At 68.8% G+C, this 57,671-nt stretch carries 44 protein-coding genes and 1 pseudogene (2 of these 45 cut by a window edge); 20 read left to right on the top strand and 25 right to left on the bottom strand.

The features are described from left to right. The 3 genes and pseudogenes from ACQPZQ_RS07835 to ACQPZQ_RS07825 form a co-directional block, all read left to right on the top strand. Nucleotides 1–435: the 3' portion of a class I SAM-dependent methyltransferase gene (locus tag ACQPZQ_RS07835; protein WP_433293532.1), read on the top strand. The gene continues 276 nt to the left of window position 1, outside the view; only the last 435 of its 711 coding nucleotides appear in the window; its start codon lies off the left edge, out of view; it ends in the stop codon at nucleotides 433–435. A 44-nt stretch (nucleotides 436–479) separates the two neighbouring features. Beyond that, nucleotides 480–1,015, top strand: a pseudogene (locus ACQPZQ_RS07830) (type II toxin-antitoxin system RelE/ParE family toxin). Further along, the gene (locus ACQPZQ_RS07825) at nucleotides 1,012–1,329 is read left to right on the top strand and encodes a helix-turn-helix domain-containing protein (RefSeq protein WP_433293530.1); all 318 of its coding nucleotides are present in this window, start codon (nucleotides 1,012–1,014) and stop codon (nucleotides 1,327–1,329) included. Before ACQPZQ_RS07830 ends, ACQPZQ_RS07825 begins: the two are co-directional and overlap by 4 nt. Nucleotides 1,330–1,349: 20 nt before the next feature. Here the strand turns inward: ACQPZQ_RS07825 and ACQPZQ_RS07820 are convergent, their stop codons facing one another. Then, on the bottom strand, nucleotides 1,350–1,928 hold the full coding sequence (locus tag ACQPZQ_RS07820; RefSeq protein WP_433293528.1) for a DsbA family oxidoreductase: 579 nt from the start codon (nucleotides 1,926–1,928) through the stop codon (nucleotides 1,350–1,352). A gap of 99 nt (nucleotides 1,929–2,027) precedes the next feature. Further along, nucleotides 2,028–2,855 carry an alpha/beta hydrolase fold domain-containing protein gene (locus ACQPZQ_RS07815; protein ID WP_433293526.1) on the bottom strand — a complete coding sequence of 276 codons (828 nt, stop codon included), beginning with the start codon at nucleotides 2,853–2,855 and terminating at the stop codon, nucleotides 2,028–2,030. A 211-nt stretch (nucleotides 2,856–3,066) separates the two neighbouring features. Here ACQPZQ_RS07815 and ACQPZQ_RS07810 point away from each other — a divergent pair, with 211 nt between their 5' ends. Both ACQPZQ_RS07810 and ACQPZQ_RS07805 read left to right on the top strand, forming a co-directional pair. Beyond that, nucleotides 3,067–3,750 carry a TetR/AcrR family transcriptional regulator gene (locus ACQPZQ_RS07810; protein ID WP_433293524.1) on the top strand — a complete coding sequence of 228 codons (684 nt, stop codon included), beginning with the start codon at nucleotides 3,067–3,069 and terminating at the stop codon, nucleotides 3,748–3,750. A gap of 22 nt (nucleotides 3,751–3,772) precedes the next feature. Beyond that, nucleotides 3,773–4,441, top strand: coding sequence for a nitroreductase family protein (locus ACQPZQ_RS07805; RefSeq protein ID WP_433293522.1), 669 nt, complete (start codon nucleotides 3,773–3,775; stop codon nucleotides 4,439–4,441). A gap of 46 nt (nucleotides 4,442–4,487) precedes the next feature. Here ACQPZQ_RS07805 and ACQPZQ_RS07800 read toward each other — a convergent pair whose 3' ends face one another. The 4 genes from ACQPZQ_RS07800 to ACQPZQ_RS07785 all read right to left on the bottom strand — a co-directional run bounded on the left by ACQPZQ_RS07800 (nucleotide 4,488) and on the right by ACQPZQ_RS07785 (nucleotide 10,044). Further along, nucleotides 4,488–6,125 carry an amidohydrolase gene (locus tag ACQPZQ_RS07800; RefSeq protein WP_433293520.1) on the bottom strand — a complete coding sequence of 546 codons (1,638 nt, stop codon included), beginning with the start codon at nucleotides 6,123–6,125 and terminating at the stop codon, nucleotides 4,488–4,490. Between the two features lie 101 nt (nucleotides 6,126–6,226). Beyond that, nucleotides 6,227–7,171: a PDR/VanB family oxidoreductase gene (locus ACQPZQ_RS07795; RefSeq protein WP_433293518.1), complete on the bottom strand. Its 945-nt coding sequence runs from the start codon at nucleotides 7,169–7,171 to the stop codon at nucleotides 6,227–6,229. A 7-nt stretch (nucleotides 7,172–7,178) separates the two neighbouring features. Further along, entirely contained in the window at nucleotides 7,179–8,621 is a 1,443-nt protein-coding gene (locus tag ACQPZQ_RS07790) for a glutamine synthetase family protein (RefSeq protein WP_433293516.1), read from the bottom strand. Between the two features lies 1 nt (nucleotide 8,622). After that, entirely contained in the window at nucleotides 8,623–10,044 is a 1,422-nt protein-coding gene (locus tag ACQPZQ_RS07785) for a Rieske 2Fe-2S domain-containing protein (RefSeq protein WP_433293514.1), read from the bottom strand. Between the two features lie 153 nt (nucleotides 10,045–10,197). On the opposite strand from ACQPZQ_RS07785, the gene ACQPZQ_RS07780 reads away from it, so the two are divergent. Next, nucleotides 10,198–10,995 carry an IclR family transcriptional regulator domain-containing protein gene (locus ACQPZQ_RS07780; RefSeq protein WP_433293512.1) on the top strand — a complete coding sequence of 266 codons (798 nt, stop codon included), beginning with the start codon at nucleotides 10,198–10,200 and terminating at the stop codon, nucleotides 10,993–10,995. Nucleotides 10,996–11,188: 193 nt separating this feature from the next. Here ACQPZQ_RS07780 and ACQPZQ_RS07775 read toward each other — a convergent pair whose 3' ends face one another. From ACQPZQ_RS07775 to ACQPZQ_RS07755, 5 genes are all read right to left on the bottom strand, one after another. Further along, nucleotides 11,189–11,701: a DUF4863 family protein gene (locus tag ACQPZQ_RS07775; protein ID WP_433293510.1), complete on the bottom strand. Its 513-nt coding sequence runs from the start codon at nucleotides 11,699–11,701 to the stop codon at nucleotides 11,189–11,191. A gap of 79 nt (nucleotides 11,702–11,780) precedes the next feature. After that, entirely contained in the window at nucleotides 11,781–12,410 is a 630-nt protein-coding gene (locus ACQPZQ_RS07770) for a nitroreductase family protein (protein WP_433299062.1), read from the bottom strand. 122 nt (nucleotides 12,411–12,532) lie between these two features. Beyond that, nucleotides 12,533–12,979, bottom strand: a complete 447-nt coding sequence (locus ACQPZQ_RS07765) for a cupin domain-containing protein (protein WP_433293508.1) — start codon at nucleotides 12,977–12,979, stop codon at nucleotides 12,533–12,535. Continuing rightward, nucleotides 12,976–13,113, bottom strand: a complete 138-nt coding sequence (locus tag ACQPZQ_RS07760) for a hypothetical protein (protein WP_433293506.1) — start codon at nucleotides 13,111–13,113, stop codon at nucleotides 12,976–12,978. Before ACQPZQ_RS07760 ends, ACQPZQ_RS07765 begins: the two co-directional genes overlap by 4 nt. Before the next feature lie 139 nt (nucleotides 13,114–13,252). After that, nucleotides 13,253–14,578 carry a Rieske 2Fe-2S domain-containing protein gene (locus tag ACQPZQ_RS07755; protein ID WP_433293504.1) on the bottom strand — a complete coding sequence of 442 codons (1,326 nt, stop codon included), beginning with the start codon at nucleotides 14,576–14,578 and terminating at the stop codon, nucleotides 13,253–13,255. A gap of 378 nt (nucleotides 14,579–14,956) precedes the next feature. Between ACQPZQ_RS07755 and ACQPZQ_RS07750 the strand changes: the two genes are divergently transcribed. After that, complete coding sequence (locus tag ACQPZQ_RS07750) at nucleotides 14,957–15,640, top strand: GntR family transcriptional regulator (RefSeq protein WP_433293501.1); 684 nt, start codon at nucleotides 14,957–14,959, stop codon at nucleotides 15,638–15,640. A 29-nt stretch (nucleotides 15,641–15,669) separates the two neighbouring features. On the opposite strand, the gene ACQPZQ_RS07745 is transcribed toward ACQPZQ_RS07750, so the two are convergent. Both ACQPZQ_RS07745 and ACQPZQ_RS07740 read right to left on the bottom strand, forming a co-directional pair. Then, nucleotides 15,670–16,164 (bottom strand): SRPBCC family protein, encoded by a 495-nt coding sequence (locus ACQPZQ_RS07745; protein WP_433293499.1) that lies wholly within the window; start codon nucleotides 16,162–16,164, stop codon nucleotides 15,670–15,672. 239 nt (nucleotides 16,165–16,403) lie between these two features. Then, entirely contained in the window at nucleotides 16,404–17,237 is an 834-nt protein-coding gene (locus ACQPZQ_RS07740; protein ID WP_433293497.1) for a helix-turn-helix transcriptional regulator, read from the bottom strand. Nucleotides 17,238–17,968: 731 nt separating this feature from the next. Between ACQPZQ_RS07740 and ACQPZQ_RS07735 the strand changes: the two genes are divergently transcribed. Further along, nucleotides 17,969–18,652, top strand: coding sequence for a GntR family transcriptional regulator (locus ACQPZQ_RS07735; RefSeq protein WP_433293495.1), 684 nt, complete (start codon nucleotides 17,969–17,971; stop codon nucleotides 18,650–18,652). Here the strand turns inward: ACQPZQ_RS07735 and ACQPZQ_RS07730 are convergent. Then, nucleotides 18,649–20,184 carry a GMC family oxidoreductase gene (locus tag ACQPZQ_RS07730; RefSeq protein WP_433293493.1) on the bottom strand — a complete coding sequence of 512 codons (1,536 nt, stop codon included), beginning with the start codon at nucleotides 20,182–20,184 and terminating at the stop codon, nucleotides 18,649–18,651. The two genes, ACQPZQ_RS07735 and ACQPZQ_RS07730, sit on opposite strands and share 4 nt — an antisense overlap. 775 nt (nucleotides 20,185–20,959) lie before the next feature. On the opposite strand from ACQPZQ_RS07730, the gene ACQPZQ_RS07725 reads away from it, so the two are divergent. The 5 genes from ACQPZQ_RS07725 to ACQPZQ_RS07705 all read left to right on the top strand — a co-directional run bounded on the left by ACQPZQ_RS07725 (nucleotide 20,960) and on the right by ACQPZQ_RS07705 (nucleotide 28,348). Then, nucleotides 20,960–23,074, top strand: a complete 2,115-nt coding sequence (locus ACQPZQ_RS07725) for a hydantoinase/oxoprolinase family protein (RefSeq protein ID WP_433293491.1) — start codon at nucleotides 20,960–20,962, stop codon at nucleotides 23,072–23,074. Further along, nucleotides 23,074–25,362 carry a hydantoinase B/oxoprolinase family protein gene (locus tag ACQPZQ_RS07720; protein WP_433293489.1) on the top strand — a complete coding sequence of 763 codons (2,289 nt, stop codon included), beginning with the start codon at nucleotides 23,074–23,076 and terminating at the stop codon, nucleotides 25,360–25,362. The genes ACQPZQ_RS07725 and ACQPZQ_RS07720 overlap by 1 nt, the downstream gene beginning before the upstream one ends. A 169-nt stretch (nucleotides 25,363–25,531) precedes the next feature. Then, nucleotides 25,532–25,717 (top strand): hypothetical protein, encoded by a 186-nt coding sequence (locus ACQPZQ_RS07715; protein ID WP_433293486.1) that lies wholly within the window; start codon nucleotides 25,532–25,534, stop codon nucleotides 25,715–25,717. Nucleotides 25,718–25,975: 258 nt separating this feature from the next. After that, nucleotides 25,976–27,979, top strand: a complete 2,004-nt coding sequence (locus ACQPZQ_RS07710) for a multicopper oxidase family protein (protein WP_433293484.1) — start codon at nucleotides 25,976–25,978, stop codon at nucleotides 27,977–27,979. Nucleotides 27,980–28,150: 171 nt separating this feature from the next. Next, on the top strand, nucleotides 28,151–28,348 hold the full coding sequence (locus ACQPZQ_RS07705) for a hypothetical protein (RefSeq protein ID WP_433293482.1): 198 nt from the start codon (nucleotides 28,151–28,153) through the stop codon (nucleotides 28,346–28,348). A 53-nt stretch (nucleotides 28,349–28,401) separates the two neighbouring features. Here ACQPZQ_RS07705 and ACQPZQ_RS07700 read toward each other — a convergent pair whose 3' ends face one another. Next, entirely contained in the window at nucleotides 28,402–29,166 is a 765-nt protein-coding gene (locus ACQPZQ_RS07700; RefSeq protein ID WP_433293480.1) for a methyltransferase domain-containing protein, read from the bottom strand. Between the two features lie 28 nt (nucleotides 29,167–29,194). On the opposite strand from ACQPZQ_RS07700, the gene ACQPZQ_RS07695 reads away from it, so the two are divergent. Continuing rightward, complete coding sequence (locus ACQPZQ_RS07695) at nucleotides 29,195–29,614, top strand: MerR family transcriptional regulator (RefSeq protein ID WP_433293478.1); 420 nt, start codon at nucleotides 29,195–29,197, stop codon at nucleotides 29,612–29,614. Nucleotides 29,615–29,633: 19 nt separating this feature from the next. Here ACQPZQ_RS07695 and ACQPZQ_RS07690 read toward each other — a convergent pair whose 3' ends face one another. Beyond that, on the bottom strand, nucleotides 29,634–30,680 hold the full coding sequence (locus tag ACQPZQ_RS07690; protein WP_433293475.1) for a class I SAM-dependent methyltransferase: 1,047 nt from the start codon (nucleotides 30,678–30,680) through the stop codon (nucleotides 29,634–29,636). Between the two features lie 163 nt (nucleotides 30,681–30,843). Between ACQPZQ_RS07690 and ACQPZQ_RS07685 the strand changes: the two genes are divergently transcribed. After that, a complete protein-coding gene (locus tag ACQPZQ_RS07685; RefSeq protein WP_433293473.1) occupies nucleotides 30,844–33,711 on the top strand; it encodes a BTAD domain-containing putative transcriptional regulator in 2,868 nt (955 codons plus the stop codon). 287 nt (nucleotides 33,712–33,998) lie between these two features. Here ACQPZQ_RS07685 and ACQPZQ_RS07680 read toward each other — a convergent pair whose 3' ends face one another. From ACQPZQ_RS07680 to ACQPZQ_RS07665, 4 genes are all read right to left on the bottom strand, one after another. Then, nucleotides 33,999–35,654 (bottom strand): AMP-binding protein, encoded by a 1,656-nt coding sequence (locus ACQPZQ_RS07680; RefSeq protein WP_433293471.1) that lies wholly within the window; start codon nucleotides 35,652–35,654, stop codon nucleotides 33,999–34,001. Between the two features lie 213 nt (nucleotides 35,655–35,867). Further along, nucleotides 35,868–37,679 (bottom strand): ABC transporter ATP-binding protein, encoded by a 1,812-nt coding sequence (locus ACQPZQ_RS07675; RefSeq protein WP_433293469.1) that lies wholly within the window; start codon nucleotides 37,677–37,679, stop codon nucleotides 35,868–35,870. Then, the gene (locus ACQPZQ_RS07670; protein ID WP_433293467.1) at nucleotides 37,676–38,875 is read right to left on the bottom strand and encodes a hypothetical protein; all 1,200 of its coding nucleotides are present in this window, start codon (nucleotides 38,873–38,875) and stop codon (nucleotides 37,676–37,678) included. Before ACQPZQ_RS07670 ends, ACQPZQ_RS07675 begins: the two co-directional genes overlap by 4 nt. 143 nt (nucleotides 38,876–39,018) lie before the next feature. Further along, a complete protein-coding gene (locus tag ACQPZQ_RS07665; RefSeq protein WP_433293464.1) occupies nucleotides 39,019–39,789 on the bottom strand; it encodes a hypothetical protein in 771 nt (256 codons plus the stop codon). A 1,745-nt stretch (nucleotides 39,790–41,534) separates the two neighbouring features. Between ACQPZQ_RS07665 and ACQPZQ_RS07660 the strand changes: the two genes are divergently transcribed. Together ACQPZQ_RS07660 and ACQPZQ_RS07655 are read left to right on the top strand one after the other, a co-directional pair. After that, nucleotides 41,535–42,779: a hypothetical protein gene (locus ACQPZQ_RS07660; protein WP_433293462.1), complete on the top strand. Its 1,245-nt coding sequence runs from the start codon at nucleotides 41,535–41,537 to the stop codon at nucleotides 42,777–42,779. A gap of 22 nt (nucleotides 42,780–42,801) precedes the next feature. After that, nucleotides 42,802–45,759: an FtsW/RodA/SpoVE family cell cycle protein gene (locus tag ACQPZQ_RS07655; RefSeq protein ID WP_433293460.1), complete on the top strand. Its 2,958-nt coding sequence runs from the start codon at nucleotides 42,802–42,804 to the stop codon at nucleotides 45,757–45,759. A 679-nt stretch (nucleotides 45,760–46,438) separates the two neighbouring features. Here the strand turns inward: ACQPZQ_RS07655 and ACQPZQ_RS07650 are convergent. Both ACQPZQ_RS07650 and ACQPZQ_RS07645 read right to left on the bottom strand, forming a co-directional pair. Beyond that, nucleotides 46,439–47,434: a rod shape-determining protein gene (locus ACQPZQ_RS07650; protein WP_433293458.1), complete on the bottom strand. Its 996-nt coding sequence runs from the start codon at nucleotides 47,432–47,434 to the stop codon at nucleotides 46,439–46,441. A gap of 218 nt (nucleotides 47,435–47,652) precedes the next feature. After that, nucleotides 47,653–48,993, bottom strand: a complete 1,341-nt coding sequence (locus ACQPZQ_RS07645) for an MFS transporter (protein ID WP_433293455.1) — start codon at nucleotides 48,991–48,993, stop codon at nucleotides 47,653–47,655. Nucleotides 48,994–49,457: 464 nt separating this feature from the next. Between ACQPZQ_RS07645 and ACQPZQ_RS07640 the strand changes: the two genes are divergently transcribed. Both ACQPZQ_RS07640 and ACQPZQ_RS07635 read left to right on the top strand, forming a co-directional pair. Continuing rightward, nucleotides 49,458–50,735, top strand: a complete 1,278-nt coding sequence (locus ACQPZQ_RS07640) for a DUF222 domain-containing protein (RefSeq protein ID WP_433293453.1) — start codon at nucleotides 49,458–49,460, stop codon at nucleotides 50,733–50,735. 147 nt (nucleotides 50,736–50,882) lie between these two features. Then, on the top strand, nucleotides 50,883–51,749 hold the full coding sequence (locus ACQPZQ_RS07635) for an oxidoreductase (protein ID WP_433293451.1): 867 nt from the start codon (nucleotides 50,883–50,885) through the stop codon (nucleotides 51,747–51,749). A 22-nt stretch (nucleotides 51,750–51,771) separates the two neighbouring features. Here the strand turns inward: ACQPZQ_RS07635 and ACQPZQ_RS07630 are convergent, their stop codons facing one another. Continuing rightward, entirely contained in the window at nucleotides 51,772–53,181 is a 1,410-nt protein-coding gene (locus ACQPZQ_RS07630; protein WP_433293449.1) for an MFS transporter, read from the bottom strand. Nucleotides 53,182–53,426: 245 nt separating this feature from the next. After that, nucleotides 53,427–55,220: a thiamine pyrophosphate-requiring protein gene (locus tag ACQPZQ_RS07625; RefSeq protein ID WP_433293446.1), complete on the bottom strand. Its 1,794-nt coding sequence runs from the start codon at nucleotides 55,218–55,220 to the stop codon at nucleotides 53,427–53,429. A 133-nt stretch (nucleotides 55,221–55,353) separates the two neighbouring features. Here ACQPZQ_RS07625 and ACQPZQ_RS07620 point away from each other — a divergent pair, with 133 nt between their 5' ends. Beyond that, entirely contained in the window at nucleotides 55,354–55,857 is a 504-nt protein-coding gene (locus ACQPZQ_RS07620; RefSeq protein WP_433293443.1) for a DUF6328 family protein, read from the top strand. A gap of 48 nt (nucleotides 55,858–55,905) precedes the next feature. Here ACQPZQ_RS07620 and ACQPZQ_RS07615 read toward each other — a convergent pair whose 3' ends face one another. Beyond that, nucleotides 55,906–57,671, bottom strand: partial view of a hypothetical protein gene (locus ACQPZQ_RS07615; RefSeq protein ID WP_433293441.1) — the 3' portion only. Its footprint extends 82 nt past the window's final position; the window shows 1,766 of its 1,848 coding nt (coding positions 83–1,848); its start codon lies beyond the right edge, outside the window; it ends in the stop codon at nucleotides 55,906–55,908.

The following is a 57,671-nucleotide window of genomic DNA, read 5'->3' as shown; positions in this document are numbered from 1 at the left end:
ATCGACTCCTCGGAACACGCGATCGAACAGGCCCGCGCCAACGCCGTCCAGCACGGCGTCACCGCCCGCTTCGAGGTCGCCGACGCGCTCGCGCTGGTCCCTGAGCAGGCCTACGACACGGTCGTCGACAGCGCGTTGTTCCACATCTTCGGCCCTGAGGAACGCGCCCGATACGTGCGCAGTCTGCACCGCGCCTGCCGCCCGGACGCGCGAGTGCACGTCCTCGCGTTGTCCGACACCGGTCCGGGCTTCGGACCTCAGATCAGCGACACGGTGATCCGGGAGGCGTTCGGGGACGGATGGGTCGTGGAAGACCTGCAACCCAGCACGTACCGCGGCGTCATCGTCCACGACACCCACGCCGCCGCCCTCGACCGTCCCGTCGGCGACGTGGTCGACCTCCCCGCGTGGCTCGCCCGAGCGCGCCGGATCTGACGAGGCAGGTCGATCGGGGCAAGGTCATCCGCTGACAGACGGATGTGCGCCTCGATCGACCACGTCGGACAATCACCCCTGATCACTTGAGGCGCGGGCACAATTCAGCCATCTTCCGAGCGGATGGTCGCGTCGGTCCCACGAGCCGTCAGCTCACGGCAAGGGCGACTCCCTCGCCGCTGGCTGTCGAGTATAGCGATCGGTATACTCCACCAGTGGTGCCCAGAGAGTGGCAGGTCTACGTCGTGAACGAGGTACGTGACTGGATTGACTCCCTTGACGCCACAACACATGCCAGGGTCGTGCAGGCGATCGACACCTTGTCCGACGTCGGCCCCGGCTTGGGCCGGCCGCTGGTCGACACGGTCCACGGGTCATCAGTTGCCAACCTCAAGGAGTTGCGGCCGGCAGTGTTCGGATCTTGTTCGCCTTCGACCCATGGCGGGCCAGCATCCTGCTTGTCGCCGGCGACAAGTCCGGCCGTTGGAAGGAGTGGTACGGCGAAGCGATCCCGCTCGCCGAACAGCGCTACGAGCGTTACCTCAAGGAGCGAGTCCAGGAGGAGGAAGAACGACGGTGACCGGCTACACAGCCTGGAACGAGATCCGCGCCGAGCACGTCGCCCGGGCGGGCGGGGAGGCCGCGGTCGAAGCGGGAAAGCGCGAGATGCTGGCCGAAGTGATCGGGCACCGCCTCGCTGAGGTGCGCCGCTCCCGGGGCTTGACGCAGCAGCAAGTCGCTGACCGCATGGGCGTGAGCAAGGGTCGGATATCGCAGATCGAACGCGGCAAGGTCTCCGGACAGGACGTTGTGGCACGCTATGCCACCGCGCTGGGTGGCCGGCTTCACCAGGCGATCTACTTCGATGACGGAGACATCACCGCCATCGCCTAGCTGGACGCGCTGGAGCCGGCTCAGCGGGTGAGCGCGGCGGCCCAGTCGTCGAACCACTGCCGGGGGCGCAGCCCGGAGACCCGCTGGCCGCCGGCGATCCAAGTGGGTGTGCCGACGACGGCGTTCTGGTGGGCGAGGACCTCCGACCGGGTCAGCGCGTCGTTCGCCTCCGTCGAAGCCAATGCGGCGCGAAGCGCATCCGCGTCGCCTCCGGCCTCTTCGGCCAGACCGACGAGAAGGTCGAGGGACTCGATGTCCAGGCCGTCGGCGAAGTACGCGGCGAACACCGCCGAGGCGAACCGTTCGCCTACCTCGGGGTTGGTCGTGTCGAGCCATTCGAACGCGGCCAGCGCAGGACGTGAGTACGGGATGCGGTCCGTCCACCGCAGTGGGAGGCCTGCGGCCTCGGCCTCACGGGCGAGGAACTCGTAGGACGGGCCCGAGCGCGGTCCGGCCGGAGTGCCACCGGGGCCGATCTCGGGGTGGATCTGCAGCGCGTGCTCGACCACACGGAGCCCGTGCTCACGAAGGATCCGGTTGCGGTCCTGGGCGATGTAGCAATACGGGCAGATGACGTCGAACCAGTGCTCGACGGGCATTCGTTCTCCTCACGAGAGGCAGATTCAATACAGTCGTCATGTGTAACGGAATCTGCACTCGTGTTAGTCCCGTACGGCGCAGGCCGACCTGCCCCGGAGTCAGCCCAGCATCGCTCGCAACCACGCGGCCGTCGATGCGAGCATGGCGGGGCTGTCGAACTCCGCGTCCTCGTGCCCGGCGCCGGCCAGGAGCTCGAAGCGGCACCGTGCGCCGGCACGGCCGAGCGCGTTGTGCAGCGACAGGCCCTCCGACGGAGGCACGATCCGGTCGCGGTCGCCGTGGGCGATCAGGAACGGCGGAGCCTGCGGCGATACCCGTGAGAGCAGGCTGAGTCCCCGCGCCCGTTCGGCCAGCTCCGCGGGATCGGTCGTGCCCAGCAGGTCCGCCTCGAAGCGGAACGGCAGGATGCGCGCCTCCAGCTCGCTGCGCGACGCCGACGCCTCCAGATCCGCTTGGCCGAACCAGTGCACCACCGCTTGCACCGCGCTGGACTGTTCGACGTTTCCGCCGACCTCGCCCTCCAGCGCGCTGTCACCCTCCGACAGAGCCAGCAGCGACCCCAGATATGCCCCCGCGGAAGCACCCCAGACGCCGAGCCGCTCGGTGGCCAGCCCGAGGCGCGTCCCGTGGGTGCGCAGCCATCGGACGGCCCCCTTGAGGTCGTGCAGTTGCTGCGGGAACACCGCTCGTGGTGCCAGGCGGTAGTCGATCGAGACAACGGTCACGCCGTGGGCGGCCAGCGGGGCCAGCCGCTTGTCACCGTCAGCGCCTTTGTCGCCCCTGGTCCACCCGCCGCCGTGCACGTACACGACGACCGGCGCGCCCGGCTCGGCAGGACGGTAGATATCGAGACACAGCTCTGCCCCATCGACGGTCGCGTAGGCCAGGTCCCGCTCGATCGTGACCGCGCTCGCTCCACTGCTCATGCCGAATCCACCCGCCGCGACACGTCGGAATGGTAGAACGTGGCGAACGCCGTGACCGGCTCACAAGTGGTGCGATCACCACCAGTGACTTTCATCGCCGACGTGCCCCTGATTCCGTTACAAGCAATGACTGTAATTCAAAACGTAACAGCCATTCCCTGTAACGACTCGGATATAGTCCGGCCATTGGCACCGTCCACGAGGTGGTTTCATGGTCCGAGCGCGCGCAGCGTCGAACGAGCACGCCGACTCCGGCTCCGACGGGCCCCGTACCGGCGGCCGGCCACGCGACGCCGCGCTCGACGAGGCGATCATCCAGGCCACTCGTGACCGCCTCGTCCGCGACGGCTACTCGCAAATGACCATCGGCGACATCGCGGCCGACGCCAACGTCAGCCGCCCCACGCTCTACCGGCGGTGGAGCACCAAGTTCGAACTGGTCGTCGACGCGCTGGACTACGGCTTCCGCCAGGAGCGCGACACATACGCTCTCGATCTGAGCCGGATGGAGCCACGGGAAGCCCTCGTCGAGGCCGTCCGCCGACTCGATCCCGCGTACTTCAACCCGAACGCCATGGTGCTCATGGGCAATTTCGCCAGCGAGGCGATCCACACCCCGGAACTGCTCGAGATCCTGCGCAGGCAGGCCGTCGAACCACGCGTCATGCTCGTCGAGAACGTGCTGTCGCAACTCCAGGAACGCGGCGCCGTCCATGATGAGATCGACAAGCACACCATCGCCACGATGTGCTTCGGCGGCTATTTCGGCGCCTTCTATCGCGGCGAGAATACGAAAGAGATGCCCGAGACGGTTGTCGCCACGCTCTGGCCGTTGATCGCAAAGAAGACCGCTGCCGAACGGCGAAGAAGCGCCACGGACAAACGCACACGGTGATCTCTCAGGCGGGAGGGTCGGGATGGATGTTCACGAGGCGCTGTACACCACGCGGATGATGCGCCGCCTGCACCCCGATCCGATTCCGTTGGAGACCCAGGCCCGGATCCTCGATGCCGCGATCCGGGCGCCCAACGGCGGCAACACCCAGCGCTGGCACTTCCTCGCCGTCGACGATCCGGCCACGAAAGCCGAGCTCGCGGCCATCTACCGCAGCTCCCGAGCCCGTGAGTACGCCGACATCGCCGCCGGTGAGCTCGCGCAGCCGCTGCACGACCCGGAAGCGCATGCCGAGACCATGCGCCGGATCACGGCATCCGGGGATTACTTCACCGACCACTTCGCCGAGATTCCCCTGCTGCTGTTCGTGTTCGCGATCGACGACCACGGCGGCGCGAACATCTACCCCGCCATCTGGAGCGCCCTGCTCGCCGCACGCGCGGAAGGCGTCGGCGGCACCATCACCACCGTGCTGCGCTACGAGGCAGAACGAGTGATGCAGTTGCTCGAGGTGCCCACCGAGGCGGGCTGGCGAATGACCGCGATGCTCGCGCTCGGCTACCCGCGTGGACGCTGGGGAGTGGCCGCGAACCGGCGCCCCGTGCAGGAGGTCAGCAGCCGGAACCGCTGGGGTCAGGACTTCGGCGTCGCCGTCCCTTTCCCGCTCTGGCCCGGCGAATCGTCCGCCTGAGGTCGGCCTCCTTGCCACCGTTCGCTTCCGCTGGTTGTCACGATCGCTACCTCTTGAAGACGACCCGTCCGCCGACGACGGTCCGGACCACCTCGATGTCCTTGATCCGTTCGACGTCGACCGACAGGTAGTCGTCGGAGAGCACGGCCAGGTCGGCAAGCTTGCCGGGCGAGATCGTGCCCTTGATCGTTTCGTCGCGTGTGGCGAATGCCCCCGAGGCGGTGTAGGCGCGCAACGCTTCCTCGCGGGTCACCGCCTCGCCGGCGCCGTAGGTCACACCGCGGATGTCCTTGCGGGTGACCGCGAGATAGAGGTTGGTGAAGGGGTTCAGGTCGTTCGTCGGGTAGTCCGTGCCCATCGAGACGTTGTCGATGCCCAGGACGTCGATCGCGGTGCGCATCGGGACGGCGCGGCTGGTCGTCTCGGTCCCGAGGAACTTCTCGATCGTCGCGGCCTTGTTCCACAGGAAGGCCGGCTGCAGCTCCAGGCGCGCGCCGAGCGCTCGGGCGCGCTCGAGCTGCTCCCGCCGCGCGAGGCTGCCGTGGATCAGCGCGTATCTCCTGCCCACGAGCGAACGGACCCGGTCCGCGGCCTCGAAAGCGTCGAGAACGTAGTCGACGGCGCGGTCGCCGACGCAGTGCACGCCGAGCCGCCAGTCGTACTCCTGAGCGGTCACCACCAGATCGGTGAGATGCTCGCGCGACAACGTGGCCGTCCCATGATGGTGCGGACAGTCGGGATAGGCCTCACGCATCAGCGCGGAGCGCAGGCTCATGCCGCCGTCGACGACCAGCTTGATGCCGACGAGCTTCATCCACTCGTCGCCGAACCAGGACGACACCCCGCTTCCGGAGATGGTCTTCGCCCACTCGTCGATCGTCACCAACGGCTCGGGGATCCACATCACGCCCATCCGCGCGGTCAGCCGACCCGCGAGCATCAACCGCTGGACCGCCCGGATGCCGGACGAGGAGAGCCACGGCTCCAGAACGCTCGTGATGCCGAACTTGTTCGCGTGAGCGAGACCGGTGACGAACTGGTGTTCCAGCTGCTCGACCGACCAGCCTGGCATGCAGTCCGTGATCAGGTCGAGCGCGCGTTCATAGAGCACGCCCGTGGGCCGGCCGGCCTCGTCACGGCCGATGGTCCCCGCCTCGGGATCGGGCGTGCCGTCGTCGATGCCGGCGAGCTCGAAAGCCGATGAGTTGGCCATGGCGACGTGCCCCACGGTCGGGAGGTAGACCGGGTTGTGGGGTGCGGCCCTGTCCAGCTCCGCGCGCGTCAGATAGCGCGACTCCGTGAGCTGTGCCAGCGGGTGCCAGCCGCTTCCGGTCACCCACTCGCCCGGCTGCCGGGAATCGGCGAAGGACCGGACGGCCTCCAGCGCCTCGGCGACCGAGCGGACGCCGGCGAGGTCGACGACGAAACCGGCCTGACCTGCGCATTCGATGTGGCAATGGCTGTCGTTGAGGCCGGGTATCACGGTCGCACCGCCGAGGTCGACGACCTCCGTGTCCGGCCCGGTGAGAGTGCGCGCGAGCGTGTCGCCGCCGACTGCCATGAACCGGCCGTCCTTGATCGCGACCCCTGTGGCCGTGGGTGCGTCGGGATCGAGCGTGATGACGTGACCGTTCACGTACACCGTGTCGGCCACGACGGCGGGTGAGGATGCTGCAGAGACCATGGACCATTCCTTCGCGTCAGTCGTCGAGGTTCCGGCACCACGTCGTGCTGCTGTCGTGAGTGAACAGTGCGTGCGGGCAGTAGTGCGATCCTCTCCCGGGGTCAGAGATCGAGGACGAGCTTGCGTCCGCACGCGCGGCTCACGCAAGGCAGGAACGTCCGCCCGGACGCTCGTTCCGCCTTCGAGAGCACGACGTCCCGATGGTCGGGCTCACCCTCGAGAACGCGGGTCTCGCAGGTGCCGCAGTAGCCTTCCTCGCAATCGGACTCGATCTCCACGCCCGCGTCACGGATCGCCTGCAGCAACGTCGTGTCCGCGGCTGCCACCACAGTCGTACCGGACCGGCGCAGTTCGAGCTCGACCTCCTCGCCTGCGTCGGCGTCGGGCTGCGGGGTGGCGGCACCGAAATGCTCGCTCTCGCAGTGCACGCCCGCGCCGTCACAGATCTCGGTGACGCTGTCGATGAGGCCCGCCGGCCCGCAGCAGTAGACGACAGCGCCCGGCCCGAGCCGACCGACCATCGCCTTGAGGTCCGGCCGTGATTCCTGCGTCGTGTCGACGAACCGGACCCGATCTCCGCCGACGGCCACGAGCTCGTGGCGGAACGCCATCGTCTCCGCGCCACGGCCGCAGTAGACCGCCGCCCACTCGGCGCCGCGTGCCGCAAGAGCCCGTGCCATCGGGACGAGCGGCGTGATCCCGATGCCGCCGGCGATCAGGAGGTACTCGTCCGCGGTCTCGAGCGGGAAATGGTTGCGTACGTCGGTGACCACCAGCTCCCGGCCGACCAGCGCGGTGCCGTGGATCTCCGCCGAACCACCTCGTCCCGCGGCTTCGAGCCGCACCGCGATCTCGTAGTGCCTGCGGTCCTGAGGGTCTCCGCACAGCGAGTACTGACGGGCCAGCCCCGACGGCAGCCGGACGTCGATGTGCGCGCCGGGCTCCCAGGGCGGCAGTGGGCCGCCGTCCGGTGTGGACAGCCTGACCCCGACCACACCCTCGGCTTCCCAGGTCACTCGCGTCACGCGCAGGCTCGTCGTCGTCACCCGGTCCTCAGTAGAGATCGAAGTACTCACGCTGTTCCCAGTCGGTGACCGTGCGCTCGAAGCGCGCGATCTCGGCTCGCTTGATCGCGGCGTAGTACCCGACGAACTGCTCGCCCATCGCCCTGGTCAGGCCCGTGTCGGCTTCGAGCGAGTCGACGGCCTCCCGCAGGTTGGCGGGCAACCGCCCGGCTTCGGCGGTGTACGGGTCGTCGGCCGAGGGCGGCAGCGGTAGCGCGGCGTCGATGCCCTCCAAACCGGAGTGGAGCTGGGAGGCCATGTACAGGTACGGATTGGCCGCGGACTCGCCGATCCGGTTCTCGATGTGCGTGGTGCCGTCCTCGGCCGAGCCGACGAGCCGGATCATCGCGCCTCGGTTGTCGCGCGCCCACGCGATCCGGTCGGGGGCCATCGAGTACGGCTGGAACCGCTTGTAGCCGTTGATCGTCGGGTTCGCGAACACGCACGCCGCGCTCGCATGGGCGAGCTGACCAGCGATGAAGTGCCGGCCGACCGGCGAGATCGGCCCCTCACCGTCGCCCGGCACGAACACGTTGCGGCCGCCGTCCGCGCCCGCGCTGAGCAGGCTCTGGTGCAGGTGCCAGCCACTGGACTTGCTGTCGGTGAGCTGCGGGCGGCACATGAAAGTGGCGTGGTAGCCGCTCCGGCGCGCCACCTGCTTGATCGTGCTGCGCAGGAGCACCATGGCGTCGGCCGAGCCGAGCCCGGTGATCGGGTCGAGTGTGAGCTCGAGCTGGTTGGCGCCGTACTCCACCTCGATACTGCGCAGCTCGATCCCCATCCGGTCCAGGGCCTCGCGAACCCGCCGGGTGGCCGGCTCGACCTCGTCTCCGCGGTCTTCGCTGAGCAGTTGGTTGCCCTGGTTGATCGGCTCCACCGGCGTCGGATACGTGCACCTGCCGATGCCGTCGGCGTTCGGGAAGTGCTCGGCCCGCCGGTAGAGGTGGAACTCGATCTCGAGGCCGGTCAGGTAGCCGTACCCGGCGGCCCCGGCACGGTCGAGGGCCTTCTGCAGCACCCCACGGCTGCAGAACGGCACCTGCTCACCGTTCTGGAACCGCAGGTCGCACAGCACCCGACCGGTCCCGCCCGACCACGGGACCAGGTGGAAGGTCGTCGGGTCCGGAACCATCACGATGTCGGCAGCACCGGCCATCTCGGCGACCCCGAGCCCGCCGTCGGCGTTGAAGGCCGAGAAGACCGTGGTGCCGGACGTGTCCTTCGACAGCAGGGTCGACACGCAGCTGATGCCGCTCCGGAACACGGCGGCCAACCCGCTCGCGGGAATCGTCTTGCCGTGGAGCAACCCGTGCTGGTCCACGAAGGACACACGGATGGACCGCAGGCCCTCGTCGTCGACCCTGGCGAGGACGGCACGGGCGGCCTCCTGCTGTTCCTCGGTCCACAGGTCGAACTTCTCGATGAATCCCACGTCAATCGTCCGAGCGGTCGTAGGCGTCGGCCGACTGGGACCGGTCGGGCTCGACCTCCGACCCCGGGACGCCGGCCGGCCCCGTCACGAGCGCCTCCTGCAGCCCGGACGCCCACGGGCTGGCCTTGCGCAGGTCGGCGATCGAGCCTGCCCAGTACTGCTCCCACTCCCCCGTCGGCCCGATGCCGTCGAGCGGGATCGGGCCACGGCTCTCGACGTCCGCGGTGTCCATGAGCAGCGTCTCGGGGCTGCCGCCGTCGGCGACGGTGTCGATCGCCTGCAGGGCCATGCGCCGGTAGGTCACGATCGCCCGGTCGGACCGGCTGAGGTTCTCCCGGCTGCGGTCGTAGATGTAGCCCTGCCCCTCGACGGCCATCTGGTCGTGAACGTTGATGTCCCGACCGAGGCCGGTATAGGTCTGCGTGCGCTGTTCCTCGTAGTCGAACTGGTACTTGTTCGCGCGGTTCCGCACCGGCTTGTAGTCGGGCAGGGTGATGCCCTCGATGCGCTGGGCCCGCATGGTCGCCTTGTCCACCGGCTCGTCGAGGCTGGTGAACATCGCGTACCAGTAGCAGGACACGTCGTCGATCGGCACGTGCCACTGGGTGATCGCCATCGCCCCGCTCAGCGGGATCGTGATGCCGTGCGGGAAGACCTGGTGCGTGATCCGCACGTGGGTTGACGAGCCGTCGAGGCCCTCCTTGTCGAGCTTGCGCAACGCCACGATCCGCTGGCCGTACTCGGTACGCGCGTTGAGGATCTCCGGCCTGCCGTATTCACGGAGGATCTTGGTCATCGGCAGGTCGGTACCGAGCGAGGCTCCCCGGAACTGCTTGCCGTAGCTGTCGCCGGTGTCCTCGTCCTCTTCGAATCGGTGCAGATAGGAGGCGTGGGCGGGGTCGATACCGACTTCCAGCGCCTGCAGCCAGTTGCAGTCGAGGTAGCCCTTGAACGCGAAGGTGTACTCCTCCGGCGCGATGAAGCAGTCGAGCGAGGGCAGGTTCGGCGGCGTGCCCTCGCCCAGGTAGGCCCACACGATCCCGTTGCACTCCCGCACCGGGTACGAGCGGATCCGTACCTTGCTCCTGAGCCTGCTGTCCTCCGGCTCGGCGGGCGTGTCCAGGCAGGAACCGCCTCCGTCGAAGAGCCAGCCATGGAAGTAGCAGCGAAGGCCGCCGTCCTCCAGCCGCCCCAGCGACAGGTCGGCACCGCGATGCGCGCACCGGCGGTCGATGAGGCCCGTCGTGCCGTCGTCGTTGCGGAACAGCACGAGGTCCTCGCCCAGCACCCGGACCGGCACGACCGGACGCTCCGTCTCCAACTCCTCCGACAGCGCCACCGGCTGCCAGTACAGGCGCATCCAGTCACCGCCGGGCGTGCCGGGCCCGGTCTCGGTGAGCTTCTGGTTGTCCTCCGCGCGCATGACGACGCTCCCTAGAGCCCACGCGTGTTCAATTAACGAACACTCAGTCCTAATATGGTCAACTTAAGCGGCGGGACTCGCTCGGCGCAAGGCTTCACGGGCCCATGCTGCTATCTTTTGGTACAAGGTGTGCGTTAATCGAACGGAGTGCGAGTGGCCAAGCTCAACGCGCGGGACGAAGCCCGGCGGTCGGCCCGCGAGATCGACGGCAACAACCGCGCGGACTATTCCGAAGCCCTCGAACGCGGGCTGCTCGTCCTGACCGCGTTCGACCACTCCGAGGAACGGCTGACCCAGGCCCAGCTGGCCCGGAAGCTCGAACTCCCGCGGGCGACCGTGCGCCGGGCCCTCCTCACACTGACCCACCTGGGCTACGTGATCCCCGACGACAGGTCCTACCGACTGGGCCCCAAGGTCCTCACGCTCGCCACGGCGTACCTGACCACGAACCCCGTGAGCCACGTGCTGCAGCCGGTGTGCGACAGCCTCGCCGAGAAGTTCCAAGCGTCGTGCACCACCGCGGTGCTCGACGGCCCTTCGGCCGTGATGATCGTGCGGGCGTTGCCGCGACACACCCTGCCCATCGGCCAGGGGATCGGCTTCCAGGTGCCTGCCGCCCGCTCGGCGTTGGGCATGGTGCTGCTGAGCGGCCTCGACGAGGACCGCCGCCACCGGCACCTGGTCACGCATGCAGGTCTCGACGAGGAGGCGGTGGGCGCGCTGGAGACGAAGATCGCGGAGGTGGCGACGACAGGCCATGCATATGTGGCCCACGACGTGGAGGCGGGCTTCCACTCCACCGCGGTACCGCTGCGCCGCTGGGACGGCACGGTGATCGCGGCACTGAACGTCGGCACCAACGTGGAGCGGATCTCGGAAGTGGAGATGCACGAGCGTGTCCTGCCCGTGCTGCGGGAGACCGCCGACAGGCTCAGGTCCGAGCTCGTGTAGCCGCCCGGCCCAGTGGTGGCGCTGCCGGGAGCAATCCGGATGACGAGTAGGCAATGACAACCGCGAGTGCGCTGCGCAATTGCCCTAGCCGACCCAGCCCGCCAGATCCGAATGCTGCCCGCATCTCGAGGGGCCAGTTCCCTTCGCAACATGCGGCGCCTGCGTTGGCACCATTCAGGAGCGGGGCAGCCATCTACTGCTGGTCAGGCGGGGTGATGTCGTAGGAGATGCGTCCCGCGGGCAGGTAGAACAGGGCGATCACCGCTCCACCCTTGACCTCGGGATAGTGGTGGCTTCCTGGATCGGGGGCCGTCCATCCCGCCCCCTGCCAGCCGCGCGGCCCGCCCAGAAGGGCATCAGGATCCAGCGGCACCACCATGTTGAGTTCGCCGTAGGGGTGCTGGTGGTATTGCCCACGGTAGACAGGAACGCTGTTCATGTAGACCGCGGTGATGCTGAAGTAGCTCAGCCGCTCGCTCGGCTCGGCGATGCGGCCGCGCCGGTAGTTGGGGCCGTCCACCTCGATGTTCGCGGCCCAACCGTCGGCGACGCCGCCTCTGATGATGCGGGCGAGGTCGTCCCACACCTCCGTGCCAGGGCCGCGGTTCTCGTTCAGCCAGACTTCCAACTCCTCACCCGCCGTGCGGTTCTTGATCTCGGTAAGGAACGGAATGCTGCGCTCTATCAGACTCTGCGTGCTGTCCATGATGACGTCCCGATGATGGCGATGCGGTGGGGGACATCGAAAGTGACATCCACCCGCTGACTGGTTCGAGATACAGGGATCAGCTGCTCTCGTTGCCCCACAATGGGCGTGGAATCGTGACCCCGAAGGGCCGGTTCCAGCTGTTGCGGCCGGCCACCTCGTGTACCGGCCGCCGATTGGCGGCGACACCCCAGCGACCGAGCGGATACCCGAGCGCGAGCATGGCGTTCATCGTCCATCCCTCCCCGCTGGGCACATCGAGGATCTCCGCCACCCTGGCCGCCTCGTACCGGAGCAGGGTTGTGATCACACCGCCGACGCCCTCTGCCCGGGCGGCGAGCAGAGCGCTCCAGATCGCCGGGAAGATGTTCGCGCCGCCGTGGTCGTCGATCGAGAAGACGAACAGGAGGAGAGGGATCTCGGCGAAGTGCTCGGCGAAGTAGTCGCCCGACTGCTTGATCTTCCGCATCGTCGCCGCGTGTTCCTCGGCGTCGTGGATCGGCTTGCCGAGCGCTCCTGCCGTGAAGTCGGCGTACTCCTGACGGCGGCACTTCTTGTAGAGCTCGGCGAGCTCACTCTTGATCGCGGGGTCGTCGACGGCGATGAAGTGCCACCGTTGGGTGTTGCCTCCGTTGGGCGCCCGAATCGCGGCGTCGAGGATGCGGGATTGAGTCTCGATCGGGATGGGATCCTTCTGCATGCGCCGCATCATCCTGGTCGTGTACAGGGCTTCGTAGACGTCCACTCGGTCTCTCCGGGGGCTGGACCAGCTGAGCAACTGACGAAAGGGCGACGGTCCGTTGCGTCAGCAGCGACATCCGTCGAGAAGCGTCAATGCTTCAGATCCCTGGGCACCAACCCGCGCTCCGCACAGAAAGCGGCATACGCGGCTTCCTTGGACCGCTGATCATCGACGTGGATCACCCCACCATGCGCATCGAGGTACTCCACCCGCGGGCCGGCAACCATGAAGAGGATCTCTGCGCCGGCGTCGGGGCACGCCAGAACCTCGTCTTCCGCACCATCAGCTTCGTGCAGGTACGTACCGGGCTCCAGCCACGGCGAACCGTCGGTGTAGCGACACCTACCGCTCAGCACAACACCTTGCACCTCGCCGGAATGCCGGTGCTTCGGGACGCGGCATCCGGGGTCGATCCGGACGATGCTCGCCCACCCGCTGCCTCCGCCGGCGAATCGCAAGGGCTTCGCTGCGACACCATCGATGACCGGGATCCACGGCATCGCACTCGGATCGACCGAGTAGACATCCTTGCTCATATCAGCCTTTCGTTCTCGCGCCGCATGTCGTCGCCGCGCTCTTCGGACATCTCTCGTGCCGAGTCCAACCGACTCAACGCCCGCAGAAGGTCTCGATCCTCGACGACGCAGTTGTCCAGCTCGATGTACTCCACCCGGTACACCCAACCGCCGCCACGATCGCCGGGCACTGCTTCCACATGGAGCGTGTAGGGAATCAGGGTCGGATCATTGTTTCCTGGATTTTCGCATGGGGCCATATCGCAGCTCCCGCTCACACCCTTCGTCGCGCGCTCACGCACCGGCCGACCGACTTCTGTCGAGACCGACGTGCTCGACCCCGGTCTTCCGAAGGTGCTCCGTCCCCTCGATCCAGTCGGAATCGACAGGCAACACGACCCCGCCCGAGCGCTGGGCATAGGACCCAGGATCGTCCACACCCGGCGGAGTCGATCCGCTCTCGCGGAGCGCACGTGCGGCGGCGGCGAGTCGACGGCGGGCCCGGATGACCACCACGTCAGCACTACCCAGGTGCTCCCGTGTCCGGTCGTAGACCGGCCCCATGCTCTCGGTGATCGCCTGATCCTCAACCGTGATGCCGTCGATTCCGGTGAAGCTGTCACCTCGACGCTTCTTGGCGCGGTCCATGAAGTAGTCGTTCTCGAGGTTCTGCCGCAATCTGAACCGGCCGTAACTGCCCGATGCCCTGGGCAGCAGCTTTACTGTCTCGTTCTCACGTTCCGTGATCCCCAACTCCTGTTCAGCGGGTGCCAACTCGGACCGGTATCCGAATTGGAAGAACAGCGTATGGGAGTCATCCATCGGCACCCAGGCGCGCACCGGCCCGGGGATGCCGAGTACCCCGGTGGGGACCATGGTGAAGAACGGGAACAAGAAGTGGCCGATCCGCCAGTACAGCTCGTCGAGCGATTCCGTCGGACGGTACGCCCCGAAGGTAACCCCGAAGCGAGTGTCACGGAGCTTGTACTTGGGCGCCCGATCAGCGATCGCGTACCGCAGGAACGTCTCCGGTGGCGCGTCTTCAGGACGCGCGTGCCCGGTGTGCAGGAAGCCGAAGTGGCTCGTGTCGAGGTCGCCCTCGATGGCCTGCAGCCAATTGCATTCGCGTTGCAGAGCCCAACTGCTCTGCTTGTCGGCCGGGGTGTCGAACTGCTCGAAGTCAGGCAGCGGCGGAGCCGCGTCGCGCGGCCCCATGTAGGTCCACACAACACCGCCCGCTTCGACACAGCGGTAGGCGTTCGCCCGGATCTTCCTCGCGAAGTCGCTACCCCGCGGTTCGTTCGGCATGTCCACGCAGGCACCGGCAACATCGAACTTCCACCCGTGGTAGACGCAGCGGATCCCGTTGCCCTCACATCGCCCGAGGTAGAGCGAGGCCCCACGATGAGGGCAGTTCTCCGGCAGGATGCCCACGCGCCCGCTCGAGTCACGGAACGCGATGAGGTCCTCCCCCAGCAGTCGCACCCGCACCGGGTCCGCGTCCTCGCCACGGATCTCGGAGGACAGCAGCGCAGGCACCCAGTACTGCCTCATGAGGTCACCCATGGGCGTGCCGGGCCCCACCTCGGTCAGAAGCCTGTTGTTCTCCGGGCTCAACATGTTCGCTCCCTTGGCCGTCCGACGCGCGATCTCGGGGGGCGGCGTCCCACCCGGCAAGATTGCCGGCAATATTGAAGGTTATCCTGCAACGCGGTGTCAAGCGGTGGCCGTGGCCGGCAGGCGGTCATGGCCGCCACGACGAGCGCTGAGCGAGCCCTCCGGACCGCCGACCCTCGTCGACCCCGGACGACCGCCGGAGGCATTCGAGTGGAGACACCGGATGCAAGGCTCGACCGTCGATCCGGGATTTCATTGCTGCACGTCAGGATGGGGACCGATTACCTCGACCGCCGGCAGCCGACCAACTGTCCTCTACGATGTTTCAGGTTCGAACCATGATTATCCGACTGTCGGCCCCGCAACCGAGTGGAGTGAGCTGTGTCGACGAATGCTGCTGCCGACGAAGCGCAGCGGAGCCCGCAGCGCACAGCGCGCGGTGCCGTGGCAAGCAGCGTAGCTGCCATGATTCGCGATGCCATCGTCAACGGCAAGCTGTTACCCGGCGAACAGGTCCGTCAACAGGAGTGGGCCGAGAAGGCAAGAGTAAGCCGGCCTCCGATACGGGAGGCACTGGAAGTGCTCGCGTTCGAGGGACTGCTGGAGCACTCCCCTCACCGAGGCTATTTCGTTGCACGGATCAGCCTCCACGAGATGCATCAGCTCTACTTGATGCGCATGCTCCTGGAAAGAGCCACGGCGGAGAGCGTGGTGTGGCCGTCGCACACGCAGATGGCGGAGCTGTCCGAGCTGGCAGCCAAGGCGGGAGCGGCGAAGGAGAGACACGACCACGCGGCTCACAGGGAGTTCGTCGAGCAGTTCCTCATAGCGGTGCACCGCCTCTCCTCCAATCAGCTCATCGTGCAGGCCGTGATCGACCTCTGGGCTCGGACGTCCGCATATCGGACGCTTGCCTTCGGTGCCGTGGAGCACGGCCGGATAGGAGATGGCACCCTGGATGCCATCTTGAAGGCGCTCTACGAGAACGACCGGAACGCGCTGTGCGAGGAGCTGCTGCGCCCGACCATCGACACTCACGACTACATCGGGCGGGCAATGCTGTAGTTCGCCGGCGGGAGCCTCCTCGTCCGCTGTCAGTGCGCGCGCCTGCCGAACTTGCCCGCCACCGCATAACTGGTGTCGGTCACCCTCCCCGTCTCCATCAGCTGCTTCAGCCTGTTCAGGTTCGCGGCCACTTCCTTGTCAGGAAATTTCCCGATCACGGCGAGCATCGCACGCCCTGGTCCACCGAGGGGCGCCTTCATCACTTCGCGGACCTCTGTCTCGCCGGCCTGCGATCCCGGAGCGAAGTAGATCTCCCAGCGGGTCGTCAGCAGGGGAAGACCGACAGTCTCGTATCGAATCAACTCGTTGGTGCGCTCCTCGGTCACCCGTACCGTCCAGGCGAGCCGAACACCGAGGGGGCCTTGTATCGTCCACCGAGAATCTGTCGGATCCACCTGCTCGACGGCCATGACGTCCCCCAGGAAACGAGGCAGGTTCCGGAAATCCCGGTAGAACCCGAAGACCTCCTCCCGTGGCTTCCCGATCATCACGCTCGCCTCGATCATCTTCTCCTTCGCCGCCATGGATCATCCCTCTCTGGACAGAGCCCACCGCACCGCCGGGAATGGCGTCATCTGCAGACCGGAACCCCGAGTGTCCGGCGAACCCTGCCTATACCCACCGTGCCCCGGTAACAACCGCTCGGCAGCGCTTGACGGGAGGCGCGGAGGTCAAGCAACCGTCGCCAGGGACAGGTACCGGTTGATGCTGTGCAGGTAGTGGCCCTCGTCGCAGCGCTGTCGAGGGCCCCTCCCTCATCGAACTACCGGCCGAAGGAGCGGCACAATTGACGTATCAATTCGCGGGTTTCGGGAGATTGCGGCGTGTAGATCACCACATGCATGGCGGGTGGGTCGGAGAACCGGGCGCGGTGGCGCTCGAGGTGAAGATCGCCGATGGGGTGCCGGACCAGGCGCTTGGATGGGGTGGATCCGATGACGTCGTGCCTGTCCCAGGCGGCGCGGAACTCGGGACTGACTTCGACGAGCTTCTGTGCAAGATCAGCAAGCGGTGGATCGGCGAGGCGGGGTCCGGCGTCGGCCCGGAACTCGGCAAGGAAATGCTGAGCCGCGATTTCCCAGTCGGGCAGCAGCTCACGCACAGAGGGATCAGTGAAGATGAGCCACAGCAGGTTCCGCTCTTCTTCGGCAACAGTCGCCACGTTCGGGTACAGCGCCGCAAACGCGGTGGTCCAGTGGAGGATCTGCCAGTCCGCGTCGATCACGTAGGCCGGCAGGTCCGTCAGGTGGTCCAGCAGCCGTAGCACCGGCTCTGGTGACGTCTGCGCGATCACGTCCTCCGCAGGTTGAGCGGCCAAGTATCCGGCCAACGACAGCAGATAGGCACGTTCGACAGCTGAGAGGCGCAAGGCGGTCGCGATCGCGTCGAGCACGTGGCGAGACGGCTGGCGGCCCCGACCCTGTTCCAGCCAGGCGTACCAGGTGACGCTGACCCCCGACAGGACCGCGACCTCCTCTCGCCGCAGTCCCATGCTTTTCCCCCCGACAGGGCCCAGGCCCAGCTCGGCACGGACCAACCGCCGGCGCCGCGCCTTGAGGAAGTCGCCGAGCTGTCGACGTCGAGCGTCGGCGCTCACGCCGCCTCTGCCGGTAGGTGTGGGACCTCTCTCCCACGTGCGGTTGCAGTCGACAGCGAGGTGATGATTCTTGTGAAGCACGACGCCCACTCGATCGGCATGCCCGGCCCCGACTCCGCGAGAAGGCCGGCACCTTCCTGACTCAGCAAGCTCGCTGCCCTCACCCCTCTCGTGATCGACCCTGAAGGATTGATCGTTACCCCGATTGCCGACAATATTGAAGGCACCCTTCGGCGTCAGTGTCAAGGCAATGACCTGGGCCGACGTCGGTGCGATTGCGCGCTTCGCCAGCCAATGGGGTAATTTGCGCAGAAACCGGATTCCTCGATGACAGGCGCGATGGCGCGTTGCCGGTGGCCGGCCGGGCTCCCTGCGCAGTGGTCGACGCATAGGGCCCCGCTCGACGGACCCCGACAGGCGGCTCGACACAGGTCGAGTGGGGTGCCCCACGTCACAGTCGCCAAGCCGACCAGAAGCGCGCCGAACCAGCAGGGGCCGGCCGAAGTGAGCGTGGTCGGGCTGATTTCGGAAGCACCAGAGGTAAAGGCGACCCTCTGCTCACTTCTCCGTTTCTCAAGGTTCCGACGATCCCGCCTCGGCGGTAAGTCGCAGCGACAAGATGTACGCCTCATAGCGTCAGATTTTGTTTGTCGTACCTGGTTTTGCCGCCTCCCGATATCCTGCCCCTGTATCCTGTAGCGGTGGGTTTCCGGCGGAGAGCGGAGTGAGCTGTGTCGACGAACGCTGCGACCGGCGACGTGGAGCACAGCCCGGATCGTGCGATGCGACGCATGACGTCCAACAGGGTGGCCGCCATGATTCGCGATGCGATCGCCAAGGGCGAGCTGTTGCCGGGCGAGCAGGTTCGCCAACAGGAGTGGGCCGAAAAGGCACAGGTGAGTCGCCCGCCGATCCGGGAGGCCCTGGAGGTGCTCACATCCGAAGGACTTTTGGAGCACTCTCTCAACAGAGGCTATTTCGTGGCAAGGATCAGTCTCCATGAAATGCGTCAGCTGTACTTGATGCGGAGACTACTGGAAAAAGAGACTGCAGCAACCGCCGTTTGGCCGTCGGACGCGAAGATAGCGGAACTCTCCGAACTGCTGGACAGAGCAAGAGCTGCTGACGCAAGGGCGGATCGCGCCGAGCACATGAAGCTGATAGAACAGTTTCTCTTGGCGGTCCACCGCCTCTCGCCCGATCAGCTCGTGGTGCAGGCCGTCGTCGATCTTTGGGCACGAACCTCCGCATATCGTGCACTCTCCTTCACGGCCGTGAAGATCAGTCAGATCGACGATAACATTTGCATGGGCGTTCTGAAGGCACTGCGGGAGAATGACCGAACCGCTCTCTGCGAACAGCTGCTACGACCGACCGTCACCGTCTACGAGTATATTGAGCGATCCATCCGTTAGATCAGAGCCTCGGGGTAGGTGGCGCGGATCAGGTCCGCCGCGCGCTCCGCGATTGCGTACACCGTTGCGTTGGTGTTGGCGGAGGGAACGGACGGGATGATCGAACCGTCGGCGACACGCAGTCCATCGACGCCGTGCACACGCAACTCGTTGTCGACCACGGCCATCGGGTCGACGCCGATTCGGCACGTGCCCACGGGATGACAGTAGGACGCCAGCGTGGAGCGCACGTAGGCCCGCAGGCCCTCGTCGTCGTCGACATCGGGTCCGGGACTCACCTCTGCACCCCGCCACATGTCGAGTGCGGACGCCTGCCCGATCTGACGACCCAGGCGCAGACCGGCGACCATCGTGTCGAGATCGTGGTCGTCGCCGAAGTAGTTCGGGTCCAGCAACGGCGGGGTGCTCGGCGTGGTGTCGGCGAGCCGCAGGGTCCCGCGGCTGCGTGGGGTGATGACGGATACCGAGATCGTGTAACCCTGCTCGGGAGCCGCGGCGTACGGGATGTGCCCCGGTCCGTCGACGAAGATGATCTGCAGGTCGGGCGCGTCGATGCCGGGCCGGCTGCGCAGCAGCCCCAGGGCCTCTGCGTGGTTGTTGCGCCCGGCGGGCACCGGCCGCCGAGCGCTGTAGACGAGGTTCGAGATCGGGTGGTCGTGAAGGTTCGCTCCCACCCCCGGCAGATCGAGCACGACATCGATGCCGACGTCGCGCAGGTGCGCCAGCGGACCGATACCGGACAGCATCAGTAACTGCGCGGACCCGATCGTCCCGGCGGCGAGGATGACCTCGTCGGCGCACCCGGCCGAGATCAGCCTCCCGGCGCTGTACTCGACGCCGATGCAGCGCCCGTCCTCGATCCGCAGCCGGTGGACCGTCGCTCTGGTGACGATGTCGAGGTTGGGCCGGTCCGCCGCAGAGGCGAGATAGGCGTCCGCCGCACTCTGCCGCTTCCCGTCGACGATGTTGAGGTCCGTCCAACCGAATCCCTCCTCGACGCCGCTGCTGACGTCGCTCACCAGAGGGTGTCCTGCTTCGCCCGCGGCGGCGAGGCAGGCGGCCAGCACCGGATTCGGCCGGCTCGCGGGCCCGACGGTCAGCGGGCCGCCGACCCCGCGAAACATCGGATCGCGGCCCTGGGCGTTCTCGCTGCGCTGGAAGTACGGGAGGAGGTCTGCGAAACGCCAGTCCGTCACTCCGTCGGCCGCCCAGGCGTCATAACTGCTGCGATGCCCGCGGGCGAAGACCATCCCGTTGATCGACGACGATCCGCCGAGCCCGCGGCCCCGAGCCAGAAGCGTCGCCGTTCCGGAGGCGGCCTGTTTCGTGGTGAAGTCGCCCCAGCACGCCGAACTCTGCAGCAGATTCGGCCACGCGGCCGGTATGGGGGCGCCCTTCGGTAGCCGCGCCCCGCCCGCCTCCAGCAGAAGGACTCGCGCGTTGGTCCTCGCCGACAGCCGCGCGGCCAGCACACAGCCCGCGGTGCCCCCACCTACGACGATGAAGTCGTAGATTTTCGATTCGAATGACACGGCTCCCTCTTTCGTCGATATCCCGGCCGCAGGGTGGTGCACAGGACATTCCAGACGGCATCGCCGGCCACCGGTCGGCCTTCCAGGTTGTCAGGCCTGGTGACCCGTGTCCAATACCGGTTCCTGCACCGGCGATAAGACTCGACGATCAACGATCGACACCCTCATTCTCGGACAAACTACCCGGCGCAATTCCAGGGATCGGCCATCACCTGAGGTGATCCTCAGTGTGCGGATCGTCCAGCGGGCGCGTACTTCTCGAGCGGACCGGTCACGCTGTGCTGCCACTGACGCATGCCTCCTCTCCGCTCGTGCCCGCCCTCTGGCGACCGTTCGGCAACTGACGAGAATTCCCCGCCATACGCGTGACTGTCAAGACGGTGACGCAGCTCAGGGCCGGTGGCGGGCGCACGGACAGCAGCAACCCAACCGAACGGACGGATCGAACAACCCATATATCGATTCAGCAGCGAGCCGCCGATGTGGCCTTCCTGGTGATTTCTCGGGCCGATCGAGGCGAGATGTTCCGCCGAACAGCCCTTGCGGTCGACACAGGGGTCTCGATCGCAGACTTGCCGATGGAGAGCCACGTGGTTACCCTTGATGCAGATCTACCGTCGAAGTAGCACGAAGACGTGGGTCCGCGGCCCGTAATGTATTCACGCCGGGCTGCGTTGCCGGCGGCGAGCCGCCGAAGCGATGTGGCGAACGGGCGTTTCCTACCACTGATGAGCAATTCGTCGAACAGGTGGCCCGTCCGGTTTCCTGGCGCGACGTGAATCCGGGAGTGTTGGTCATCTATTTCATCGGCGTGGACATCGGCGGTACCTTCACCGACTGCGTACTGGTCGATCGGAGGGGCGACCAGCGCACGGCGAAGGCCTTGTCCACGAAGGACGATCCGGTCTCGGGTGTGATGGCGGCGCTCGAGCGACTGGCCGAGGCCACGGGCGTCGATCTACCGACTCTCCTGGCTCGGACGAGCCGGTTCGGGCACGGCACGACCATCGGCACCAACGCGGTGCTCGAGCGGCAGGGCGCGCGGGTCGGGTTGGTCGCGACGGCCGGTCACAGCGATGCGTTGACGATGATGCGCGGCTCGGGACGGGTCGCAGGCCGTTCCGTCGAAGAGGTCTTCTCGGTGCACGGCAGCAGGCTTCCGGGGCCGATCACGGTGCCCGGTGCGGTGCTCGAGGTGCACGAGCGGATCGACGCGTCGGGAGCGGTCGTCGTCGCGCTCGACACAGAGGCGGCGGTCGAGGACATCAGACGGTTGATCGCTGAGCACCGGCTGGACTCGGTCGCGATCGCGCTGCTCTGGTCGTTCGCCAACCCTGAACACGAGCAGGCGCTCGCGGACGCGCTCGCTGCCGTCGCGCCGGATGTGTTCGTGTCCAGTTCCGCTGTGGTCTCGCCGCGCCTGGGTGAGTACGAGCGCACGGTGGCGACGGTGATGAACGGATACGTCGGGCCGGCGTGTTCGCGGTACCTGGGCCGGCTCGCCGAGCGGCTCGGTGAGGCCGGGTTGGCCGAACCGTTGCTCGTCATGCAGTCCCACGGAGGTGTGCTGCCGGCAGCGGCTGCGGCCGCCACCCCGCTGGGCACCATCGACTCGGGGCCGGCAGGGGGTCTGGCCGCGGTCGCGGGACTGGCGCGGACCTATCGCCACAACCGGGTCGTCGCCACCGACATGGGCGGCACCTCGTTCGACATCGGCCTGGTCATCGACGGTAAGCCCGTGATGGCGCAGGAGAACGTGATCGACCAGTACACCTACCGGCTGCCGCACCTGGACGTGCGGAGCGCTGCTTGCGGCGGTGGCTCACTCGCCTGGTTCGACGAGGCGACAGGAGGGCTTCGGGTCGGTCCGCAGAGCGCGGGCTCGGAGCCCGGGCCGGCCTGCTACGGCCGCGGGGGTACCCGGCCGACCGTCACCGACGCCGATGTCGTGCTCGGCCTCCTGCGCCCCGAGGCCTTTCTCGACGGCCGGATGCCGCTCGACCGTGACGCCGCGGTGGCGGCTGTCGGCGGTCTCGCCACGCAGCTCGGGCTGCCGCTGGAGGACACCGCGGCAGGGATTCTCCGGATCAACAACATGCGCGCGGCGGCCATGATCCGGCAGCAGACTCTCGAGAGCGGGCACGACCCGCGGGACTACGTCCTCTACGCCTACGGCGGCGCCGGTCCGGTGCACGCCTTCGGCTTCGCCGCCGAGTCCGAGGTGCGCGAGGTGGTGATTCCGCTCGGCGACGGGGCTTCGACGCTGTCCGCTTACGGGATCGCGTCGAGTGACGTCGTGATCTATCGGGAGTTGGAGCGCGGACTGCTCACGCCGTTCGAGGGCGAACGGGCCGATGTGCTCGCGGCGACGGTCGCCGAGGTCGAGGTGGCCGCTCGAGCCGACCTGAAGGCGGCCGGGGTCGACGCCGAGGACGCCGTCGTGGAGGTCGACGCCCTGATGCGCTTCCGGGAGCAGCTCATGCACAGCCTGGAGATCCCCGTCCCGCTACCGGGATCGGCCGCCGGGACGCGCCTGCCGGCCGACTTCGACGCCGAGTACGTCCGCCGCTACGGCTCGGGCGGCACGGCGATGTTCCAGAGCGTCGAGGTCTTCGCCTTCCGCGCGCGGGCCTCGGTCCCGGCCGCGATCCCGACGCCCACAGCCACCGGTGGCCGGTCGTCCACACCCGCGTCGACGGAGGTCTACTGGCCGGGCCGGGGATGGACTGCCACCGAGGTCCATCCCGGCATTCCGGCGGGAACGGTCGCCGGGCCTGCGCTCGTCGAGCTCGCGCACACGACCATCGCGGTGCCGCCGGGCGCGTCCCTTGTCACCGGATCCCGGGGCGAACTCCGGCTCGAGCTGTCCACGTCGAAGGGGACGACCTGATGAACGCACTGCCCGATGCGCCCGCGATCACGTGGGACGGTGTGCAGCGCGGATACGTTCCGGGCGCGACGCTGGACGTTCCCTCGTCGCTGCGTCTGCACTCCGCATCGTCCGACGAGGTCGACCCGGTGACGTTCGAGGTCATCCGATACTCGCTGATGAACATCAACCTGGAGCACGGTCGGACGCTGCAGCGGCTGTGCGTCTCGCCGGTCACGATGATCACGCGTGACTTCCAGCCGTCGATCACCACGCAGGAGGGTGATCTCGTCTTCCTCGGCCCCTACCTGCAGTACTTCTCCAACTCCCAGTCGATGACGATCAAATGGATCCTGGAGCACCGGGCGGAGGACCCAGGCATCGAGCCCGGAGACATGTTCCTGTCCAACGACCCGTTCGTCGGCTCGCCCCACCAGCCCGACGCCGTGGTGGCCGCCCCGGTGTTCGTCGGCGACGAGCTGTTCTGCTGGGTGTCGAACGTGTTGCACCACACCGACGTGGGGGGCTCGGTCATGGGCAGCTTCTGCGTCGACGCGACCGACATGTTCCTCGACCCGCCCGCGTTCCCGCCGTTCAAGCTGGTCAGCCGGGGTGTTGTTCGTACGGATCTGGAGCAGATGTTCCTGCGGCAGTCGCGCGTGCCGACCAACGTCCACATGGACCTGCGCGCGGCGATCTCGGCCAACCTGGTCGCATCCGGCAAGATCACGAAGCTGGTGGAGCGCTACGGCGCTGATGTCGTCAAGTCGGTGATGAACCGGGTGCTCGACGCCGGGGAGCGGACCATCGCCGAACGGCTGCGCAAGGTCCCCGACGGGGTCTGGAGCCATCGGCTCTACGCCGAGGCCGCCCGTACCGGCGACGACGCCACGTACGTCTACCGGATGACGCTTCGCAAGACCGGCGAGCATCTCTACGTCGACAACCGCGGTACCGACCCGCAGGCCGGCTCGATCAACGTCGCCTACGCGGGGTTCGTCGGCGCTTTCCTCGCGGCGCTGACGGCGTCACTCACCGCCGACCTGGCCGGCGCCTACGGCGGCGTGTATCGGCGCGTCCACTTCGACCCCGTGCCCGGCACGCTGTCGTGCGCGGACTTCCCCGCGGCGGTGAGTCCGGCAGGCATGTACACCATGGAGACGCTGATCAGCCTCGCCGGCACGGTGATCGGCAAGATGCTGGCCTGCGCCGAGCCGGAGATCGCCGCGCTGGCGATCGGTCCTGCACATCCGGCCTTCTACGGCCTGGTCACCGGTGGAGCGACCGCCGACGGCACGCCTTTCATCGCGACGAACGTGGACAACATGATCGGGTCACTGGCTGCCTCACCGGCGGGTGACGGCGTCGACTTCGGTGGCCATTTCTGGATTCCCGAGGGGACGGCGAGCAACGTCGAGGAGCTCGAGTTGCTCTGGCCGATGCTCTTCCTCTACCGGCGGGCCCTGCCGGGTGGGGCCGCCGGGGCAGGTCGCCACCGCGGCGGCCGCGGCCTCGTCGAGGCCGGGATCCCCTGGAAAGTCCCGGGACTCGTCACTGCGGTCTACGTCGACGAGTCCTTTCCCAAGGCGGTCGGCGGGTTCGGTGCCAACCCCGGCTCGATCGGCCGCTTCCGGCTCAAACACGGCTCCGACGTCCGCGCGACCATGCAGGACGGCCGCATCCCGACGGACTTCGACGCCATCGCAGGAGCCGACGCCGCGATCGAGGCCAAAGGCCCCGCGCTGCAGGTCGCCGACGACGGCGTCTGGGAGTGGACGGGCGCCAACGCGTGCGGCTTCGGCGATCCGTTGGCACGGGAGCCGCACCTGGTCGCGGCCGACATCGCCGCGGGCTCGCTGCCCGCCTCGGCCGCCGAGCGCGTCTACGGGGTCGCCCTCGACACAGCAGGCCAGGTCGACGAGTCGGCCACCGCCGCGCGACGCGACGCGCTGTTGGCTGCCCGCCTGGCCACGGCGACCATGCCGGACCGGATCGAGACCGCGCCCGAGGATGCGCCCCTGCGCCTGCTCGGGGGCGAACTCGCGATAGCCGAGCACGACGGCGGATCCCGCCAGTTTGTCACCGTCACCGGCCGGGCGCTGCTCGGCCCGATCACTGCCAATTACAAGCAACGGTGCGCTGTGCGCGAGCGGCCCATCCGGGAACTCGGACCCGAATTCGCAACCCGAGAAGGCCGTGCCGGGTGGGCGATCCGCTACCGCGAGTACCTCTGCCCGGTCACCGGCCGGCGCATCGACACCGAACTCTTGCGCGAGGGCGACGAGCCATTGCACGACATCGCCTTGTAAGCCGGCCGTCGGCGATTCCTGCCACAACCTGCGAGAGATCGTGGTTCGCGGGCGATCCCCACGTAGAGCCTCGGTTTCCGATGAAGCAGACGACGTCGTAATCTGCGGGATCGATCGCATTCCCTCCGGTCGCGACCTCCCGTTCGTCCTCGATTTCCGCGTTGCTCGGTTGATCGACATCATCCTCCGGTCGCCCACCTTCGGGGAGGTTGCGGACGTCCGCGGTCCAGCCCTCGGCGATGAGCGCACGCCGGAGAGCAGCGCCGTCGTGGAGGGTGCCCTCGAGAAGCGCGCGGTGGGTCAGTACCCCGCTCTCGCCGTCGAGTCCGTTTCTCGAGCAGCCCCTGCACTGTGACGCGCGGCATGTTCAACGGGATGAACTCGAACGCGCTCAGCCACGTGAACTACAGGGCGCTTCCGGTGCGTTACCTGCGCACCCGCGAGTCAAGCAAAGGGACGAAAACGGAGATTACTCTTGATTCGGCGAGGGCCCCAGCACTGCCACATTTCATCGATGCAACCGCGGCCCTCTTGTCGCATATAGCGCGTTTCAATTCATCGAAAACATTTTTCAGCTACAGATACGGTAGTCGCATGCGGAGGTCTGCATACTGTGAATGAACACAGTCGACGTAGTTTCATCGGATTTGCCGGCACCGCGGCGGCAGCCGTTTACGGAGGAACACAGCTGCTGAGCGGCGGCGTCAGCAAGGCGTCGGCGGCCGAGGCGTCGCTCATCACCCCAGGATCGGGCCCGCTGCGAACCGGGCCGTCCAGCCCGCAGGTCTCCAAGCTGACCCCGTTCATGGACCCTCTGCAGATACCCCCCACGCTGAAGCCCAAGACCATCGGGACGAACGAGATCAACATCGTCGCAAAGAGGGTTCGGCTGCACTCCCAGCTGCCACCGACGCCGATGTGGACGTACGAAGGTTGCTACCCGGGCCCCACGATCGAGGTGCAGCGCGGCCAGAGGGTCCGCATCGCGTGGAGGAACGCACTCACCGGCACCAGCCCGGTGAAGGGCGTCTTCGTGCAGCCTTCAGGACCGCCGCCCGGACTCGCGGCCACCAACGCGCCTGGTGCGGAGGGAGCCCCGGCGCGTCGTGAGCTCGTCGAGCTCACGCCATGGACCTCGGTGCACGTGCACGGCGGAAGCCAGCACGCCGTGTACGACGGGTTGCCCGAATCCGGGATCACGCCCGGTGACGTGCAGCTCAGCGAATACACCAACGAGAGCCCGGCCGCCCATCTCTTCTACCACGATCACGCCATGCCGATCACCGCCGTCAACGTGGCGGCCGGACTGGTCGGCAACTACATCGTCCGTGACGCCGGCGAGGAGCGTCTCGGCCTGCCGAGCGGCGCCTACGAGATCCCGCTGATGCTCTCGGACATCAACTTCGACACGGACTCCAAAGGCCTGATCAACGGTCGGATCCTGATCAAGCGCGTCCAGCTGAGCCCCGCGACGCCCGGGGCCATCCCGGCCGCCGTCGGGACCACCGGGCCGTTCACCATGGTGAACGGCGTGGTCTGGCCGCACCTCCAGGTGGAGGCCCGGGCCTACCGCTTCCGGATGGTGAACGCCTCACTCACGCGGGCCTACGCGCTGGCCGTCCTCGACGAGAAGACCGGCAAGACGCTCAGACACGTCATCCGCGTGATCGGCACCGACGGTGGGCTGTTGGGCGCGGCTCGCACGCTCGACGAGATGCTGACGATCAACCCGGGGGAACGGGTCGACATCGTGATCGACTTCGCCGGCTTCCCGAACAGGAGGCTCAGGCTGGTCAACACCGACCCCTCCGTGCCGGCCGGTAAAGCGGCTCCTGACGTGAACATCCCGTTTCCCGACGTCATGCAGTTCCGGGTCGGTGCCGCCCGCGGGTCCGACCCCGCCTACCGGCTGCCGAAGAAGCTCAGCGACTTCAAGCGGATCTCCGCTGCCGACGTGCCGAAGAACGCGGTCGAACGCTTCGTGATGCTCGCGTTCGACGCGACAGGCATGCCGAAGATGTCCGAGCTCGTGGACGCGGATCCGGACACGAAGCCCGGCACCGGGATCATCCAGATCGCGCTCCCCGGCGGTACGAGGACCTTCCGTGTCACGGCCCAGAGCTTCGAGGAGACCACCAACTTCTTCGGCGCGTCAGGAAGCTGGGAGAAGTGGCACTTCCTCAATGTGGATCAGGCCAATCGGCAGATCGTGCACCCGATGCACATCCACGTGATGAACTTCCAGCTGATCGAACGCCGGGCCCTCGACCCCGGTGGGCTGGACACCGATCTCGGCGGCACGACCAAGCCGATCGAGCTGGGGGCGTCCCGGCTGATCGCCGCTTCGGAGTCGGGGTGGAAGGACGTCGTCGGCGTGCCGGTGAACGAGATGGTCACGATCGCAGGTCGCTTCGACGACAAGACCGGCCGCTACGTGTACCACTGCCACATCCTCGACCATGAGGACGAGGGCATGATGAGGCCGCTGGTCCTCATGCCGCCGGCAGTTCTGACCGTCCAGAACATGATGATGAAGATGATGAACGGCGGATCCGCCGAACCACCCGCCGGGCATGGCATGGGATCCATGCCCATGAACGGCAAGGGTTCGGGATAGCGATCACCGACGCGATCTCCTCAGTCACCTGATGCGAGGCAAACCCCACCTGCGAAGGGGGGTTGTGACCCCTGACCGTGGGGCTCGCCCCATCGCCGCGGCGAGTGGGAGCGGGCATGTTGGCGTCAGGCGCCATCGCGGGCGCGGGGACTCGGAAGAAGGAACGGGACAATGGGTGATCGCATTCAGTTCATCGCTTCGGTGGCCGACTCGATCGGCTATTCGGGCCTTTTGATCGCGATCGTGGTGGGTGGACTCGTTGCCGCTGCTGTCGTCTCCGCGCTGACCGGCGAGCTCTTCGCGTCGGATCTGAGGCACGCAGCGGTGGAGCGCTCTGTTCGCGCGCTGCCACCGGCCGGCCACAGGTGATCGACGAGGTCGGTGGCTCCCGGCCTGCTCCCGGTCGCCGGCTCGCCACCGTGTCAGCGACGCGTGCCGGCCGCCACGAACAGCGGGACCACGAGTAGGAATCTGCCGGTGCGGGCTCGCTCGGTCTGCTCGCCGACCCAGCCTTCCACCTCTGCACGCGTGAGGACTCCCCCCGCGACCGCGGCGTCGGCCAGTCCGGAGACCACGGGCAACATGCGGGAGTCGGTGAAGATCCCCGTGTGCACCTCGACGCTGACGTCGGCGAACTCGTGGTCGAGCAGCAGCGTTCGGTAGGCACGCGCAACCCGCGGACTCGCAACGGTGTCGGCGCGCGCCGCCACCAGGAGGCGGGTCAGTTCCGGCTGGTCGGAGTCGATGACGAGCGTGTCCCAGTCCTGGCCGGCGAGCACGATCCGTCCACCGGGTACGAGAACCCGCCGGGCCTCCAGAAGTGCCCGGCCGGGGTCGTCGAGCGCGTGGTAGAGCTTGTCGGCTCGGTATCCCCGGGCTTCGCCGTCAGCGAGCGGCAGGTGGTAGGCGTCAGCGAGCTGAAACGGCGACGCCGGCCACCGCTCGCGAGCTACCGCGAGCATCGTGTCGTCGATGTCGACGCCCACGGCACGCACGCCGCGCTGGTGCATCTCGCCGACCGCGCGGCCCGTCCCGCATCCGACGTCGACGACGCAGTCGCCGGGCGCCGCGGCGAGCAACTGGTAGGTCCGTTCTCTGGCCTCGGACGCGCCCGGAAGGTCGTCGACGACGTCGAGGACCGCGATGAGGCTTTGCATCGGGGTACCGGCTGGGGTGCTGGTGGACATGCCGATCAGCGTGCTTCTTAATGTCGGCATGAAGTCAAGCGTCACCGGCGGGATGAGCATCGGCGAGGTCGCAGGGCGCTTCGGGTTGGCCACCCACGTCCTGCGGCACTGGGAGTCGATGGGGCTGCTGGAACCGGCACGGGCCGCGGGCGATCGGCGCCGCTACCGCGACACCGATCTCTATCGGATCGCGGTGATCCTCCGCGCGAAGGAAGCCGGCATGGAGCTCACGGAGATCCACGAGATGCTCACCGCACGGGATCCGGCGCAGCGGCGGGCGATCCTGGACCGCCGTCGCACGGATCTTGCGCGCCGCATCGCCACCCTCCAGACATCACTCGATCTGGTCGACGGCGCCCTCCAGTGCGAGCACGAGGACTTCACCGAGTGCGAGCGGTTCCAGCGGATCGTCGCCGAACGCATCGACATGGGTCTCCGCACCGTGTGATCGCGCGTAGACCGACGTCCTACGGCCGGACCTCGTAGACCAGGTTGAACGGGGTCTGCGCGGCGCGCCGGAACCGGGTGAAGCCGGCGTCGGTGATCACCTGGCGGACGGCACTCTCGCCTGCCTGCGCACCGAGCGCATAGCCGCCTGGTTGGGAGAGCCCGTTGGGCACGCAGAGGAATGTGGAGGCGCTGTAGTACAGCCGCCCGACCGGGTTGAGGTTGTCCTCCACCGCGTCGGCCGCGTACGGCTCGACCAGCAACCAGGTGCCGTCCGGCGCCAGCGCCTGTCGCACCCGCCGGGCCGCGCCGAGCGGGTCGCCCATGTCGTGGAGGCAGTCGAACATCGTCACCAGGTCGTAGTTCTCTCCGGTGAAGGTCTGCGCGGTGGTCACCTCGAAGGTGACCCGGTCGGTGACACCGGCCTCGGCGGCCCGCTTGCGGGCCAGCTCGATCGACTCGGCGTGGTAGTCCGAGCCGACGACGGTGGTGCGCGGGTAGGCCTGCGCAAGGAGCATCGACGTGGAGCCGAGCCCACAGCCGAGATCGGCCACCCGCGCGCCTGCCGTCAGCTTCGCGTCGACCCCGTCCAGCGCCGGGATCCAGCTCGGGATCAGCGCGGCCACGTACCCGGGCCGGAAGAACGCGTCACAGCCGATGGCGACGTCGTCGTGGTGCTCGTGCCAGCCGACGCCGGCGCCGGTGCGGAACGCCTCCGTGATCCGCGGCTCGGCGCGGAGCATGCCGAGCGAGATGAGGAATGCGGCCGGCACATTGGGGCCGTTCGGGTCGGCCAGGCAGAACGCCTGCTCCTCGCTGAGCGAGAACTCCCCGGTCGCCGGGTCGTAGCCGACGTACCCGCCTGCGGCCTGGCCGCGCAGCCACTCCGTGAGATAGCGCAGGTGGCATCCGGTCCGCTCGGCGAACTGCTCGGGCGTCGCCGGGCCCTGTGCAAGCGCCCGGTAGAGACCGAGCCGGTGACCGACGACCACCGAGCCCGCGGCGTCGGTCGCCGCCAGGTCGGTCACGAACCGCCCGAGGAACTCCGTCACCTTGTCCTGGTCCATCTCCCGTCTCCTTCCTGGTCCGACCGACGCGTCGCCGGTCGGTGGCAAGAGTCGGCGACGGGACTGTCGCGGCTCTGACACGCGCTATCGTCACGCTGACAGCACGACGAACGGCCGCTCGCACCGTCGTTGCCGGGCCGCCCGTCCACCCGGGGGTGGACCGATGGGAGCTGGGGACGCACCGCCGCCGGTGCGCGTCGACGTGCTCGGCCCGCTGCGGCTGGTCGTCGGCGGGAAAGCGGTCGACGTGCCCGGCCCGAAGCGGCGCGCGGTGCTCGTGCTGCTCGCGCTCGCCGAGGGCCGGACCGTGACGATCGTCCACCTGGTGGACGCGCTGTGGCCCGCGGAGGTGCCGGAGTCGGGGCGCCAGGCACTGCACACCCACATCTCACGACTGCGCGCACACCTCGGCCCGGCAGCAGCCCGATTGCAGACCCGGCAGGACGGCTACCTGCTGGACCTCGTGGCCGGTGACCTGGACGTCGCGCACGCGCGGTCGTTGGTGGAGAGGGCGCGCGCCGTCGCCCGTGAAGACGCCGCCGGCGCGTGCGCCCTGCTGCGCGAGGCGCACGCACTCTGGCGAGGCCCCGTTCTCGCCGACCTGACCGACATCGCGCCGATCGCCACGGCCGTCGAGGGGTGCGCCCAGCTGCATCGGGAGGTGACCGACGCACTGCTTGCCTGCGCGATCGACGCGGGACAGGCCCACGGGGTTCTCGCGCTGGCCGCGACCGCCCATGCCGACGACCCGCTGCGCGAACCCGCCGTCCTGCTGCTGATGCGCGCGCTGGCCACGACGGGGCAGGCACCCGAGGCGCTGCGCACCGGCCGCGAGTACCGGCACCGACTGGCCGAGGAGACCGGCCTCGACCCGTCACCGGCGTTGGGCGAGCTCGAGCGCGTCATCGCGGCCGGGTCCGCAGGTCCGGCGCGCACGCGAGGTCGGGGAAGCGATGCTCCGGTGCCCGCCCGGCCGGCGAGCCGGCTGATCGGGCGCGAGGTCGAGGTCTCGGACCTGCACCGGCTGCTCACGGCCGAACGGCTGGTCACGCTCGTCGGGCCTGGTGGGGTGGGCAAGACCCGTGTCGCGGACGAGGTCGCACGCCGGTGCGAGGCGCCAACCACCCTGCTGCTCGCACCGGTCACGGACCCGTCCGCCATCCCGCACGCGCTGGCAGCAGCCCTGAACCTGACCGTCGTCCAGGGCGACGTCCTCGCAGCTTGCGTCGCCGTCCTGAGCGACCGCCGCGGTCCGCTCGTGATCGACAACTGCGAGCACCTGCTCGACACGGTCCGCGACACCGTCGAGGTCGTCCTGGCAGGCTGCCCCGACCTGTCCGTGCTGACCACCAGCCGGGAGCGGCTGGGGCTGCCCGCCGAGTACGCCTTCCGGCTGGCACCGCTCCCGCTGCCCGGCGCCGACGGCGACCTTCCGCAGGTCCCATCGGTGGCGGTCTTCCTCGACCGGGCAGGCCGGGTCCGCCCCGGTCCCCCGCCGACACCGGCCGAGCTGCGGACGGTGGCCGACATCGTCCGGCGCCTCGACGGGATGCCGCTGGCCATCGAGCTCGCCGCCGGGCGGCTGTCCACCTTCTCCCTCGCCGACCTGCACGATCGGCTCGACCGCTCGCTCGACCTGCTCGGCGGTGGCCGACCCAGCGCCGACGCGCGGCATCGGACGCTGCGGGCGACCATCGAGTGGTCCTACCAGCTCCTGTCGGAGGACGAACGCCGCCTTTTCCGTCACCTGGCCGTCTTCGTCGACGGCGTCGATGTGGACGCCGCGGAGCGGCTCGCCGCGGAACTGGGAGTGGACGGTGACCCGGGAAGCGCCCTGGCCCGACTCGTCGACACCTCGATGATCGAGGCCGACGTCACGGGGCGCACCCGGTACCGGATGCTGGAGACGCTGCGCGCATTCGGCCTCGACCGGCTGGCAGCGGCAGGCGAGGACGAGACGGCGACGGCGAGCCTGATCCGGTGGGCGGTCGAGCTGACCGCCTGGATCGGCGCCACGATGACCACCGAGCGCGAACCCGAGGCCGACGCCGCCCTGCGCCGCGAACTCCCGAACCTGCGAGCCGCGTGGCGGCTGGTCCGCGACCGGAGATCTCTCGACGACGCCGCGGCGCTGGTCACGGCGCTGTTCGACGCGGTCACCTACCGCGATCTGGTCGAGATCCGGGGCTGGGCAGAGGAACTGGCCGAGGACCCCGCGCTCACCACCCATCCCCGCGCCGGCGCCGTACTCGGCACGGCGGCGGAAGCCGCGTACCACCGGGGCGACTATCCGCGGGCCGAACGGCTCGCCCGTGCCGGGGTCGAGCGGGCCACCGAGAACTCCGACACGTGGTACTGCCTGCTGCCGCTGTCGGTGGCCGCCCTGGCCCGAGGGTCGTACGGCGAGGTCATCGAGCACTCCCTCGCCTCGGCCGCGATCGCAACCGAACCGCGCGAGAGCCTTGGAATCGCCGCTCTGGCAGCGGCCTACGCCGGTGATCCCGACCGGGCACGGACCCTGAACGACCAGGGACTCGACGGCGCCGTCTCGCCCACGATGCTCGCGTGGGGTGCCTACGTGGTCGGGGAGATCGAAAGCTCCTCGGGGCGTCGCGACTCGGCGGAGGAGCACTACGTGCGCGCCATCGACCTGGCCCGCGCCTCGGGGGCGACGTTCCTCGTCGGCGTGGCGACCGTGGGGCTGCTGACGGTGCGTGCCGACGCCGGCCGCGTCGACGACGCGCTCCGCGGCTACCGGGACGTGATCGGCTACTTCGCCCGCACCAGCAACTGGACCCACCTCTGGACCACCCTGCGCAACCTCGCCGACCTGCTGCGCCGGCTCGGCGACGACGGCCCTGCCACTCTCATCACCACCGCGGCCGACAACGCCCCCGACGCCCCCGCCGTCGACCACTCCCCAGCCCCCGAACCACCCGCCGCGCTCGACCCGGGCGCCCCGCTGCCCAGCCGCGCGGACGTCCTCGATGTGGCCCGGCAAGCCATCGAACGGAATCTGAAGCGACCGTGATCAGCCGGTGACGGCCGTCGCCGGACTCTGCTCAACGCGGCCCGAGGAGGGCGGCGGGATCAGCGACGCCGGGTGGCGCTCATCGTGCAGAGCACACCAACCACAGCAGCGAGAGCGGCGAGCAACAACAGCGCGCCGGCCTGAATCATCACGGTCCGACTCCCTCGACAGTCATCTGCCGTGGAGACTCCGCGCCGGTGCGGCTGGATGTGCACTCCCTTGCTCGGCCTTAGCGGGGATGCGGCCGATCTTGGCGGGACCTTGCCTCCCGACCGCCGCCGGCTTCCTCAGCCGGAGGGCAATTCGGCCTCGCCCAGCAGCCAGCGCCGCAGGACCTCCTTGCGCACCTTGCCGATGTCGTTACGGGGCAGCCTCGCGACCTCCTCGAGCCGCGAGGGCAGATACCAGTCGGTCATGCCCTGGTCGATGAGGTGCTTGCGGAGCTCGTCCAGGGTGACCGACGGCGTCGTCGCGGGGACGATCACCGCGCACGCCAGCTCATCACCCTGCCCGTCCGGATAACCGACCAGCGCCACGTCCTCGATGCCGGGGTGGTCGCGCAGCTCCGACTCGACGTCGGTCACCGGGATCAACAACGCACCGCCGATCCGGTCACTGGCGCGGCCCATCATCCGGATCCCGCCGCGCCCGTCCGGCACGGCCAGGTCGCCGGTGTCGTACCAGCCGTCGTCGTGGTCTGCGAGCACGGTCAGCGTTCCGCTGTCACGGCCCACAGTCGCCAGGCACACCCCCGCGCCCCGCGCGAACAACCGGCCGGGATGGTCCCTGGTGATCTCTGTGTCCGACCGCAGTTCGAGCTCGAGAGCCCTCGATGGCCGGCCGTCGCTGTGGGCGGCCCAGTCCGGCGGGTCGTCCTTGCGGGTGAAGGTGGAGACCCCGACCTCGGTCATCCCCCATGCGGCCCGCAACGGCAACCCGAACACGCTCGGCACCTCGGAGACCAGCTGCCGCGGAATGGAGGTGGCGCCCGAAGCCAGCATGCGCAGCGCCGGCAGAACCTGCCGCTGCCCGCCCGTGGCCGCGATCAGGTCGTAGACGAACGAGGGCGCAGCCAGGACCTGCGTGACGCCCGCCTCGGCGAGCACGGCCAGCCCGCGCTCGCCCGACCAGGAGTCGAGCAGGACCATGCACGCACCGTTGACCAGCGACAACCCGGAGAGCAGCCGGCCCGTCACGTGCAACAGCGAATGCGGGCTGAAGAACACATCCCCACGTGTGACCCGTTCCATCTCACTGATGTCGGCCACGCTGGCGTACACAGTGTTCTCCGTGTGGAGTGCACCCTTCGGATCGCCGGACGTGCCCGTGGTGAAGAGGATCACGGCGACGCGATCCGGATCCTCGACCGCGTCGTCCAGCGCAACGGGGTGACGCCTCTCCCACGGTGTGTCCTCGAAGAACGAGGCGAACTCGATCTCGTCTCCGGTCGGCCTGCCGAGCACCACCCTGTGGTGCAGCTGCTGCAGCCGGGGTGCCATCTCCCGTAAGGCCGCGGCGTGGTCGAACCCGGCCCACCGGTCCACAGTCAGGCAAACGGTCGCACCCACCCGAATCAGGGTTCGCTCCAGCTCACGGGGCCGGAGCGTGGGCAAGATCGGCGCCACGACCGCACCGAGCCGGGCGGCCGCCAGCGACAGCGCAGCCGCCTGCCACCAGCTCGGCAACTGGAGCGCGATCACCATTCCCGGTCGCACGCCGAGCTCGTACAGAGCGCCTGCGAATCGCTCCGTGCGCCGGGCGAGCTCGGCGTAGCTGATCTCCACTCGGCCGCCGTCAGACCGGTATTCCCTGATCGCGATCGCGTCCGGTGTCTCATCACGCCACCGCCGAAGATCACCGAGAGAGTCCGAGTTACGCCAGACGCCGGCCGCCCGGTACTTCTCCGCGAGTACGTCGGCCGGACGAACCGTAAACAATGTCATGCGAAACTCCAGGGAAGGGATTTACGCTGCATCGACGGGCATCCGCGAACTCGCCGTCGACCGTACACCGCCCAATTCGTGAGCCGGCAAATTTCGCCCAGCGTTCTCTACCAGATCGAGGCCATCAACGTACTCACCACCGATCGAGTTATTCCGGCCGTTGAGCACCTCACGCACCGGAAACGGACACCGACTCCCGAGTACGTTTCGCGCTCAATCCGTGGTCCCGTTCCTCCTGGCCCGAGCGGACGGCTGCACAGCCTCCTCCTCCGCATCGAGATCGAAGGATTCCGAGGCCAGGGCGAGATGCTGGACGACGCCGTCGTGGATGTCGACGGTGCGGGTGGCGAGGCGGATGAGTGCCGGACGGTGGGTCGTCATGACGACGGTGCGGCCGTGGACGAGGCGGGTGAGGGCTTCGACGACGAGTCGCTCGGCGTGCGAGTCGAAGCCTGCGGTGGGTTCGTCGAGGAGTACGACGGGGGCGTCGAGGAGCAGGGCGCGGGCGACGCCCACGCGTTGACGCTGGCCGCCGGACAGCCCGACCCCACCGTCACCGAGGCGCGTGTCGAGTCCGTCGGGTAGGTCGTCGGCGAAGTCGGACACGAGTGCGGTCTGCGCCGCCCGGGCCACTTCTTCCGGTGTGGCGTCGGGACGCGCGTAGCGGATGTTCTCGGCGACCGTTCCGGAGAACAGGAAGGTGTCCTGGAGCACGACGGCGATCTGGCGATGGAGCCACTGGTTGGGTAGGTCGGCGGTGTTTCGACCGTCCAGGAAGATCGTGCCTGTCGTGGGCCGGTAGAGCCCGGCGATCAGGGCGAGGACGGTGGATTTGCCTGCGCCGTTGGGTCCGAGCAGTGCGACGCGCTCGCCAGGTCGGATGGTGAGGTCGAGGTGGTGCAGGACGGGTCCGCGTCCGTAGTCGAGGACGACGTCCTCCAGGTCGATGCGCCCGTCGGCCCGGGCCGGCAGCCGCTGCGGTCCGTCCGTCGCCGGGGGTGTCCGGGCGAGCACCTCGGCCACCCGTTCCGCGGATGCCGCGCCCTGGGTGAAGGTCATCGAGAGCTTCGACAGCCCCCGCACCGGTTTGATCATGTCTCGCAGGTAGCTGGTGACGACGACGAGCAGACCCACCGTCCACCAGCCGTTGAGCACTCCGAGGCCGCCTACCCAGAGCAGCACGGCCGTCCCTACTGCGGTGATCCCCTCCAGCAGCGGCGTGAACCGCGCCCGCAGTTCGACCGCGCGCAGGCCGGCACGCAGCGTGTCGCCGTTGTCCGCGGCGAAGCGCGTGTCGTGCAGGTGGTGGCTGCCGAAGGCGTGGATGGTGCGGATGCCCTGCAGCGACTCGGCGACGAACCCGGCGAGCCGACCCTCCGCGGCCCGTTGCTGGCGGGCCGACTGACGGGTCAGCCGGCTGTACCGGGCCGAACTGAGGAAGATGGCCGGAATGCATCCGATGGCGATCAAACCCAGTCGCCAGTCGACCGAGACCAGCACCGCGCCGAACCCGACGATCGAGAGCACGCCCGGGAACAGGGTGGAGAACACGGCCGTCAGGCTGGACTCGATCCGGTCGGTGTCCGTCGAGATCCGACTGGTGAGCTCTCCGACCGCGTGCTGATCGTGATACGTCATCGGCAGCCGTTGCAGATTTGCGAAGGCGTCGGTGCGGATGGCGGCGGTGATCTTCTCGCCTGCCCCGTTCATCACCCTGTCGCCGAGGTAGTCGAAGGCGCCTGACGCCAGCGTGACCACCAGCAGCGCCACGGCCGCCGCGACCAGCAGTGTGCGTGTGGAACCACCGACCAGCGAGGCGAGGAGCGCGGGCGGTCCGTGAGGTCCGTTGGCGGCGAACAGGCCGTCGACGACGAGCGCGAGCGGCCAGGGCTGAGCCAGGTCGGCGAGCAGTTCGCATATCCGCAGCCCGACGCCGAGCGAAAGTGCCCGCAGGCGCGGGCGACCGTAGGCCCGGAACTGCCACAACTGCCGCAGCAGTCCACGGTCGGCTCCGTCGTGGATCATGCGCGCACCAGCCGGTTGTGGTCCGCGCGTGCGGCTTGGCTGAGGTCGTGGTTGCTGAGGCCGGGGTGGATGCCGTGGTGTGCCATGGCGGTGAGGAGGTGGGGGGCGAGGTCGGGGTCGGCGTGGGTCATGGCGGTGAGGAGTCGGGAGAAGTGGCGGCGCTTGCGCAGGGTGTCGTCGGTGAGCCCGCCGGTGGTGTCGGTTCCGGTGTGGTCGAGCCCGCGTAGGAGCAGGGTGTCGAAGCGGGCGGGGTCGGTGCCGGTGGTGATGAGGTGGTGGCGGGCGCTCCAGCATGCTGAGGCCCAGACGGTGCCATCGGCGTGGGGGTCCTGGCCGGCGCCGCCGTGGAAGTGGGCCATGGTCCAGCGCGGATCCAGCCGGCGGCGGCGTTGGTCGTTGGTCGGGATGTCGCCGCGGTGCCAGCCGTAGATGTCGGGGGTGTTGAGCAGGATCGCGGTCAGCACGTCCGCGGTGCCCTCGTCCAGGGCGGTCTTCTTGTTGGTCTGTGCCCATGGGGGGCGCAGCCGGTTGAGCCGGAAGTCCGCGGTGTGGCGGCACACGTGGTGCCCGACCTCGTGATAGATGATCGCCGTGTTGTGCGCGGGGGCATGAAAATAGCGGCCCCCACCACCCCCAGCATCGGTTGTGGTCCGGCCGGTCTGCGGTATCGCGACGAACCCGGCGCCGCCGCCCAGGTGGATCTCCCCGGTCGGGGTCAGCGCGTCCGGGTCGGCCTGCGCGCCGCCGCCGGGCAGCCGGTAGTGGCCCCCGCCCCAGCGGCGCGGGTGCTCGTGCAGCCCGATCCGCACCACCAGCGGCGGTAACCGCCGCCCCAGCACCCGCCCCCACCAGCGCAACGCCCGCTGCACGTGAAACCCGGTGTGCACCACCCCGAACGCCCGCGCCGACCGCGCCGCCCCGGCCCCGGCCAGCGGGCCTCCACCCCCGGCCGGGTCACACACCAACGACCCACCCGTGAACAACTCACCCCCGCGTTCATCCAGCACGGTGACCTCGGGCAACACCAACCCCGCCGCCCGCACCGCCACCACCTCGAGCCCGACCTCCCGATACACACCAGGCCCACCACACCCATCAGGCAGATACACCCCCGCCGCCACCTCGCCCGGCATCCCGGCTGTCAGCGGCTCGGTGGTCAGCGGCTCGGTGGTCAGCGGCTCGGTCGGGTCGTTCACCCCCGTGATCTGCGCGCCCGTGGTCCCCCCGATGTGTCCTGCCCTCTTCCCTGCCCTGTTCCCTGCCGTGTTTCCCCCGATGTGTCCTGCGGTGTTTCCCCCGGTGTGTTGTGCGGTGTGTCGTGCGGTGTCCCCCCGCTGGTTCATGCCGGGACCGCCGCCGCGTGCTCACCCAGCAGGTCCAACGCCCCACCAGCGATCAACTCCGCCGGGGACAACACCGCCAACCCGGTCGCCGCCGCCGCCTCCCGCGCCGCCAACGGACTCGCGGTCACCAACCCCGACACCACCCGCACCGGGACCCCCACCTCACCCATGATCTGCGCCCCGGCCACCGCGGACAGCCCATCAGCCACCGCCAACACCGCACCATCAGCGAACCCGGCCAACCGCTCGGCCAACCCCCGCGTCTCGGCCTGCAACAACCCATCCGCGATCTCCAACACCACCACTGAGGCCCCCCGCGCCACCAGCGTGTCCCGGATCCCGACCATCGTCTGCGCCAACCGCGTCAACGGATACCCGAACGTCGAAGCCATCCCGAAATCCAGGAAATCCACGATCTCCCCCGCCCCGGCATCCTCATACATCCACCGGTCCTTCCCACTGCCCGAACCGGTCACCTTCCCCGCCCCCACACGCAACCCCGCCCGCGCCCAACCCCGGATCAACGCCGCCGCCGTGGTCGTCTTCCCCGCATTCATCGACGACCCCACCACCACGAACGTCCCCAACTCCGGAGCAGGCGCAGGAGCAGGGGCCGGGACCGGCAGCGCGAAGTCATCCAACGACAACCCCACCCCCGACACCCCCACCAACGACCCCACCACCTCCAACTGCGTGGGCTCACTCCGCCGCACATGCGCCGAGGCCACCACCCCGACCACCCCACCCGCAGTCAACAGATGCGCCACCGACCCCGACGGCAGATACCCCTCATAAAAGTCAGTCGCATACCGATTACCCAACGCCCCCACCACCACATCACCGGGATACAACCGCACCCGACGACCATGCACATTCTCCAAATGATCATGAGCCCCCACACTCACCACCCGAGCAACCACCAGATCACCCAACCGCGGCTCACGATCAACACCCCCCAACCACACCGCCCCCCGATCCGTGACCCCCCGCGTCACATAACTCCACTTCGCATCCGCAAACTGCTGCATCACTCCGCCCTCCCCGAGGCGCCGAACACGATCTCCGTCCACACGGACCAAGGGCCCGTGCTCATCTCCGTACTCATCTGCCAGGCAGTAAAACCATCAGACCAGCGCCAGTCACGATCCATACCTCGAGCCCGGGGTGAATGCCTGGACCGGGTCCGTTGCCGATCGATCACGGCAAGGACAGGGTGAAATGTGGTGGAGGCGGCACGCCGACTACGTGCGCGCAGAACCCGGTACCGCCAGGACACGGTGTCCTTTTCATCATCTACTTCTTGTCGATGGGCGATGGCGAACCATCGCGAGCCGACCGTCGTGAGCAGCAGGTTCAGCAGGACCTGGAGGCCGATTCCAGCAGGCAGAAACCGGAGGGGGCCGAGTTCACGCCGACCAGCCCCCTGCGCCCTGGACTCCCCGACCAGAGCGGTCTCCACCGAACATCTGATGGTCTTGCCGCTGAATGCTCATGAGCTCAGCCGACGGTCGTGCAGCGGCGCTCAAGTCGGCCCCGCTGCCCGGTGCGCTCACAACCGGGCAGAACGATCACGCGGTGGCCGCCGAACGAACTCGCCGAGCAAGCAGAGCACAGGGCGGGCGACGCATCGTCGATGATCTCCGTTTTCGGTGCAAGCTCACACCGCTCGCTCCGCGCGAACGACTGACAAGGCGGGGGCTGACATTCATCTCGTTCATTCCACCTGGGGGCGGGACGGAACCGCCGCAGCGATGGCGTGGGCGGTTTGCTGACACATCGCCCTTGCACACTACCCGCCGCCAGGTCAGTCAAATACAAAGTCGAGGTATATGGACATCAATATCGACATAAGAAAGTTGCGATCGGTGGTACTTTCCGACACAAACATCCCGACGATCGACCACGAATGGCAGTTCCGACCGATACCGGGTGCCCCGCATATCGGTAGCGGGGGATCTTCGTCATGAGAGTCGGCCGCCGCAGTGTTAGCACCGCCACCAAAGCGCCGACCAGCAGTCCCCCGCGGCAGGGTCGGCGGCCTGACCCCGGCTCCGTACCGGAGGTGACGCGCCGAGCAGCCGCCTGAGCACAGCACCACCCGCAAGCCCGCTACAACGAGCGCCGCGCAGCGCCCGTGCAGCCGCGAATGGAGGGCTCGGTGTCCTCCGGGTGCCGCTGCCCCGTCACGCACCGGCGGGCCCCCTCCACGTGCGGCGGAGCGCTCACTACCCCGGTCAGCGGGTTTCCGGTCGGCGGCCTGCCGGTAACCCTCCTGACGTGCTCAAATGAGGCACGGAGGTGCGCAACGCAGGGGGCGCCATGGACGGAGAACCTGGCCGAGGCAGGACGCGTCGCGCCGAGCGGGGGTATCAGGTCCGAGCACGAAGACCCTCCCTCCCGCCTGTCTGAGCCGGACAGCGGGAAGTACTCGATCCACCTCGAAAACGGCCGGGGGCGTGCATCCTCACGCCCACGACCAGCAGTGACGTCTCGAGTCCGAGGGTGGTAGGCGATGGTGCGAGCCGGTTCGGGTCGACGTGAGGCATCCCGGAAGGACTTTCGCCCCTGGCTGTGGCGAGACGCGGGCGAGCAGCCCGTCAACGACGCCGCCGCGGACACCGACGCCGACTCCGACGCGGCGACGGAGCCCGAACCCGTCGCGCCGGATGCGGGCCTGGGTCTCGCGCGGCTGCTCTCCATCGCGCGCCTGACGCCCGTCCAAGCCGTCGCCCTGGCCACCGACGTATTCACCGAACTGGAGAAACGCCACGACGACCGTGGCGATGCAGGACCGATCCCACTCCGGATCGAGTCCGTGCACGTCGGCGCCGACGGACATGCCTACCTGGCCGAGGACGATGCGCCCGTTCCCGTGAAGGATTCCGCCGCCGACGCGCTACTCGACGAGCTCACGGCGGCTGCATGGCGGGTGACAACGGATTCGGAACGACCGACCACGGGCCCCATCGCAACCCTCGACCGCGCCGCCGCTGAGTCACGCCGGCCCGACGCAAGCGTCGCAGCCGTCGCATCTCTCCTCCGGGAGGCCGACACGGCGAGCGGCACAGAGGCGCGGACCGAGCTCGCCCGGATAGTGTCGGCTGTGAACGGCGGTGCGCTCGCACCACCGCATCCCCCGCTCACCAGCGCACCCCCGATCGCTCCCCGCCCCCCGGACCCGGAGCGCCCACCCCGGTCGCTCGCGCGAGTACTCGCGGGCCGCACCTGGAAGTGGGTGCTCTCCGTGGTCGTGCTGGTCACGGTCGTCGTGATCGAGATCGCCCTCCTGCGCGACACCATCGCCCGCGACATCGACGCCGTGCTCGAGGCCGGCCGCTCGGGGTCCGCGGCGCCGACCAGCACGCAAGCCTTCCTGCCCGTCGCACCCGTGGCCCCCACGGCCGCGGGCACGGTGACCGGAGTGGATCTCCGCGCAGTCAACCAGTGCACACCCGACGCGGAGTGCGCGGTCCGGCTGCAGGTGGCGCTGCAGCCGACTGCCCAGCCCCAGACCGTGACGTGGGGCTTCCAGGTCTTCGACCGCTGCACGGGCGCGACCACCACCGTTCCCGGTGGCGAGCTCACCGTGCCGGCGGACGGCGACCGGGCCGTCGCCGTCGTCAGCGTCGCGCTGCCGCCTGGCGAGGCTCTGGCCGTGCTGGCCCGGACCGACCTTCCGTCCACCGCTGCGAGCGCGCCCGTGTTCGTTCCGTCCGATGCGAGCTGTGGGACCCCTGCAGCTGAACCGTCCGGCTGACCGAAGATGAGGAGGCTACGGCGTGCTGATCGTTGAGCATGGTGACAACCCGGCCGCAGACGAGCCGAACAACGGCCGCAAGCCGGCACGGCGGAAGGACAAGGGCGGGGTCACCTTCGACGTGCTGGCCATCATCGCCGCACTCGTCCTGGTCGTCATCGGCCTGGCCAACCTCTGGGCCGTCGACGGTTTCGAGTTCGCCGCGCGGCAGGCGGCGATCGCGGCTGCGGGTGTCGTGCTGCTGGCGGCCTTCTGGCGGTTCCGGGGTGCACTGCTCACGGCGTTGGGCTGGGTGACCTACCTCGGTGCCGTGGTCCTCCTGGCCGTGGTGCACGTCGCAGGCGAGACCTTCAACGGCGCGACCCGGTGGATCGGGATCGGCGACTTCACGTTCCAGCCCTCCGAGCTTGCGAAGCTCGGGGTGCTGCTCGTGCTCGCCGCGGTGCTCGGCTCACAGCGACCCTCGTGGCAACGCTTCGCCCTCGGGGTCGGGCTCGCCGTCGTACCGATCACCTTCACCGCGTTGCAACCGGACCTCAGCACCACGATGCTGCTGCTGGTCCTCACCGTCTCGATGCTGATCATCGGCCGGATCCCGGCACGCATCATCCTGCCCCTGTTCGCGGGCGTCATCGTCGTGGCGCCCCTGGTGGTCGGATCGCTGCGGCCCTACCAGCTGCAGCGGCTCGGCAGCTTCCTCGTCGGCTCGCACGAGTCGCCCACCGGCGCGGGCTGGGCGGTACGACAGGCGCACATCGCCGTCGGCTCGGGCTCGCTCTTCGGCCGCTCGGGCGATCCGCTGTCGGGCCTGTTCGCCCAGTACCTCCCCGAGAAGGAGACCGACCTCGCCCTGGCCAGCGTCGTCGGGCAGTTCGGGCTCGTCGCCGGCGGCGTGGTGATCATCGCGGCGATCGTTCTCGTGTGGCGGCTCGCCCTCGCCAGCCGGGTGCCGCGGAGCCCGCACGGCGCCCTGGTCGCGGGCGGTCTCGCGATCCTGATCGGAGTCGAGATCGTCGTGTCGGTCGGTGGCAACCTGGGCCTGCTCCCGCTGGCGGGTGTGCCGTTCCCGCTGCTCAGCTTCGGCGGCACGGCGCTGCTGGTGCACCTTGCCGCGCTCGGCGTCGCCCTCGGGGTCCGGCGGCAGGGAGCACGTCGACGGCTGTGGACCATGCCCGGCTGGCGGAATCGCCGCCCGCGGCTCATGCGGACGATCGCACTCGCCTCGAGCGCGCTGCTCGTGCTGTTCGGGCTCTACGGGTGGAACCTGCAGATGACCCGCGGCCCCGAGCTTGCGGCAGCCGGGCACGAGCAGATGACACGGTGCATCCGCCTCCCCGCCCCGCGGGGGGCCATCACCGACCGGCACGGCGCACCGCTCGCGGTGAGTGCCTCGACGGCGGAGAACGCAATAGACCAGGTCCTCGCTGTGCCGGCCCTCGTGCGTTCCCGGCCCGACGACGTCGCCAAGCTCGCCTCTCTCATCGGCCAGCCCGTGGACGCCGTACGCACCACCCTCGACAACGCGCCCGCGACCACGCTCTCCCTACCGCTGGCGGACGTCCCACGAGCGGCGGGCGACGCGGTCACGGCAGCCGGGATCACGGGAGTGATCGTCGTTCCGCAAGGCAGGCGCAGCTATCCCACCGGGGCCCTTCTCGGCCCCGTCCTCGGGTTCGCGGGCATCGCGACCCCGACCGACATCCAGCGGTGGCCGGACCTGCCTGCAGGCGAGATCGTCGGGAGGGCCGGGCTGGAGCAGCAGTACGACTCGGTGCTGCGCGGTGTGAACGGACGCCAGTGCGTGTACGTGTCCCCGCCCGGGATCCCGGTCGCGATGGGTGAGCGGGTGGAGCCGGTGCGCGGAGCCGACCTGCGGTTGTCACTGGACCTCGGGCTGCAGGAGCGGCTCTCCGCCGGTCTCGTGAACGCGTTGCGGGGCCAGCGCAAGAGCCACGTCGGCGCCGCCCTGGCGATGGACCCCCGCAACGGCCAGATCCTCGCGCTCGCGAGCGCCCCGTCCTACGACAACAACGTGTACGGCCCGCCGATCGACGTCGCCGGGGTGCAGGCCGCCGCGAAGGCGCCGGGCCACCCCATGCTCGAGCACGCGACCCAGGCGGCACTTCCGCCCGGTTCGACGTTCAAGCTGGTGGTGGCGGCGGCCCAGATGGTGAACCCGGTGATCCCGCCCGAGAAGGTCATCCCGACGGGCGGAAGCTACACGCTCGGCGGCCACACCTTCGGCAACTGGAAACCGATGGGACCCATGGACCTGGTCCAGTCCATCGCGTGGTCCAACGACGTGTACTTCTACAAGCTCGCCAACGCTCTCGGACCGGAGCCGATCATCGACGCGGCCCACGCCCTCGGGGTGGGCAAACGGACCGGGATCGACCTGCCCGGTGAGTCGCCCGGCTACATCGGCACTCCCGAGAGCGTGGCTGCGAACGGCGGCACCTGGTACGGCGGGTCGACCGTGATCCTCGGCATCGGGCAGGGCTATCTGACGGTCACGCCCCTGCAGAACGCCCTCTTCACCGCCGGCGTGGCCACCGGCCAGATCGTCACACCGCGGCTGGGCCTGGCGACGGGGACGAACGGGGGCATCTTCACGACGCTACCCACCCCGGCTCCGACGCCGGTGCCGTTCTCCGACAAGCTCGGCCCGGTCCGGGACGGGATGCGCGCCGTGGTGACCGGTGGTACCGGTACCGGGCTCTCCGGCCTGCCCTTCCCGGTGGGAGCCAAGACGGGCACGGCGCAGGACGGCAGCCTCTCCGACGTCCACTACGACAACTGGCTGTCGGCCGCGGCACCGATGCCCGACCCGAGGATCGTCATGACCGCGGTGGTGCAAGGTCCGGGCTCCGGAGGCAACAACGTGAAGAGCCTGATCGCCGACGGCCTGCGCTACTTCCACGACAACGAGGCCCGCGTGATGTCCACCGATCCGATGCAGGACCCCGCCAGCGGGAAGTGACCGGACCCAGGGCCGACCATTTGTCCCCATGATCACCGCTTCGGGGCCGAGAACCGGGTGATGCCCTGCTGCGGGGCCCAAAGTGTTGATCATGACCACGTCTCGGGCTGGACGGCGACTGCCGGCTCCCTATCCCCTGCGGGCGACGGGTCACCGCCGATTTCTGACGGGTCGGGGGACGCCGGGGTTCCACATGATCGTCGGTTGGGAACAGTGAGCCTGGTCATGCCCTGCTGCGGGGCCCGAAAGATTGATCAACGCCCCGGGCAGGCCGGCGAGCAGCCAATCGTCGCCTCGGCAGGCACCGCCCGGGTAACGGAGTGCCGCCGATTCCGGACGCTCGACCGCTGAGGTCGGGGTCGGGGTCGGGGTCGGGGCACTGGATTCCACATGATCATCGGTTCGGGACCAGCAGCCGGGTCATGCCCTGCAGCGAGGCCCGAAATGTCGATCAACGACAGCTGGGCGACCAGATGCCAGGTTGCCGCCGTTTGCGGACGGTGGACCGCCAAGGCCGGGTCAGGGGTACTGGATTCCCGTGATCATCGGTTCAGAACCGGCACCAGGGTCATATGTCGTCCTGCTACAGGGCCCCGACCTCGTCGCCCGACCGTCACGGTGCTTGCTCGCGATCGGCGAACGCGGGTGGGGCCGCGGCCGCGGTTGCTACGGGCTTCGGTCAGCTCCAGCCGTAGGCGTCAGTGACGCCCGGCGTGCGCAGGCAGCGCGCCGCGCCTTCGGCCACACACGTCAGCGGGTTCTCGGCCACCTTCACGGGGAAGCCGAAGGCCCGTTCGAGCCGCTGGCTGAACCCGCGGGTCAGCGAGGCCCCGCCGAAGAGGTGAATGCCCTCGCCCAGCACGTCCCCCGCCGCCTCCGGCGGCAGGTCGTCGAGGCATGCCGCGAGCGTCTCGACGATCGAGTCCGTGATGGGCTCGACGACCTTGACGATCTCCGAAACCGGCACCGTCGCCAGCCGCGCGTGGCCGCTCGCGGCGTCACGCCCCGGCACGACCGTGCTGGACTCGGTGGTGTGACCGATGCGGATCTTGAGGTCCTCAGCGGTCTGCTCACCCACGATGAGCTGGTGGTGCTCGCGGATGTGGCGGTAGATCGCCACGGTCATCTCGTCGCCTGCCACGCGGCAGGACCGGGCCGTGAGCACTCCGCCGTAGCAGAACGCCGTGACCTCGGCCGTGCCACCGCCGACGTCGACGACCATGTGCACGCGGCGCTCCATGGGGTCGATACCGCACCCGACGGCACCGGCGATCGACTCGTCGATCGCGGTGGCGCTCTTGATGCCGGCCTCGTCCGCCGCCTCGAGCAGCGCTTGCCGTTCGAGATGTGTCGCCCCGGACGGAACGCCGATGGCGACCTTCGCGTAGCCGCGCTGCCACGAGTGCCGGACGGCCCGCCGGACCACCGCCCGCAGGTAGGTGCGGGCTGTCTCCAGATCGGTGATGACACCGTCCTGGAGCGGGCGCAACGCCGTCATCCCCGCCGGGACGCGCCCGAGCAGGTCGAAGGCCTCTCGGCCGATCGCGACGAGTCGAGTGCGGCGTCGAGCGGAATTTCGCCGCAACAACACCGACGGTTCGTCGAAGACGATGCCGCGCGTCTCGTCGCACACCACCGTATTCGCAGTACCGAGATCGATTCCGATCTGAGCCACGGACCCTCCCCGGGTGAGCGGCCCCCCTGTCATTGAGTCTGGGACCCCGTGCTCATCCGGTCCAGCCACCTATTGGCTGCGTTCGACGACACACTCCGTATCGATTCGACCGAGTGGCCCACGACCGAACACCACTCCTGGTTCTGGGCGCCCGGATGGACCCGTGAGCCCGTACTCAAACCCCGTTAGGACAGGCAATCTTCCTGGAGAAGGGACGGTCAGACGGTCGCCGGACCGGTGGCACGGGCCGGCCGCCCCACCACGTTCGGCGCGAGGTCCGTGACCCCCCGGCGGGGCATGAGCAACAGTGCGACGAAGGAGACGACGCAGCAACCGATGATGTAGATCGAGATCCAGGTACTCGATCCGGTGCTCTGGAGGATGGCAGCCGCGATCAGAGGTGCCGGCCCACCCGCGATGACGGACGCGAGTTGGTAGCCGATACCCGCCCCGCTGTAGCGGATGTTGGGTCCGAAGCTCTCGGCGATCAACGCGGCCTGCGGCCCGTACTGCATGTCATGGAAGATCAGCGAAACGACGATCGCGAGCAGCACGAGACCAGCGACGCGCGTGTTCAGCAGCCCGAAATAGGGGAACGCGAACGCTGCGGTGCACACGATGCCGATTCCGTACATCATCCGGCGCCCGATCAGATCCGACAGGTGGCCGAACAGCGGAACGCTCACGAATCCGACCGCCGCAGCGATGAGCGTGTCGTTGAGCAGCCCTGTGCGCGACAGCTGGAGCTGCTGGGTGCCGTAGGTGAGCACGAAGGTCACGAACAGATAGAACGGCGCCTGCTCCGACATCCGGACGAACGCGGACGTCAAGATCTCCCGCCACTGGTGCCGGAACGCCTCGAGCACCGGGACGTGCAGTACGGCCTGAGTCTTCTTCACCTCGGTGAAAGCCGGGCTCTCCAGCACCTTCAGCCGCACGTAGAGCCCGATCCCGACGAGCACGATGCTGACCAGGAACGGCACGCGCCAGCCCCAGGTCAGGAAGCCATCGCCCGTCGTGGCCGACATCAGTTGGACCATGGCCGTGGAGAGCAGCAGCCCGATCGGGACGCCGAGTTGCGGCCAGCTCGCCATGAACCCCCGGCGCTTGTCCGATCCCCACTCCATGGACAGCAGCACCGAACCGCCCCACTCCCCACCGACCGCGACACCCTGGAGCAGGCGCAGCACGGTCAGCAGGATCGGCGCGGCGATGCCGATCGACGCGAACCCCGGCAGGAGACCGATGAGCGTGGTGCCCACGCCCATGATCATCAACGTGGTGATCAGCGTGGCCTTGCGGCCGATCCGGTCGCCGTAGTGGCCGAAGATGGCAGCGCCGATCGGCCGGGCCGCGAAACCGACGAACTGGGTGCCGAACGAGGCGATCACACCGGCATACGGCGTGGACCCCGGAAAGAAGACGTGCGGGAACACCAGTGCAGCGGCGGTACCGTAGAGGAAGAAGTCGTACCATTCGATCGAAGTGCCGACCGTACTGGCGACAACGGCGCGACGCCGTTGCGACCGAAACAGCGCCTCTGATTGCCCGGTGTTCATCACGCACTCCTATGGACGGTCGAACCGCGGCTCGATCGGCGACGCCACCCGATCCTCAGGGCGGTCCACCGATCACCGAGAATGCTGCGAGCCCGCGGTGCAGGTGTCAAATCGCAAAAGCGACGAATGGAACAAAACAGATATTTCGGTCCGGCCGACACCACCTGCGAAGAAGACCGCTTCGACGAGCTTCGATCGGTGAACGTGACGGGTTGGCCACGCCGCGCGCCGTGAGTGAGGCCGACTCGATCGTCGGCACCCGCGAGCCTGTCTCAGAAGCCGCATGCCCGACGACGACCACATCCGCCTCGCGGCAGGCCATGGGTCCCGCCCGATCGCGGAACCGGTGCGAGTCAGTGTTCCTGCCGGAAATGACGGCCGGGGGAACGGGTCCGGCTGAACTATTTGCAATCGTGAAAGCCCCGGCTGCCGATTCTGTCGGTGCCACCGAGGACGATTGTCGTATGCCGGAGAACGCGGTCGCGCTGGCGAGCCGAACCCTGCAGCGCGGGGTCGGATCGCTGCGCGCCGCCGCGGATTCTCACGCGCCGGAAGAACAGCGGGTCGTCGCGGTGAGCGTGTGCGAGTCGTTGTCCCGGCAATTGGAGCACCTGCAGATCGAACTGGTCGCCGGGTTGGTGCGCGACGGGGTGTTCGCCGCCCGCGGCTACCGCAGCCCGGTCCAGGCGGTCGCCGACCTGCTCGGCTGCGACACCGCGATTGCGCGGCGGCGGATCCGAGTCGCCGAGGACGCCTGCCCCGGTAGGTCGCTGGATGGGCGCACGTTGCCGGCCCGGCTGCCCGCCACCGCGGCGGTGTTCGCGGCCGGGGAGATCGGCTTGCGGCATGTCGAGGTGATCGCCGAGGCACTGCGCTCGCCCGCCGCGCGGCGGCTCGGTCCGCAGGTGTGGGCGGCCGCGGAGGAGAAGCTTGCCGAGCAAGCAGCCTCCTATCGGCCGGCGGAGCTGGCGGTGTTCGCCCACGACCTGATCAGCGTGCTGGACCAGGACGGGCCCGGGGAACGCGAGGACGAGCCGGAGCAGGTCAACGAGCTTCACCTTTCTATGCGCACGGGAAAGGTGAAGGGCTGGCTCGACGGACTCACCCGAGAAGCACTGGCCACCGCCCTGGACTCCTTGTGTCTGCCCCGCGGTCCGGAGGACGAACGCACCGCCGGGCAGCGCCGAGCCGATGCTCTCGGCGAGATCTGCGCCCGCGTGCTGGATTCCGGGCAGTTGCCCCAGTGCGGCGGGGAGCGCCCGCACCTGAACGTCATCATCCCGCTCGCCGAGCTGGAACAGCGAGCGCGAACGGCGAGCCTGGACTTCGGCGCCCGGCTGTCGGCGGCGGATCTCCGGATGCTGGCCTGCGACGCCCGGGTGGTGCCGGTGGTGCTCGGCGGGGCCGGGCAACCCCTGGATGTCGGACGGGCCCGACGCACCATTCCCGACGGGCTGCGCCGGGCGATCGCCGCCCGCGACCGTGGTTGTGCCAAACCAGGCTGCGGACGTCCCGCGTCGTGGTGCGAGATCCACCACCTGGAGGCATGGGAGAAGGGCGGGGAGACCGCAATGCACAACTGCGTGATGCTCTGCCGCTTCCACCACCGGCTGCTGCATCGCGAATCCGGCTGGCAGGTCCACATCCGCAACGCGATCCCGGAGTTCGTTCCGCCGAAATGGATCGACCACACCCAGACCGCCCGCCGAAAACCTCCACACCCCGCCACGCTCCATGGATGAGGAGGGCGCGCGGCGGACCATATGAGTCGCGCCGGGCCGGAGCCTGGCCGTCGGACCCCCAGGATCGGCGGGGCATCCCCGGCCTGCCCCGTGCCCGCCAACACTCGTGGGGTACGGCCTGCACACGACGCCCGAGAAGGAGCCGACATGACCACGAGGACCCCCGGCGGCACCCTGACGCTCGCCGAGAACCTCACCCTCAGCCGGATGGGCTACGGCGCGATGCAACTCGCCGGGCCCGAGGCGTTCGGGCCGCCGAAGGATCACGAGGAAGCCGTCGCCGTGCTGCGCGCAGCGGTGGAGCTGGGCGTCACCCACATCGACACCAGCGACTTCTACGGCCCGGCGAGCGTCAACGAGCTCATCAAGGAGGCCCTGCACCCCTATCCCGCCGACCTGCACATCGTCACCAAGGTCGGTGCCCGGCGTGGCGCGGACGCCTCCTGGCGGTCGGCGCTCGAACCCGACGACCTGAAGGCGCAGGTACGGGAGAACCTGCAGCACCTCGGCCTGGACGTGCTCGACGTGGTGAACCTGCGGGTCGGCTCGGCGATGGGCACGGGCGAAGGATCCATCGCGGAGCAGTTCGGCGCCCTGGCCGAGCTGCGGGAACAGGGTCTGATCCGCCACCTGGGGCTGAGCGGCGTCTCCTCGGCCCAGCTGACCGAGGCGCAGGCCATCGCGCCGGTCGTGACCGTGCAGAACCTCTACAACCTTGCCAACCGCCAGGACGACGCGCTGGTGGCGCGGTGCGCCGAGGAAGGCATCGCTTTCGCACCGTTCTTCCCGCTCGGCGGGTTCACGCGGCTGCAGTCCGCTGAGCTCGACTCGGTCGCCGCACGCCTCGGGGCATCACCTCAGCAGACCGCGCTCGCCTGGCTGTTGCAGCGCTCGGAGACCATGACCCCGATCCCCGGCACGTCATCGGTGGCCCACCTGCGGGAGAACATCGCCGCCGCCGACCTCGCCCTTCCCGACGACGCCGTGAAGGAGCTCGACGGCATCGCCGGCTGATCCACGCGCGGCGCCACGGGCCTCAGGCGTTGACAGCTTCCAGCCGCTGGCCCGTGGTGCGCGGCCCGAGCACCGACACGTCGACGGCCACCACGACCATCGCCACGCACATGATCGCGAAGAGCGAGCCGACACCGTCGTCCTTCAGCACGGGGACGAGGACGAACGGCATGATCGCGGTGACCAGGCGGGAAAGCGCGTAGGTCCCGCTCGCCCCCGTGGACCGCAAGGGCGTAGGGAAGATCTCGGCCTGGTAGATGTGGTACGCGTTCGAGAACACGTTGCTGACAGCGGTGTAGAGGAAGCCCCACGCGACGATCAGCATCATCGTGTTCGAGAAGCCGAACGCAAGCCCGAACGCCGCCATCGCCAAGCCCGACGAGACCACGAGGGTCTTGCGTTCGACGGCCTCCACGAGCGGCAGGGACAACGCCGACCCGATGGGGTAGCCGAGATAGGTCAAACCGGTGTACAGGAGCGACTCCGATATCGGATACCCCTTCGCCGTGAGCACCAGCGGCACCATCGTGCCGAACCCGTAGTAGCCGATGGTCTGGAAGACGTGGAAGACGACCATCATGCCCGTGCGCTTGTTGTAGGGACGCGCGAACAGCGCGCTCATGCCCGTTCGCACGGCCGGAGCGGCCGGAGCCGGTAATGCCGTCGGGACGCGGTCCGGGACGGCGCGGGCAGGTTCGGGCGGCACGTCGTGTGCCTCGTCCTCGAGCCTGGCGGCGATCGCTTCCGCCTCCTCGGTACGCCCGACCGACTCGAGCCACCGCGGCGACTCCGGCAGGCGACGGCGCAGCAGCAACACGATGAACGCACCCAGTGAGCCGATCACGAACATCCATCGCCAGCCCGCCACGCCGATGAAGCTCGTCGCGGTCACCCAGTGCGCGACGAAGCCCACCGCGGGCACCCCGATGAATCCGACGGTGTAGGCCCGGGCGATGTAGCGACCGCGATGACGTGCCGGCAGCAGGTCGGTGAGGTAGGTGTCGGCCAGCGGCAGCTCGGCCCCGAGCCCGACCCCGGCCATGAACCGGATGACCACCAGCCACGCCGCGTTCATGCTGAACGCTCCCAGCAGCGAGAACGCCGAGTACACGGCCAGGTTGAGCAGGAACGCCCCACGCCGGCCCAGACGGTCGGCGAGCGGGCCGAGGACCAGCGCACCGACGAACATCCCGATGAACGTCGAGGCCAGCACCAGCGCGAGCTCCGCCGTCGTGAGCCCGAACTGACCCAGGAGCACGCTGCTGAGCACACCGGTCAGGAACAGCTCGTACAGCTCGAAGAACAGGCCGAGCCCCACGACGACAGTGGCCCGCCGGTGGGTGCGGGTCACCGGCAGCCTGTCGATCCGCTCGGCGACCCCCGGTGCCGTCGTCGGCCGTGGATCTGGGAGCTCCTCGCCTGTCTCTGACACCCCGGGCTCCTTAGAGATGGTCAGAAGGACTGACAATCAATGTCGGTAGGAGTCCACGGTGAAGATTCAGAGGTCGAGGCGCGAGGAAAGATGAGTGCTGTCACAAGAAAACAAAGCGCGCGTCCACATCGGAACGGACAGAGCAGACGAGCTGGTCAGAGCATGAGCAACACGGGCCGGGGTTTCGAGTCACATGTCCGGTTCGACTCCGCGTGAATATCTCGATGGACTGATGATTTTGCCTATCAGGGGCGGCGGCCCGGCAGCATCTCCCGCAGCTTGGTCTTCGCGCCCTGAACGGCTAGGTGCAGTGCGTCGGGATCGCCCTTGAGCACGGCCTGCACCACCGACTCGGCCTGCTCGAACGTGGCGTGCGGCGGGATCGGCGGCACCTCCGGGTCGCAGTGGACGTCGAGCACGGCAGGGCGCTCGGCGGCGAGCGCCCGCTCCCATGCCGGGCCCAGCTCGTCGGGGGACGTCACGGTGAACGCCTCGAATCCCAGGCCGCGTGCGAAGTCGGCGTACGAGACGTCGGGCAGTCTCTGCGACTCCACGAACTTCGGCGCCCCGCCCATCGCACGCAGCTCCCAGGTCACCTGGTTGAGGTCGTTGTTGTGCAGTACGCAGACGATGCAGCGGGGGTCGGACCAGCGATCGGCGTAGCGGGCGATGGTGAGCAGTTCCGCCATGCCGTTCATCTGCATGGCGCCGTCGCCCGTGAGCGCGATCGCGGGCCGGTCGGGGTGGGCGAACTTGGCGCCGATCGCGTAGGGCACCGCCGAGCCCATGGTGGCGAGGCCGCCCGACAGCGACCCGCGGACATCTCCGCGGATACGCAGGTGCCGCGCGTACCAGTTGGCGACGGAGCCGGAGTCGGCCGAGACGATCGCGTTCAGCGGGAGCCGTTCGGACAGCTCCCAGACGATCCGCATGGGGTTGACCGGGCTCGCGTCCAGCATCGCCTGGCGCTCCATGGTGCGCCACCAGCGGGCGACGTTCTCCTCGATCTTCTCCCGCCATGCGCGGTCCGTCGGACCCGACAGCATCGGCAGCAGGGCCTGCAACGTCGTGCGCGCATCGCCGAGGAGGTTCACCTCCGTCGGGTAGCGCATCCCGACCATGGCGCCGTCGATGTCGATCTGAACGCCCCTGGCCTGCCCGAACTCCGGCAGGAACTGGCTGTACGGGAAGTTGGAGCCGACGATGAGCAGGGTGTCGCAGCCGCGCATCAGCTCATAGCTGGGACGGGTTCCGAGCAGGCCGACCGCGCCGGTCACGAACGGCAGCTCGTCGGACATCACGTCCTTGCCGACCAGAGCCTTGGCCACTCCGGCGCCCAAGATGTCGGCGACCTGCTCGACCTCCGCCGCGGCACCCCGCGCGCCCTGCCCGATGAGGATCGCCACCCGCTGCCCGCCGTTGAGCACCTCGGCGGCGCGCAGCAGCTCGGCCTCGTCGGGCACCACCATCGGCGCCACCAGGCCCGGCGGGCTCGACGGCACCTGTTTGAAGGCATGCGCGGGCGGCGAGTAGTCCTCGGTCTGGAGGTCACTGGGGATGATGAGCGCTGTCGGGGCGCGTCGCGTGAGCGCAGTACGGAAGGCGCGGTCGAGCGCGTTCGGCAGTTGCTCGGGGACGTTGACCTCGACGAGGTAGTCGCTCGCCACGTCCTTGAACAGGCTCTGGAGGTCCACCTCCTGCTGGTAGGACCCGCCCATCGCGCTGCGCTCGGTCTGCCCGACGATCGCCACCACCGGCACGTGGTCGAGCTTCGCGTCGTACAACCCGTTGAGCAGGTGGATCGCGCCAGGGCCCGACGTGGCCATGCAGACGCCCACCCGGCCGGAGAACTTCGCGTATCCGACGGCCTCGAAGGCGGCCATCTCCTCGTGCCGCGCCTGGACGAACCGCGGCCGGTCGCCGGCCTTCTCGAAGGCCACGATGAGCCCGTTGATCCCGTCCCCGGGATAACCGAAGACTTCTTCGACCCCCCACTCCTGCAACCTGCGCAGGACGTGGTCGCCCACCGTCTTCGCCACCCGCACGCACCTCCGCCGCCCGTCACTCCTGCCCGGTCTCCGGCTACCCGAACCCGGTGCAGTGCACCGACGGACTCCTATCTGTCACCCGTCCGGTGCACACTCGGACGGTTACCCCGCGAGGAGGTGCCTCATGAAGCGAGACGTCGACGACGTCAACTCCGACTCGAGTTGGAACCGCGATGCCCGCGACGAGGCCCCGATCGAGCGGCTGGACCGCAACTGGGGCGACCTCCTCCAGGAGCTACGCGTGGTGCAGACCGGCGTGCAGTTGCTCACCGGCCTGCTGCTCACCGTGCCGTTCCAGTCGCGGTTCGACGATCTCACCGGCTCGCAGCGGGTGCTGTACCTGGTGACTCTGTCGCTCTCGGCTGCGGCGACCGGCATGCTGATCGCACCGGTTGCGATGCACCGCGTGCTGTTCCGCCAGCACGCCCGCGCGGAGCTGGTGGGGGCGGGTCAGCGCTTCGCGATCGGGGGCCTGACGCTGCTGGGACTCGCCGTCACGGGGGTCATCGTGCTCATCTTCGACGTCGTGGCCGGGACGACGGCCGCGATCGTCGCGGGTGCGGTGTGCCTCGTGGTGTTCGGGCTGCTCTGGGCAGCGATTCCGCTGATCCTGCGCGCCCGAACCTGACCGTCACTTCGCAGGTCACGTCACTGGTGCAACGTCACTGGGGCAACGTCACTGGGGCAGGGGTGGGGTCACCGGGGTCAGCGCCCCGCCCGGGAGCCATGGCGCTGTGGTGCGATGGTCCGTCCCACCGACCGCCGCCGGTATCACCGCGACCTGCACGGCCGTGAAGATCCGGGGGGCGGCGTTCGGCTCGCCTCGATCGGTCGGCGCCGACCATTCGCGGAACCCGGCAGGCGAGGCGAGCAACGTCACCCCGGCCGCCCGCAGGTCGGCGAGGTAGCGCTGGGCGGGGACGGCCCGCGGGTCGAAGTCGAGGGTGGTGACGGCGCTGGTCCGGCGGCCCAGCACGGACCCCGTGGCCAGCCATGGCGCGGTGTAGGTGCCGCCGACGGTGGAGCGGCCGAACAGCTCATCGGTGAGCCTGCGCCCGCCGCCCTCCCAGCCGGCGACGACGACCACCGCGTCCGCAGGGTTCAGCCGGTCGTCGACCGTGAGTCCGTGCGCGGCCGCCGCGTCCCTGACGACCGTTGCGGCCGCCTTCGACCGGCCCGACCCGTCGGAGACGAGGTACAGCGCCACGTCACGGTCGGCGAGGAACCGCACGGTGGCCCGCAGCGCAACGGCGTCCTGAGCGGAGAGCGCGTCGGACGGACACGCGGTCGGCAGGTCGGTGACCCCGCGGACCATGCCGCCCACCACGGCGCTCAGGCACTCCGGCCCGTCCGGTCCCGCGAGTCCTGCCACCAGTGCGGGCGGCGCGGGATCGGAGCCGAGGTCCAGACGCAGCGGGACCTGCTCCCCGTCGGCCTCGACCGTGAGCACGTCCGTGTCGGCGGGGAGGTCGACCACCGCCCAGCCGCCGGGTGCGCCGGCCCGTTCGTCGGCGGACACACCGCCGACCATCGCCCCGGGGACGCCGACGTGGACGAGGTTGCGGCCGGGGCGCTGCGGGACGACCACCACCGGCACGTCCTGGCCTGCGAGCGCCACCGTCCGCAGGAGCGGGCGGCCGGTATCGGCGGGAACCGGGGCCGGGGTCTGCACAGCGATCACCGTGCCCGCGGTGAAGACCAGCCCTGCGGCGACGGCCACGACACGGCCCCCGATCGCACCGGGCCGGCACAACCCGGTGCTGATCGCCACGGTCATGCCCAGCGCCTGGACGATGACGAGCTGGCCCGTCAGCGACCCGAAGGTCACGCCGTCGAAACGCATCCCCTTGGCGACGGCCTCCAGCGCGGCGGCCGCGACCGCCACCGTGGCGGAGATGGCGAAGACCAGGGTGTGGCGCCGCAGCACGGTGAAACGAGCACCACACGCGGGCGTGGCGACCGACACGGCGGAGCCGAGCCAGGTCACCGCGGCCACCATGTGCACGGCGGCGAGCCCCACATGCCAGCCGACGTGCCCGACCGTCGCGTTGTAGCCCAATGCACCGATGAGCAGCAGGCCCAACACCGCGGAGGAGGTCTGGCACCCGCGGGCGAACATCACCGCTGCCACGAGAACCCCGGCTGCCTGCGGGAACGTGGCGAGCGCGGTGAGGCCTCCGATCAGCCAGTTGATCACCAACACGGGGACCGCGATGGCGGCCCCGCCCTGGACTACGAGCACCGATCTGCGCGAGGGCGGGCTGAGGAAGCCCAGCGCCGTCGTCCCGGCCACCACCGCGCTGGCCACGACCGCCACGATGCCCAGCGAGGTGGTCAGCGGATTCGTGAGGACGGCGCCTGCCGCCTCTCCGGTCCTGCCGTATCCACTCCCGGGGGTCTGCGCCCACGCGGGCACCGCAACGGCTAGGAACAGCACCGGGA

Source organism: Pseudonocardia sp. CA-142604 (genome assembly GCF_050948475.1).
Taxonomy (GTDB): Bacteria; Actinomycetota; Actinomycetes; order Mycobacteriales; family Pseudonocardiaceae; genus Pseudonocardia; species Pseudonocardia alaniniphila.
Note: the sequence above shows the minus strand (reverse complement) of the source record. Positions and strands in the feature narration are given on the sequence as shown.

What these genes read in the sequence shown, in the direction of transcription:
- ACQPZQ_RS07805 (WP_433293522.1), top strand. Translation starts at nt 3,773, where the DNA reads ATGGATGTTCACGAGGCGCTGTACACCACGCGGATGATGCGCCGCCTG.
- ACQPZQ_RS07785 (WP_433293514.1), bottom strand. Translation starts at nt 10,044, where the DNA reads ATGCGCGCGGAGGACAACCAGAAGCTCACCGAGACCGGGCCCGGCACG.
- ACQPZQ_RS07690 (WP_433293475.1), bottom strand. Translation starts at nt 30,680, where the DNA reads ATGGACCAGGACAAGGTGACGGAGTTCCTCGGGCGGTTCGTGACCGAC.
- ACQPZQ_RS07770 (WP_433299062.1), bottom strand. Translation starts at nt 12,410, where the DNA reads ATGCGGCGCATGCAGAAGGATCCCATCCCGATCGAGACTCAATCCCGC.
- ACQPZQ_RS07695 (WP_433293478.1), top strand. Translation starts at nt 29,195, where the DNA reads ATGAAGTCAAGCGTCACCGGCGGGATGAGCATCGGCGAGGTCGCAGGG.
- ACQPZQ_RS07635 (WP_433293451.1), top strand. Translation starts at nt 50,883, where the DNA reads ATGACCACGAGGACCCCCGGCGGCACCCTGACGCTCGCCGAGAACCTC.
- ACQPZQ_RS07765 (WP_433293508.1), bottom strand. Translation starts at nt 12,979, where the DNA reads ATGAGCAAGGATGTCTACTCGGTCGATCCGAGTGCGATGCCGTGGATC.
- ACQPZQ_RS07810 (WP_433293524.1), top strand. Translation starts at nt 3,067, where the DNA reads ATGGTCCGAGCGCGCGCAGCGTCGAACGAGCACGCCGACTCCGGCTCC.
- ACQPZQ_RS07685 (WP_433293473.1), top strand. Translation starts at nt 30,844, where the DNA reads ATGGGAGCTGGGGACGCACCGCCGCCGGTGCGCGTCGACGTGCTCGGC.
- ACQPZQ_RS07720 (WP_433293489.1), top strand. Translation starts at nt 23,074, where the DNA reads ATGAACGCACTGCCCGATGCGCCCGCGATCACGTGGGACGGTGTGCAG.
- ACQPZQ_RS07620 (WP_433293443.1), top strand. Translation starts at nt 55,354, where the DNA reads ATGAAGCGAGACGTCGACGACGTCAACTCCGACTCGAGTTGGAACCGC.
- ACQPZQ_RS07640 (WP_433293453.1), top strand. Translation starts at nt 49,458, where the DNA reads ATGCCGGAGAACGCGGTCGCGCTGGCGAGCCGAACCCTGCAGCGCGGG.
- ACQPZQ_RS07680 (WP_433293471.1), bottom strand. Translation starts at nt 35,654, where the DNA reads ATGACATTGTTTACGGTTCGTCCGGCCGACGTACTCGCGGAGAAGTAC.
- ACQPZQ_RS07800 (WP_433293520.1), bottom strand. Translation starts at nt 6,125, where the DNA reads ATGGTCTCTGCAGCATCCTCACCCGCCGTCGTGGCCGACACGGTGTAC.
- ACQPZQ_RS07645 (WP_433293455.1), bottom strand. Translation starts at nt 48,993, where the DNA reads ATGAACACCGGGCAATCAGAGGCGCTGTTTCGGTCGCAACGGCGTCGC.
- ACQPZQ_RS07660 (WP_433293462.1), top strand. Translation starts at nt 41,535, where the DNA reads ATGGTGCGAGCCGGTTCGGGTCGACGTGAGGCATCCCGGAAGGACTTT.
- ACQPZQ_RS07820 (WP_433293528.1), bottom strand. Translation starts at nt 1,928, where the DNA reads ATGCCCGTCGAGCACTGGTTCGACGTCATCTGCCCGTATTGCTACATC.
- ACQPZQ_RS07705 (WP_433293482.1), top strand. Translation starts at nt 28,151, where the DNA reads ATGGGTGATCGCATTCAGTTCATCGCTTCGGTGGCCGACTCGATCGGC.
- ACQPZQ_RS07675 (WP_433293469.1), bottom strand. Translation starts at nt 37,679, where the DNA reads ATGATCCACGACGGAGCCGACCGTGGACTGCTGCGGCAGTTGTGGCAG.
- ACQPZQ_RS07755 (WP_433293504.1), bottom strand. Translation starts at nt 14,578, where the DNA reads ATGTTGAGCCCGGAGAACAACAGGCTTCTGACCGAGGTGGGGCCCGGC.
- ACQPZQ_RS07815 (WP_433293526.1), bottom strand. Translation starts at nt 2,855, where the DNA reads ATGAGCAGTGGAGCGAGCGCGGTCACGATCGAGCGGGACCTGGCCTAC.
- ACQPZQ_RS07745 (WP_433293499.1), bottom strand. Translation starts at nt 16,164, where the DNA reads ATGGCGGCGAAGGAGAAGATGATCGAGGCGAGCGTGATGATCGGGAAG.
- ACQPZQ_RS07700 (WP_433293480.1), bottom strand. Translation starts at nt 29,166, where the DNA reads ATGTCCACCAGCACCCCAGCCGGTACCCCGATGCAAAGCCTCATCGCG.
- ACQPZQ_RS07775 (WP_433293510.1), bottom strand. Translation starts at nt 11,701, where the DNA reads ATGGACAGCACGCAGAGTCTGATAGAGCGCAGCATTCCGTTCCTTACC.